General features: G+C 70.8%; 59 protein-coding genes, 1 tRNA gene and 2 pseudogenes (2 of these 62 cut by a window edge). 23 read left to right on the top strand and 39 right to left on the bottom strand.

Features of this window, described 5'->3' with window-relative positions:
* The 5 genes from ACWED2_RS17475 to ACWED2_RS17455 form a co-directional block, all read left to right on the top strand.
* On the top strand, positions 1–352 hold the final stretch of the coding sequence (locus ACWED2_RS17475) for a branched-chain amino acid ABC transporter substrate-binding protein (protein WP_449691507.1). 806 nt of this gene lie to the left of the window's left edge; the window shows 352 of its 1,158 coding nt (coding positions 807–1,158); its start codon lies beyond the left edge, outside the window; it ends in the stop codon at positions 350–352.
* A 111-nt stretch (positions 353–463) separates the two neighbouring features.
* The gene (locus tag ACWED2_RS17470; RefSeq protein WP_176171421.1) at positions 464–1,426 is read left to right on the top strand and encodes a branched-chain amino acid ABC transporter permease; all 963 of its coding nucleotides are present in this window, start codon (positions 464–466) and stop codon (positions 1,424–1,426) included.
* Entirely contained in the window at positions 1,423–2,550 is a 1,128-nt protein-coding gene (locus tag ACWED2_RS17465; RefSeq protein ID WP_449691506.1) for a branched-chain amino acid ABC transporter permease, read from the top strand. The genes ACWED2_RS17470 and ACWED2_RS17465 overlap by 4 nt, the downstream gene beginning before the upstream one ends.
* On the top strand, positions 2,547–3,320 hold the full coding sequence (locus ACWED2_RS17460) for an ABC transporter ATP-binding protein (RefSeq protein WP_449691505.1): 774 nt from the start codon (positions 2,547–2,549) through the stop codon (positions 3,318–3,320). Before ACWED2_RS17465 ends, ACWED2_RS17460 begins: the two co-directional genes overlap by 4 nt.
* On the top strand, positions 3,310–4,023 hold the full coding sequence (locus ACWED2_RS17455) for an ABC transporter ATP-binding protein (protein ID WP_449691504.1): 714 nt from the start codon (positions 3,310–3,312) through the stop codon (positions 4,021–4,023). Before ACWED2_RS17460 ends, ACWED2_RS17455 begins: the two co-directional genes overlap by 11 nt.
* Before the next feature lie 45 nt (positions 4,024–4,068).
* Here the strand turns inward: ACWED2_RS17455 and ACWED2_RS17450 are convergent, their stop codons facing one another.
* Entirely contained in the window at positions 4,069–4,590 is a 522-nt protein-coding gene (locus ACWED2_RS17450) for a hypothetical protein (protein WP_449691503.1), read from the bottom strand.
* A gap of 34 nt (positions 4,591–4,624) precedes the next feature.
* Positions 4,625–5,239 (bottom strand): ANTAR domain-containing response regulator, encoded by a 615-nt coding sequence (locus ACWED2_RS17445; RefSeq protein ID WP_013227937.1) that lies wholly within the window; start codon positions 5,237–5,239, stop codon positions 4,625–4,627.
* Positions 5,240–5,417: 178 nt separating this feature from the next.
* Here ACWED2_RS17445 and ACWED2_RS17440 point away from each other — a divergent pair.
* Positions 5,418–5,491, top strand: a tRNA-Leu gene (locus tag ACWED2_RS17440).
* Positions 5,492–5,870: 379 nt separating this feature from the next.
* Here ACWED2_RS17440 and ACWED2_RS17435 read toward each other — a convergent pair.
* From ACWED2_RS17435 to ACWED2_RS17410, 6 genes are all read right to left on the bottom strand, one after another.
* Positions 5,871–6,503 (bottom strand): response regulator transcription factor, encoded by a 633-nt coding sequence (locus tag ACWED2_RS17435; protein ID WP_449691502.1) that lies wholly within the window; start codon positions 6,501–6,503, stop codon positions 5,871–5,873.
* Positions 6,500–7,690 carry a sensor histidine kinase gene (locus tag ACWED2_RS17430; RefSeq protein ID WP_449691501.1) on the bottom strand — a complete coding sequence of 397 codons (1,191 nt, stop codon included), beginning with the start codon at positions 7,688–7,690 and terminating at the stop codon, positions 6,500–6,502. The genes ACWED2_RS17435 and ACWED2_RS17430 overlap by 4 nt, the downstream gene beginning before the upstream one ends.
* A gap of 80 nt (positions 7,691–7,770) precedes the next feature.
* Positions 7,771–8,907 (bottom strand): ABC transporter substrate-binding protein, encoded by a 1,137-nt coding sequence (locus ACWED2_RS17425; protein ID WP_449691500.1) that lies wholly within the window; start codon positions 8,905–8,907, stop codon positions 7,771–7,773.
* Between the two features lie 184 nt (positions 8,908–9,091).
* Complete coding sequence (locus tag ACWED2_RS17420; protein WP_449691499.1) at positions 9,092–9,472, bottom strand: nuclear transport factor 2 family protein; 381 nt, start codon at positions 9,470–9,472, stop codon at positions 9,092–9,094.
* A gap of 27 nt (positions 9,473–9,499) precedes the next feature.
* Complete coding sequence (locus ACWED2_RS17415) at positions 9,500–9,922, bottom strand: nuclear transport factor 2 family protein (RefSeq protein ID WP_449691498.1); 423 nt, start codon at positions 9,920–9,922, stop codon at positions 9,500–9,502.
* A 2-nt stretch (positions 9,923–9,924) separates the two neighbouring features.
* Positions 9,925–10,731: an MBL fold metallo-hydrolase gene (locus ACWED2_RS17410; protein ID WP_449691497.1), complete on the bottom strand. Its 807-nt coding sequence runs from the start codon at positions 10,729–10,731 to the stop codon at positions 9,925–9,927.
* A 116-nt stretch (positions 10,732–10,847) separates the two neighbouring features.
* On the opposite strand from ACWED2_RS17410, the gene ACWED2_RS17405 reads away from it, so the two are divergent.
* Positions 10,848–11,312: a MarR family winged helix-turn-helix transcriptional regulator gene (locus tag ACWED2_RS17405; protein ID WP_449691496.1), complete on the top strand. Its 465-nt coding sequence runs from the start codon at positions 10,848–10,850 to the stop codon at positions 11,310–11,312.
* 331 nt (positions 11,313–11,643) lie between these two features.
* Here ACWED2_RS17405 and ACWED2_RS17400 read toward each other — a convergent pair whose 3' ends face one another.
* The 3 genes from ACWED2_RS17400 to ACWED2_RS17390 form a co-directional block, all read right to left on the bottom strand.
* Positions 11,644–12,387, bottom strand: a complete 744-nt coding sequence (locus ACWED2_RS17400) for an SDR family NAD(P)-dependent oxidoreductase (protein WP_449691495.1) — start codon at positions 12,385–12,387, stop codon at positions 11,644–11,646.
* A 98-nt stretch (positions 12,388–12,485) separates the two neighbouring features.
* Positions 12,486–12,890 carry an arsenate reductase ArsC gene (locus tag ACWED2_RS17395; protein ID WP_449691494.1) on the bottom strand — a complete coding sequence of 135 codons (405 nt, stop codon included), beginning with the start codon at positions 12,888–12,890 and terminating at the stop codon, positions 12,486–12,488.
* Positions 12,874–13,260, bottom strand: a complete 387-nt coding sequence (locus tag ACWED2_RS17390) for a metalloregulator ArsR/SmtB family transcription factor (RefSeq protein WP_449691493.1) — start codon at positions 13,258–13,260, stop codon at positions 12,874–12,876. Before ACWED2_RS17390 ends, ACWED2_RS17395 begins: the two co-directional genes overlap by 17 nt.
* 83 nt (positions 13,261–13,343) lie before the next feature.
* Between ACWED2_RS17390 and ACWED2_RS17385 the strand changes: the two genes are divergently transcribed.
* The gene (locus tag ACWED2_RS17385; protein ID WP_449691492.1) at positions 13,344–13,805 is read left to right on the top strand and encodes an ArsI/CadI family heavy metal resistance metalloenzyme; all 462 of its coding nucleotides are present in this window, start codon (positions 13,344–13,346) and stop codon (positions 13,803–13,805) included.
* Positions 13,806–13,848: 43 nt separating this feature from the next.
* Here ACWED2_RS17385 and ACWED2_RS17380 read toward each other — a convergent pair whose 3' ends face one another.
* Both ACWED2_RS17380 and ACWED2_RS17375 read right to left on the bottom strand, forming a co-directional pair.
* Positions 13,849–15,060, bottom strand: a complete 1,212-nt coding sequence (locus ACWED2_RS17380) for a GNAT family N-acetyltransferase (protein ID WP_449691491.1) — start codon at positions 15,058–15,060, stop codon at positions 13,849–13,851.
* Entirely contained in the window at positions 15,057–15,389 is a 333-nt protein-coding gene (locus ACWED2_RS17375) for an ArsR/SmtB family transcription factor (RefSeq protein ID WP_449691490.1), read from the bottom strand. The genes ACWED2_RS17380 and ACWED2_RS17375 overlap by 4 nt, the downstream gene beginning before the upstream one ends.
* Before the next feature lie 131 nt (positions 15,390–15,520).
* On the opposite strand from ACWED2_RS17375, the gene ACWED2_RS17370 reads away from it, so the two are divergent.
* Entirely contained in the window at positions 15,521–15,655 is a 135-nt protein-coding gene (locus ACWED2_RS17370; RefSeq protein WP_449691489.1) for a hypothetical protein, read from the top strand.
* 4 nt (positions 15,656–15,659) lie between these two features.
* Here ACWED2_RS17370 and ACWED2_RS17365 read toward each other — a convergent pair whose 3' ends face one another.
* A complete protein-coding gene (locus tag ACWED2_RS17365; RefSeq protein ID WP_449691488.1) occupies positions 15,660–17,216 on the bottom strand; it encodes a Na+/H+ antiporter in 1,557 nt (518 codons plus the stop codon).
* A 121-nt stretch (positions 17,217–17,337) separates the two neighbouring features.
* Here ACWED2_RS17365 and ACWED2_RS17360 point away from each other — a divergent pair, with 121 nt between their 5' ends.
* Positions 17,338–20,463 (top strand): ATP-binding protein, encoded by a 3,126-nt coding sequence (locus ACWED2_RS17360; protein WP_449691487.1) that lies wholly within the window; start codon positions 17,338–17,340, stop codon positions 20,461–20,463.
* On the opposite strand, the gene ACWED2_RS17355 is transcribed toward ACWED2_RS17360, so the two are convergent.
* From ACWED2_RS17355 to ACWED2_RS17335, 5 genes are all read right to left on the bottom strand, one after another.
* The gene (locus ACWED2_RS17355) at positions 20,441–21,208 is read right to left on the bottom strand and encodes an ABC transporter permease (protein WP_449691486.1); all 768 of its coding nucleotides are present in this window, start codon (positions 21,206–21,208) and stop codon (positions 20,441–20,443) included. The genes ACWED2_RS17360 and ACWED2_RS17355 overlap by 23 nt on opposite strands.
* Positions 21,205–22,140, bottom strand: coding sequence for an ATP-binding cassette domain-containing protein (locus ACWED2_RS17350; RefSeq protein ID WP_449691485.1), 936 nt, complete (start codon positions 22,138–22,140; stop codon positions 21,205–21,207). Before ACWED2_RS17350 ends, ACWED2_RS17355 begins: the two co-directional genes overlap by 4 nt.
* Positions 22,141–22,206: 66 nt before the next feature.
* Positions 22,207–22,551 (bottom strand): DUF1048 domain-containing protein, encoded by a 345-nt coding sequence (locus ACWED2_RS17345; protein ID WP_449691484.1) that lies wholly within the window; start codon positions 22,549–22,551, stop codon positions 22,207–22,209.
* A gap of 1 nt (position 22,552) precedes the next feature.
* Positions 22,553–22,909, bottom strand: coding sequence for a DUF1048 domain-containing protein (locus ACWED2_RS17340; RefSeq protein ID WP_449691483.1), 357 nt, complete (start codon positions 22,907–22,909; stop codon positions 22,553–22,555).
* Positions 22,906–23,232 carry a PadR family transcriptional regulator gene (locus ACWED2_RS17335; protein WP_449691482.1) on the bottom strand — a complete coding sequence of 109 codons (327 nt, stop codon included), beginning with the start codon at positions 23,230–23,232 and terminating at the stop codon, positions 22,906–22,908. The genes ACWED2_RS17340 and ACWED2_RS17335 overlap by 4 nt, the downstream gene beginning before the upstream one ends.
* A 90-nt stretch (positions 23,233–23,322) precedes the next feature.
* Between ACWED2_RS17335 and ACWED2_RS17330 the strand changes: the two genes are divergently transcribed.
* Positions 23,323–24,087 carry an ABC transporter ATP-binding protein gene (locus ACWED2_RS17330; RefSeq protein ID WP_449691481.1) on the top strand — a complete coding sequence of 255 codons (765 nt, stop codon included), beginning with the start codon at positions 23,323–23,325 and terminating at the stop codon, positions 24,085–24,087.
* On the top strand, positions 24,084–24,833 hold the full coding sequence (locus tag ACWED2_RS17325; RefSeq protein ID WP_449691480.1) for an ABC transporter permease: 750 nt from the start codon (positions 24,084–24,086) through the stop codon (positions 24,831–24,833). The genes ACWED2_RS17330 and ACWED2_RS17325 overlap by 4 nt, the downstream gene beginning before the upstream one ends.
* Here the strand turns inward: ACWED2_RS17325 and ACWED2_RS17320 are convergent.
* Complete coding sequence (locus ACWED2_RS17320; protein ID WP_449691479.1) at positions 24,830–25,648, bottom strand: alpha/beta fold hydrolase; 819 nt, start codon at positions 25,646–25,648, stop codon at positions 24,830–24,832. The two genes, ACWED2_RS17325 and ACWED2_RS17320, sit on opposite strands and share 4 nt — an antisense overlap.
* Positions 25,649–25,805: 157 nt before the next feature.
* Here ACWED2_RS17320 and ACWED2_RS17315 point away from each other — a divergent pair, with 157 nt between their 5' ends.
* Positions 25,806–26,417, top strand: a complete 612-nt coding sequence (locus tag ACWED2_RS17315) for a hypothetical protein (RefSeq protein WP_449691478.1) — start codon at positions 25,806–25,808, stop codon at positions 26,415–26,417.
* Between the two features lie 199 nt (positions 26,418–26,616).
* Here ACWED2_RS17315 and ACWED2_RS17310 read toward each other — a convergent pair whose 3' ends face one another.
* From ACWED2_RS17310 to kdpF, 7 genes are read right to left on the bottom strand one after another with little or no spacing between them, the layout of a single operon-like run.
* Positions 26,617–26,844, bottom strand: a complete 228-nt coding sequence (locus tag ACWED2_RS17310) for a hypothetical protein (RefSeq protein WP_449691477.1) — start codon at positions 26,842–26,844, stop codon at positions 26,617–26,619.
* Entirely contained in the window at positions 26,841–27,536 is a 696-nt protein-coding gene (locus tag ACWED2_RS17305) for a response regulator (protein ID WP_449691476.1), read from the bottom strand. The genes ACWED2_RS17310 and ACWED2_RS17305 overlap by 4 nt, the downstream gene beginning before the upstream one ends.
* On the bottom strand, positions 27,533–30,043 hold the full coding sequence (locus tag ACWED2_RS17300; RefSeq protein WP_449691475.1) for a DUF4118 domain-containing protein: 2,511 nt from the start codon (positions 30,041–30,043) through the stop codon (positions 27,533–27,535). The genes ACWED2_RS17305 and ACWED2_RS17300 overlap by 4 nt, the downstream gene beginning before the upstream one ends.
* Positions 30,044–30,046: 3 nt before the next feature.
* Entirely contained in the window at positions 30,047–30,658 is a 612-nt protein-coding gene (kdpC, locus tag ACWED2_RS17295; protein ID WP_449691474.1) for a K(+)-transporting ATPase subunit C, read from the bottom strand.
* Between the two features lie 2 nt (positions 30,659–30,660).
* Positions 30,661–32,751, bottom strand: a complete 2,091-nt coding sequence (gene kdpB / locus ACWED2_RS17290; protein ID WP_449691473.1) for a potassium-transporting ATPase subunit KdpB — start codon at positions 32,749–32,751, stop codon at positions 30,661–30,663.
* The gene (gene kdpA / locus ACWED2_RS17285) at positions 32,748–34,406 is read right to left on the bottom strand and encodes a potassium-transporting ATPase subunit KdpA (RefSeq protein ID WP_449691472.1); all 1,659 of its coding nucleotides are present in this window, start codon (positions 34,404–34,406) and stop codon (positions 32,748–32,750) included. The genes kdpB and kdpA overlap by 4 nt, the downstream gene beginning before the upstream one ends.
* Positions 34,406–34,507, bottom strand: a complete 102-nt coding sequence (gene kdpF / locus ACWED2_RS17280; RefSeq protein WP_020639212.1) for a K(+)-transporting ATPase subunit F — start codon at positions 34,505–34,507, stop codon at positions 34,406–34,408. Before kdpF ends, kdpA begins: the two co-directional genes overlap by 1 nt.
* 365 nt (positions 34,508–34,872) lie before the next feature.
* Between kdpF and ACWED2_RS17275 the strand changes: the two genes are divergently transcribed.
* Positions 34,873–35,106 carry a hypothetical protein gene (locus tag ACWED2_RS17275; protein WP_449691471.1) on the top strand — a complete coding sequence of 78 codons (234 nt, stop codon included), beginning with the start codon at positions 34,873–34,875 and terminating at the stop codon, positions 35,104–35,106.
* Here the strand turns inward: ACWED2_RS17275 and ACWED2_RS17270 are convergent.
* Positions 35,096–35,401 carry a winged helix-turn-helix transcriptional regulator gene (locus tag ACWED2_RS17270; protein WP_449691470.1) on the bottom strand — a complete coding sequence of 102 codons (306 nt, stop codon included), beginning with the start codon at positions 35,399–35,401 and terminating at the stop codon, positions 35,096–35,098. The two genes, ACWED2_RS17275 and ACWED2_RS17270, sit on opposite strands and share 11 nt — an antisense overlap.
* 175 nt (positions 35,402–35,576) lie before the next feature.
* On the opposite strand from ACWED2_RS17270, the gene ACWED2_RS17265 reads away from it, so the two are divergent.
* Positions 35,577–37,580, top strand: coding sequence for an APC family permease (locus ACWED2_RS17265; RefSeq protein ID WP_449691469.1), 2,004 nt, complete (start codon positions 35,577–35,579; stop codon positions 37,578–37,580).
* 156 nt (positions 37,581–37,736) lie between these two features.
* Here the strand turns inward: ACWED2_RS17265 and ACWED2_RS17260 are convergent.
* From ACWED2_RS17260 to ACWED2_RS17250, 3 genes and pseudogenes are all read right to left on the bottom strand, one after another.
* Positions 37,737–39,632, bottom strand: a pseudogene (locus tag ACWED2_RS17260) (heavy metal translocating P-type ATPase); the annotation flags it as partial.
* A complete protein-coding gene (locus ACWED2_RS17255; RefSeq protein ID WP_449691468.1) occupies positions 39,629–39,991 on the bottom strand; it encodes an ArsR/SmtB family transcription factor in 363 nt (120 codons plus the stop codon). The pseudogene ACWED2_RS17260 and the gene ACWED2_RS17255, both read right to left, overlap by 4 nt.
* Before the next feature lie 59 nt (positions 39,992–40,050).
* On the bottom strand, positions 40,051–41,097 hold the full coding sequence (locus ACWED2_RS17250; RefSeq protein WP_449691467.1) for a ferritin-like domain-containing protein: 1,047 nt from the start codon (positions 41,095–41,097) through the stop codon (positions 40,051–40,053).
* A 153-nt stretch (positions 41,098–41,250) separates the two neighbouring features.
* Here ACWED2_RS17250 and ACWED2_RS17245 point away from each other — a divergent pair, with 153 nt between their 5' ends.
* The 4 genes from ACWED2_RS17245 to ACWED2_RS17230 all read left to right on the top strand — a co-directional run bounded on the left by ACWED2_RS17245 (position 41,251) and on the right by ACWED2_RS17230 (position 43,523).
* The gene (locus ACWED2_RS17245) at positions 41,251–42,009 is read left to right on the top strand and encodes an SDR family oxidoreductase (protein ID WP_449691466.1); all 759 of its coding nucleotides are present in this window, start codon (positions 41,251–41,253) and stop codon (positions 42,007–42,009) included.
* A 2-nt stretch (positions 42,010–42,011) separates the two neighbouring features.
* Positions 42,012–42,176 (top strand): hypothetical protein, encoded by a 165-nt coding sequence (locus tag ACWED2_RS17240; protein WP_449691465.1) that lies wholly within the window; start codon positions 42,012–42,014, stop codon positions 42,174–42,176.
* 61 nt (positions 42,177–42,237) lie between these two features.
* Complete coding sequence (locus tag ACWED2_RS17235) at positions 42,238–43,137, top strand: RNA polymerase sigma-70 factor (RefSeq protein ID WP_449691464.1); 900 nt, start codon at positions 42,238–42,240, stop codon at positions 43,135–43,137.
* Between the two features lie 20 nt (positions 43,138–43,157).
* Positions 43,158–43,523, top strand: coding sequence for a hypothetical protein (locus ACWED2_RS17230; RefSeq protein WP_449691463.1), 366 nt, complete (start codon positions 43,158–43,160; stop codon positions 43,521–43,523).
* Between the two features lie 33 nt (positions 43,524–43,556).
* Here ACWED2_RS17230 and ACWED2_RS17225 read toward each other — a convergent pair whose 3' ends face one another.
* The 3 genes from ACWED2_RS17225 to ACWED2_RS17215 all read right to left on the bottom strand — a co-directional run bounded on the left by ACWED2_RS17225 (position 43,557) and on the right by ACWED2_RS17215 (position 45,177).
* Positions 43,557–44,291 (bottom strand): SDR family oxidoreductase, encoded by a 735-nt coding sequence (locus tag ACWED2_RS17225; protein WP_449691462.1) that lies wholly within the window; start codon positions 44,289–44,291, stop codon positions 43,557–43,559.
* On the bottom strand, positions 44,288–44,656 hold the full coding sequence (locus tag ACWED2_RS17220; protein ID WP_449691461.1) for a cupin domain-containing protein: 369 nt from the start codon (positions 44,654–44,656) through the stop codon (positions 44,288–44,290). The genes ACWED2_RS17225 and ACWED2_RS17220 overlap by 4 nt, the downstream gene beginning before the upstream one ends.
* 224 nt (positions 44,657–44,880) lie before the next feature.
* Positions 44,881–45,177, bottom strand: coding sequence for a DUF1330 domain-containing protein (locus ACWED2_RS17215; RefSeq protein WP_449691459.1), 297 nt, complete (start codon positions 45,175–45,177; stop codon positions 44,881–44,883).
* 427 nt (positions 45,178–45,604) lie between these two features.
* Between ACWED2_RS17215 and ACWED2_RS17210 the strand changes: the two genes are divergently transcribed.
* The 4 genes from ACWED2_RS17210 to ACWED2_RS17195 all read left to right on the top strand — a co-directional run bounded on the left by ACWED2_RS17210 (position 45,605) and on the right by ACWED2_RS17195 (position 47,938).
* Positions 45,605–45,949, top strand: a complete 345-nt coding sequence (locus ACWED2_RS17210; RefSeq protein WP_449691458.1) for a hypothetical protein — start codon at positions 45,605–45,607, stop codon at positions 45,947–45,949.
* A 112-nt stretch (positions 45,950–46,061) separates the two neighbouring features.
* The gene (locus tag ACWED2_RS17205) at positions 46,062–46,394 is read left to right on the top strand and encodes a hypothetical protein (protein WP_449691457.1); all 333 of its coding nucleotides are present in this window, start codon (positions 46,062–46,064) and stop codon (positions 46,392–46,394) included.
* 172 nt (positions 46,395–46,566) lie between these two features.
* Positions 46,567–47,427: an SDR family NAD(P)-dependent oxidoreductase gene (locus tag ACWED2_RS17200; protein ID WP_449691456.1), complete on the top strand. Its 861-nt coding sequence runs from the start codon at positions 46,567–46,569 to the stop codon at positions 47,425–47,427.
* A 10-nt stretch (positions 47,428–47,437) separates the two neighbouring features.
* Positions 47,438–47,938: a MerR family transcriptional regulator gene (locus tag ACWED2_RS17195; RefSeq protein WP_449691455.1), complete on the top strand. Its 501-nt coding sequence runs from the start codon at positions 47,438–47,440 to the stop codon at positions 47,936–47,938.
* Here the strand turns inward: ACWED2_RS17195 and ACWED2_RS17190 are convergent.
* The 5 genes and pseudogenes from ACWED2_RS17190 to ACWED2_RS17170 all read right to left on the bottom strand — a co-directional run.
* Positions 47,935–48,720, bottom strand: a complete 786-nt coding sequence (locus ACWED2_RS17190; protein ID WP_449691454.1) for an FHA domain-containing protein — start codon at positions 48,718–48,720, stop codon at positions 47,935–47,937. The two genes, ACWED2_RS17195 and ACWED2_RS17190, sit on opposite strands and share 4 nt — an antisense overlap.
* The gene (locus tag ACWED2_RS17185; protein ID WP_449691453.1) at positions 48,717–48,896 is read right to left on the bottom strand and encodes a hypothetical protein; all 180 of its coding nucleotides are present in this window, start codon (positions 48,894–48,896) and stop codon (positions 48,717–48,719) included. Before ACWED2_RS17185 ends, ACWED2_RS17190 begins: the two co-directional genes overlap by 4 nt.
* Positions 48,897–48,976: 80 nt before the next feature.
* Positions 48,977–50,715 (bottom strand): annotated as a pseudogene (locus tag ACWED2_RS17180) (protein kinase domain-containing protein).
* Between the two features lie 262 nt (positions 50,716–50,977).
* Positions 50,978–51,688 (bottom strand): SWIM zinc finger family protein, encoded by a 711-nt coding sequence (locus ACWED2_RS17175; protein WP_449691452.1) that lies wholly within the window; start codon positions 51,686–51,688, stop codon positions 50,978–50,980.
* Positions 51,681–54,188, bottom strand: partial view of a DEAD/DEAH box helicase gene (locus ACWED2_RS17170; RefSeq protein WP_449691451.1) — the 3' portion only. The gene runs 525 nt beyond the window's last position; 2,508 of the gene's 3,033 nt are visible here — the last part of the coding sequence; the start codon falls outside the window, past its right edge; its stop codon occupies positions 51,681–51,683. The genes ACWED2_RS17175 and ACWED2_RS17170 overlap by 8 nt, the downstream gene beginning before the upstream one ends.

The raw sequence follows: 54,188 nt of genomic DNA, 5'->3' as shown, positions 1-54,188 counted from the left end.
CGCCCAGGCCGCCGAGGGCGCGGTCATCGGCTGCCCGTGCAACATCCCGGACGCCGGTGCCAGCAACGAGTTCGCCACCAAGTACAAGGCCAAGTTCAACGTCGACCCGGCGATCTACGCCACCGAGGGCTACGACGCCGCGACCGCCATCATCAACGCGGTCAAGGCCGGCAACACCACCGGTGAGAAGATCAACGACTTCCTGAAGACGGAAGACTTCAAGGGCGCGTCGAAGCAGGTCAAGTTCAAGGAGAACGGCGAGCCGGAGACGAACGCGATCTACGTGTACCAGGTCGTCGGCGGGGTCATCAAGAACCTCGGCGCCTCGACCGAAGCCAAGATCAACGGCTGACGGAGCTAGTTAACACCTAACGGGAGCGGGGGCGCTGTGGACGACCACAGCACCCCCGCTCCCCGCCAATGTGGCGACCATCCTCGCCCCGTCAGGTAAGGCAACTACGTCATGTTCCAAGATCTGCAGAGCCAGTTTCTGGGCAGCACCATCGGCGGCCTGGTAGCCGGCTCCATCTACGCCCTCATCGCCCTGGGCTACACGATGGTCTACGGCGTCCTGCGGCTGATCAACTTCGCCCACTCCGAAATCTTCATGATCGGGACGATGACGTCCCTGTTCATCCTCGTCACGATCGCGCCGACGGCGCCGTTCACGATCTTCTCGATGATCGGCATCCTGCTCCTGCTGATCGTCGCCTCCGCGCTGGTCTCCGGCGGTTCGGCGATCGTGCTCGAACAGCTCGCCTACCGGCCGCTGCGCAAGAAGGGCGCGACCCGGCTCGCCGCCCTGATCTCGGCGATCGGCGCCTCCCTGTTCCTGCAGGAGGCCTTCGGCCTCAAGATCATCCCCTGGCTGTTCGACAAGCCGGGCCGCGTCCAGCAGTCCGCGCCGCGGTTCGTGCCGCACGAGGAGCTGTTCCGGATCGGCAACGGCGTCGTGCGCACCGACCACGTCTTCGTGATCATCGGCGCGGTCATCGTGATGGTGGTGCTGGACCAGCTGGTCAGCCGCACCCGGATCGGCCGCGGTATCCGCGCCACGGCGCAGGACCCCGAAGCCGCCGTGCTGATGGGTGTCAGCATCGACCGGATCGTCCGCATCACGTTCCTGCTCGGCGGGGCCATGGCCGGTGTCGCGGCCGCCCTGTTCGTCATGGAGTACGAGAACACCGACTACCGCATCGGCTTCCTGCTCGGCATCAAGGCGTTCACCGCCGCAGTGCTCGGCGGCATCGGCAACCTGCGCGGCGCCCTGCTCGGCGGGATCGTGCTCGGCCTGGTCGAGAACTGGAGCTCCATCTTCCTCGGCTCGGCCTGGAAGGACGTCACCGCCTTCGTCGTCCTGGTGCTGGTCCTGATGTTCCGGCCCACCGGCATCCTCGGTGAATCGCTGCAGCGGGCACGCGCATGAAGGGCGAAGAAGTGGCTACCAGCAACGGAAAGCCCGCACGCGGCGGGTTCCACCCCGTCGACGCGATGCGGGACTGGTGGGCGGATGCCCCGCAGTGGCAGCGTTACGGTGTCTATATCGCCCTGATCGTGTTCGCGCTGATCCTGCCCGCCCCCTGGATCGGGGCGTTCATGTCGCCGGACTCGGACTGGACGACGGTGCTGATCTTCCCGGTCGGCACGTACATCCTGCTCGCCGTCGGCCTCAACATCGTCGTCGGCCACGCCGGCCTGCTGGACCTCGGGTTCGTCGCGTTCTTCGCGATCGGTGCCTACACCTGGGCGTCCATCGGCACGTCGTACGGGTGGTCGTACTGGCCGACGGTGGTGCTCGGCATCTTCCTGGCGTCGATCTCCGGTGTCATCCTCGGCGCCCCGACGCTGCGGCTACGGGGTGACTACCTCGCGATCGTGACGCTGGGCTTCGGGGAGATCGTCCGGATCACCGCGAACAACACCGACGCCATCGGCGGGGCCCGCGGCATCACGAACGTGCCGCACCCGGAGCCGATCTTCGGGGTCGAGTTCTTCCTCGACCCGGCGCCGTACTACTACCTGATGCTGTTCGCGATCGCGCTCGTCGTCACCTTCTCGGTGCGGCTCAACAAGAGCCGCGTCGGCCGGGCGTGGGCGGCGATCCGCGAAGACGAGGACGCGGCCGAGCTGATGGGCGTGCCGACGTTCAAGTTCAAGCTGCTCGCCTTCGCGATCGGCGCGATGATCGGTGGTTTCGCCGGCACGATCTACGCCAGCAAGGCCGTGTTCATCGAGCCGAACAACTTCCCGTTCATCCTGTCCGCGACCATCCTGGCCGCGGTCGTGCTCGGTGGCTCCGGCAACCTGCCCGGTGTCATCCTCGGCGCGTTCGTGATCGCGTGGCTGCCCGAGCGGTTCCGGTTCCTCTCCGAGTACCGCATCCTCATCTTCGGCTTCGTGCTGGTGCTGATGATGGCCCTGCGGCCGGAGGGTCTGCTGCCGTCCCGGCAGCGCAAGGCCGAACTACGGGAAGGAACCGGCGGCATGGGTGCCATGGGCGCCGAGGTGGCCGGACCGGACTCCGAAGCGTCGGCGGAGGTCGCCAAGTGAACACCCTGCTCGAGTTCGACAACGTGACCATGCGCTTCGGCGGCGTGACCGCCCTGCGCGAGGTCAACATCAGCATCAACGAAGGCGAGATCTTCGCCCTCATCGGCCCGAACGGCGCGGGCAAGACCACGGTGTTCAACGTGATCACCGGCGTCTACCGGCCGACCGAGGGCCAGGTCCGCTTCGACGGCGACCGCATCGACGGGATGAAGCGGTTCCGCGTCACCAAGCGCGGCATCGCCCGGACGTTCCAGAACATCCGGCTGTTCCACAACATGACGGCGCTGGAGAACGTCATGGTGGGCGTCGACGCCCACCACAAGACGGGCGCGATCGGCGCGACCCTCGGCCTGCCGTGGCACCGCAAGGAAGAGAAGCACGGCCGCGAGGTGGCCCGGGAGCTGCTCGACTTCGTCGGCATCGGCCGGGTCGAGCACAACGTCGCGAAGAACCTCTCCTACGGCGACCAGCGCCGGCTGGAGATCGCGCGGGCACTGGCCACCGACCCGAAGCTGCTGCTGCTCGACGAGCCGGCCGCGGGCATGAACCCGGCGGAGAAAAACTCCCTCCAGGAGCTGATCCGCAAGATCCGGGACGACGGCCGCACGGTGCTGCTCATCGAGCACGACATGGGCCTGGTCATGCACATCAGCGACCGGCTGGCGGTGCTCGACTTCGGGCAGAAGATCGCAGAAGGGCTGCCGCACGAGGTGCAGAACAACCAGAAGGTGATCGAGGCGTACCTGGGGGTGTCCGAAGATGCTTCTTGAGGTCCAGGACATCAACGTCCACTACGGCAAGATCGCGGCCCTCAAGGGCATGAGCATCCAGGTCGGCGAGGGTGAGATCGTCTCCCTCATCGGGGCCAACGGCGCCGGCAAGACCACGACGCTCAAGACGATCTCCGGGCTGCGGCCGCTGACCAGCGGGCGGATCCTGTTCAACGGCCAGGACATCTCGAAGACCCCGGGGCACAAGCGCGTGCTGCTCGGGATCGGCCAGTCACCGGAAGGCCGGGGCGTGTTCCCCGGCATGACGGTGCAGGAGAACCTCCTGATGGGTGCCTACACCCGCAAGGACGACCTGAAGGCCGACCTCGACGAGGTCTACGAGCTGTTCCCCCGGTTGAACGAGCGCAAGACGCAGTTCGGCGGCACCATGTCGGGCGGCGAGCAGCAGATGATCGCCATCGGCCGCGCGCTGATGACGAAGCCGAAGGTGCTGCTGCTCGACGAGCCGTCGATGGGCCTGGCGCCGATGCTGATCGCGCAGATCTTCGACATCATCCGCGAGATCAACAAGCGCGGGACGACGGTGCTGCTGGTGGAGCAGAACGCCCAGCAGGCGCTGAAGCTGTCGGACCGGGCGTACGTGCTCGAAACCGGCCGCGTGGTGCAGAGCGCGCCGGGGCACGAGCTGCTCAACGACCCGAAGGTGCGGGCCGCCTACCTCGGTGGCGACCTCGGCGTCTGAGTGCTGTTTCGGAGGGGCCCGGCGTTCTCTCGCCGGGCCCCTTTCTCATAGCTTGATGTCGGTGCCGGTGAGGTTCTTCATGTCGGTGATGGTGGGCCCGCCGAAGGCTTTCACCGCGACCGGCTTGCGGTCCTTGGGGATGTCCCAGTAGAGGTCGAACTCGACGCGCACGCCGTGCCCGAGGTCGAACTGGCCGGGCTGGCGCTTGATCAGCATGGCCTGCTCTTCCGGCGGGTGCGTGGCGCCCTGGTCGTCGACGAGCAGCTGCCGCCCGGTGTCGAACAGGACGCTGGAGGTGCCGGTGTTGGTGACGACGAGCCGCAACCGCACGAACTGGCCCTTGGCGGGGAACTCGGTGTGACTCCCGGTGATGCTGGGCAGCCCGGCGGCGAGGCCGATCAGGGTGAATTCGGTGTCGCCGTTCTTGGCGGGCGGCAGCTTGAGAGCGGTCTCGTCGGGCCGGACCTGCCGCGGCGGCAGCTCGTAGGTGGTCGGCGCGGGCGTGCTCGGGGCCGCTTCGCACCCGGTCAGCAGCATGAGGGCGACAACGGCCGGCAGCAGTTTCACCTGGGTGATTCTGCCTGCCGGCCGTCGGTTGCGGCTAGCTCCCGATGCTCTCGACGACGGCCTCGGCGACGGCCTTCATGGTGGTCCGCCGGTCCATGGCGGTGCGCTGGATCCACCGGAAGGCATCGGGCTCGGTGAGCCCCTGCCGGCTCATGAGCAGGCCCTTGGCGCGGTCGATGACCTTCCGCGTCTCGAGCCGGTCGGTGAGCCCGGCAACCTCGGCCTCAAGGGCCTGCAGCTCGGAGAACCGGCTGACGGCGAGCTCGATGGCGGGCACGAGGTCCCGCTTGGCGAACGGCTTGACGAGGTAGGCCATGGTCCCGGCATCCCGCGCGCGTTCGACCAGGTCTCGCTGGCTGAAGGCGGTGAGGATGACCACGGGAGCGATCCGGTCCCCGGTGATCTTGGCCGCGGCTTCGATGCCGTCGAGCTTGGGCATCTTGACGTCGAGGATCACGAGATCGGGCTTGAGGTCGGTGGCAAGCGAGATGGCCTGTTCGCCATCCCCGGCCTCCCCGACGACCTCATAGCCCTCTTCACGCAGCATTTCGACAAGATCAAGCCGGATGAGAGCCTCGTCTTCCGCGACGAGCACCCGACGCTGCGGCACGGTGGCGGCACCGTTGGCCTCGGTAGCCTGATCGGTCACCGGGGTCCTCCTGAAGACTCGGCGGGACAGTCGGTTTCGCGGGTTCCGCGAACCTGAAGCCTACCGGGAACGATCCAGAAGCAGAGATGGCGTTCACCACGTAGTGGCGGGCATGACACTCCGATCCCGGCCCCGGGAGCGGACGAGGCCCGGTGATCCCGTAGAGTCACGACGTCACGCCCCCGTAGCCCAACTGGCAGAGGCAACGGATTCAAAACCCGTCCAGTGTGAGTTCGAATCTCACCGGGGGCACCCGAAGCAATCACATCAACGTCAGCCTGCGGCTTCGCCTTTCTGACGACTTCCTTGTCCGCTGCGGCCGTGGCGACCTCCTCGATCCTGTCGCGGTGAGTAACTCCGGTGGTGCCTGCCGACGAGACCCCAACGCGTCGGCAGGCGGTCAACCCGGGTGCGCCGCCCACGTCTCGCGCAGCGCGCTGGCCGGGATGATCCGTAGAGGCCGGCTCGCCCGATCGTCCACGCTGACCGATCATCGGGCGCCTCGTCGCCGACGCGGCCGCTCGACCACCGCCCCAGGGATCGGGTGCGTCCTCCGCGGTCGGGCGGATGTGGCCAGCCGGCGCGGTGTCATCCTTCGTTGTGGGAAGCCCTTTCCGAGGCAAGCGCGTGCTCAGTCGAGCTCGAGCAGGCCCCGGCGGACGGCTTCCGTCACGGCCGCCGCGCGGTTGGCTGCGCCGAGCTTGCGGTAGAGGCGCACCAGGTGCGTCTTGACGGTTGCCTCGCTGAGGAACAGGGCTTCGGCGATCGCCCGGTTGCTGTGGCCGCTTGCCAGCAGCCGGACGACGTCGAGCTCGCGGGCGGTCAGCTCGGGGTCGGGGCGGACCACCTGCTCGACCAGGCCGCCGACGACCTCCGCGGCGAGGCCGAGGCCGCCGGCGGCCGCAGTGCGGACCGCGCGGAACAGTTCCTCGGGCGGGCCCGCCTTCAGCACGTACCCCCGGGCGCCGGCCTCGAGGGCGCGGACGGCGTCGGCGCGGCCGGCGTAGCTGGTCAGCATCACCACGGGCACCCCGGTGGCCAGCCGGCGGACGGCCTCGACCCCGTCGATCCCGTGGGGCACCCCGGAGAACCGCAGGTCCATCAGGACGACGTCCGGCGCCAGCTGCCCGGCAAGCCGCACGGCCTCCTCCCCGCTGCCCGCCTCGCCGGCCACCTCGAAGCCGTCCTCGCCCTCCAGCAGGGCCCGTAGCCCGGCGCGGACGACGGCGTGGTCGTCGGCGATCAGCAGGCGCAGCGCCGTCATCGGACGCCGGCCGGGACCGGCGGCGCGACCCGCGCGAGCACGGTGGCCGTCACCCGGGTGCCGTGGCCGGGGGCGCTGTCGACGTCCAGCGTGCCGCCGTGGGCCGCGAGCCGCGTGCGGGCGGCGGCCAGGCCGAGACCGCGGCCGGCCCGCGGTGCCGGGGCGGCCGGGTCGAACCCGGCGCCGTCGTCGTCGATCTGCAGTGCGACGGTTTCTCCGTGCCGCCGGAGGGTGACCTGCACGTGCACCGCCCGCGCGTGCTCGCGCACGTTCGCCAGCACGCTCTGGGCCACGCGGAACAGCGTCGCGGCGGTCTGTTCGTCCACTTTGGAGCAATCGTCCGCCTCGAACCGCACGGCGGCGGCCGTCCCGTCCTCCTGGGCGCGAGCGCACAGCAGGCGCAGCGCACCGGCCAAACCGGACTCCTCCAGCGCGGACGGGGTGAGGTCGCGGATGATCCGGCGGGTTTCGGCGAGCTCGTCCTGCAGCCGGTCGGCGACCTCGCGGACCCGGGAGCGTGCGGTGCCGGGATCCGGCCAGTTCCGTTCGGTCGCCTGCAAGGCCAGCACGCTGCCGGCGAGTTCCTGGGCGAGCGAATCGTGCAGGTCACGCGCGATGCGCGCGCGTTCCGCCAGCATCCCGGCGCGGCGCTGCTCGGCCGCCAGCACGTCGCGGGTGCTCCGCAGTTCGTCCACCAGGAGCTGCCGCGCGCGGGCGTCCCGCTGCTGGGCGCGGTAGAGGGCGAGGGTGGCCCACACCGCCACCACCGGGATCACGACCGTCTCCAGCCCGGCCGGGCCGGCGGCCGCGACCTGCCGCCCGACCAGCACGACGGTGATCGCGGCCACCGCGACGGCGCCCGCGCGCCGGTCGAGCACCTGCAGGCACGCACACGCCAGCGGAACGGCGCACCAGACGTAGGCGGCGGTCACCGGCTCCGACGCGATCCCGACGATCAAGGCCCAGACGGCGATCACCGTCGCGGCCCACGCCAGCCGCCACCGGGTGCCCAACCGGCTCGGCTTCAGCGCGTAGACCACCGCGAGCAGCCCGCTGAGCGTGACGATCTCGCCGCACAACGGGCTGTCCAGGGTCGCGAGCCGCACGAGGGCGACGCCGACGACGACGAAGAACACCAGGTGGGTGCCGAGCCGGACACCGCCTGCGGGAGCACTGATCCGGAGCACGGCTGGTCCTCCACGGCGGGTGATCGGTCGGATGATCACCCGCCATCGTAAGGGCCGCCTCCGTGCGGAGCGAGTGAAGCTCAGGCCCCCGGGTGCAGGCCGAGCCAGCCGGGCGAAGGGGCGCCCTGGACCTCGCCGAAGTAGAGCGTGAACGTCTGGCGCCAGCGTTCCACTTCGGCCCGGTCGGCCATGAACCGCGGGAACTCGGCGACGTGCGCGTTCGGGTACTGCCAGACCGGCTTCAGCCCCGCCGGCGGGGTGACGTCGGTGCGCACCGACCAGCCGTTGAACGCCGCCTGCTGCCGCTCGAGCGACAGCGACCAGTTCAAGTACAGCTTGGCGGCGGCGGGGTGCTTCGCCTGCTTCAGGATCGCGGCCCGCTGGCCCCAGGCCATGAACGGGTCGCTGTCGGGCAGCACCCACTTCACCGTCGACGACCCGGAGAGCGTGGAGCCCGAGCCGCCGACACCGACCGGCTTCCGCCCGCTGTTGACCGCCTCGCCGGGCCAGTTGGTGCCGCGGGCGAACTGCATGTTCTGGGCGGCCAGCTTCGCCACCCAGTCCCAGCCGTAGGCCTGCGCGTAGCGGGAGTAGAGGAACAGCACCGCGTCGTCGTCGTTGGGGTAGGAGGACGCGATCCGGCCCGCCCAGGCCGGGTCGACCAGCTCGCGCGGGGTCTTCGGACCGGCCGAGCCGAGCGCCGCGGTGCTGAAGGAGTAGCTGAAGCCGATCACCGCGACGGCGACCCACGCGCCCTGCGGGTCCCGGAAATCACGGTGAAGCTTCGAAAAACCGGCCGGCTTGTAGCGCAGCAAGTGGCCCTGGGCGTTCCAGCGGTCGAAGTCCTGCAGGGTCTGCAGCTGCACGACATCGGGCACGAGCGTGCCGGTGGCCAGCTGATTGTCGACCCGGACGTCGTGGAACTTGCTGTAGTCGACCACGGCGACGAAATCGATGGCCGGGAAGCGTTGCTTGAACGCGGCCCGGATGCCGTCGGCCTGGGACGAGACGTCGCCGCCGGCGTAGACGACGAGCTTGCCGCCTTCGGCGATGGCGTCCTGGTACAGCTCGTCGAGAGACTTGGTCTCCTCGCCCGGGCCCGCGTACCCGGCGGCCGCGGCGGAAGCGGGACCCGAAGTGGCGGCGAGCACACCGAGCCCGAGTGCGGCGCCGGCGCCGGCGGTGAGGACACGTCGTCGGCTGAGGGAGTTGGACACGCTGGGGAACCCTTCTGCTGGTTGGGGTAACGGGGGAAGGTCGCGGGCGCGACCGGTCCACTGTGGCGCGGCCGCGCGTTCCGCCGCGTCGGCCGGACGGCGAGATCGGCCGGCCGGCGGTGGAATCCGGGTTCAACCGAACGGTTGACACCGGTGTTCGGTGAGAAATCGGGCCATCACGGGCCTAGAACATCGTGTTGCTGTTGGCGCTTTCCTCGGGGACTTCCTGGACGACGTCCCAGTGTTCGACGATCTTGCCGTCGGCGATCCGCCAGATGTCGGCCACGGCCATGCCGCGGTCACCGGGCTTGAGGTGCAGGTTGCTGTGGGTGAAGACCAGGTCGTCTTCGGCGAGGGCGCGTTTGATGTCCAGGCGCAGTTCGGGGAACTGACCGCGCAGCCAGTGCACGTAGCCGATGAAGCCCTCGGCGCCGTCGGGAGCGCCGGGGTTGTGCTGGGTGTAGGTGGCGCCGAGATGCGCGGCGGCGGCCTGCTCCGGCTCGCCGTCGTTGAACGCCTGCTCGTAGAACGCGATGACGAGCTTCTTGTTGTCCGCTGTGGACATCTGTCGATCCCTTTCTCGGGTAAGTGGTCAGGCGCCGGGGGTCATGGCGTCGCGCACCAGCGCGGTGTCGACGAACTGCTCGAAGCGCACGATCAGGCCGCCGCGCACGACGAAGTGGTGGGCGACACGCGCGTTGAGGTCCTTGCCGGTGGCGTTGTTGCGGGCGGTGTAGCGGGCCAGGACGACGACGTTCTCGCCATCGACGACGTAGGTGTCGTCGTGTGCGATCCACTCGCTCCAGTCCTTGCCGAGCCGCTCCATCACGTTGCCGGTCACGCCCTCGGGAGTGCGGTAGGTGCCGGCCAGCGGGAAGCCGGCCATCTCGGTCCACTCCACGTCCGGCGCGAGGGTGGCGCGCAAGGCGGCCAGATCACCGGCGGCCGAGGCGAGGTACTGGCGGCGCACCACGTCGGCCGGTGCGCCGCTCGTGGCGGAATCGGTTCCGGTCATGGTCAGCCCCACGTCATCTCGCCCTTGACGACCTTCGGGCCGAGCTGCGCGGCGATCTGCATGCCCGCCTGCGGGTAGGCCTTGAGCAGCTCGTCGGTGGCGGTGGCACCGTCGGGCGCGGCGGCCACGATGCGGCGGAACGCGGCGATGTACTCGCGGGTGTAGGCGATCGCGCTCGCGTCCGCGGCGGCGGAGGGCTGGCGGTGGCCGGGCACCACGAGCGTGGGCTCGAGGCCCTGCATCTCGCTCAGGAGCGCGTCCCAGGCGTCGAGCTGTTCGTCGCGCGGGGTGTCGGCGATCCACACGTGCTCGTCCGCGAACACCAGCACCCCACCGAGGACCGCGCGGTCCTCGGCCTGGTGGAGGTAGGTGCGGTCGGGCAGCGCGGCGGGTGCGCCCTTGAGCTGGAAGGTGTGGCCGGCGAACGTGAGGTCGCCGGTCAGCGGCGCGGTCTCGATCAGCCGGGTGGGCAGGTTCGCGCCCAGCGCGGCCCAGGCCTTGAGCTTGCCCTCGTACTTCTTCGCCATCGCCGCGGCGACCTCGGGCGTGGCCAGGAAGGTCGCGTCGGGGAAGGCGTCGGCGATGACTTCGGCGCCGAAGTAGAAGTCCGGGTCGGCGTGGGAGATGACCACGGTGGTCAGCTGCTGGCCGGCGTCGAGCACGGCGGCGACCAGCCGGTGCCCGTCGGCGCGGGTGAACCCGGCGTCCACCAGCAGCGCTTCGGTCTCACCGGTGACGAGGGTGGCGGTCTTGTTCTTCGATCCGGCCGGGAAATCCCCGTCGATGATCGTGTAGGTGAGGTCCGTCATCACGGTCTCCAAGTACTGCGCAGGGGTGGGCTACGCCGCCACTATACCTTCCTGGTTAGCTAAATCAAGCTAACCAGGAAGGTATCTTCCGGACGATTTGCGCTACTGTGGTCATCGTGGACGACGAACTGCGCGCACTGGTGGAAGACGAGGGAGTGGTGCTGTGGGGCCGGGTGGTGAACCTGCACCGCGCCCTCAACGCCCGGCTGCACACCGACATCCGGGAGGCCAGCGGCCTGGACGGCCCCGAGTTCGAGTTCCTGCTGCGCCTGGCCCGCTTCCCCGGGCCGCGCACGCACGCGAGCAAGGTCGCCGCCCGGATGGGCTACACCTCAGCCGGCACCACCAAGCTCGTCGCCCGGCTCGAGGAGAAGGGCCTGATCACCCGCACCCGCGACCCCGAGGACGGGCGCGCCTTCCAGGTCGCGATGACCGACGAGGGCGAACGGCTGCTGCGCGCGGGCCTCGAAGCCCACATCCCGCGGCTGGACACCGACGTCGTCCAACGCCTGACCACCACCCAGCGCAGGCAGCTGCAAAACCTTCTCGGCCGCATCGACCCAGGCGAAAGAACCCCCTGAATTCCAGCCCCGGCCCACCACGCAGGAACCCGGGAGGTTCCCCGCGAGTGGACCACGTCCACGGGCCGGCCGCGGACGTGGGGCAGCAGCAGGTTCGTCAGAGCACCGACCTGCCACTCCCCCACGTCGTGCAGGCGCCCCGCACTTATCCGGCCGCCGCGTCAGCACCGAGTCCCGGGTGGACTGCGTGAATCGGGGGTGAATCCCCGGCACCAGGCACCCGGGCAGCACTGGCCCGGCAGGACCGGATGGCTCCCACCGGAGCGGTCCACACAGGACAGTGCTGCCGCGTAAACCCTCGTACCGCAGGGTCGCCGGGTGCCCCGAGGGGTTACCAGGCCACGGGGCCGAGGCGGTCGATGAAGATCCCGGTCGGTCCGTCGGCGCCGAGCGTCGCCAGCTCGATGAACGGGTCGGTGCCCTCGGTGACCGTCAACTGGCCCATGTGGTTGTTCATGTCCGTGGCGGCGAACTTGCGATTGGCCACCTCGCCGGGCGTGACGGCGTTGAACTTGATGTCCGGGAACGCCTGGGCGTACCGGACCGTGATCATGTTCAGCGCCGCCTTCGACGAGCTGTAGGCGAGCTCATGCAGCTTCGAGGCCGTCTGATTCGGATCCGTCACGACCGCGAAGGAACCGACACCGCTGGACACCATCACCACCCGCGGGTTGTCCGCCGCCCGCAGCAGCGGCAGGAACGCGTGCGTGACCCGGACCGGCCCATACACATTGGTGTCATAGACGGAATGAATCTCCTCGGCCGTGGCCTCCCCGGGGTGCACGGCCCCACCCGGCGCACCCGCGTTGTTGATCAGCACGTCCAGCCGGTCGGTGTGCTTGCGCACCAGCCGCACGGCGTCGGCCACCGACTCCTCCGAGGTCACGTCCAGTGGAACGAGGACCACGTTCGCGCCACCGGCGGCCAGCTTGTCGGCCGCCACCTGACCCCGGCCTTCATCCCGCGAGCCGAGGAAGACCGTCCAGCCCAGCTCCCCGAGCCGCCGGGCCGCCTCGAAACCGAGTCCCTTGTTGCCTCCGGTGATCAACACCGTGGTCTGCTCTTTGTTCGTCATGCCCACCAGACACCGCCTCCCGCCCGGCTGTGACCACCTGTGAACCACTTCACAGTCCGACAGCTCTCTGGCAGTACGGGCGTGGTGCTCAAGCGCGGCTACCTAACAAGGAGTTCGGTGAGCAGTTCCCGCACCCGGCGATCGATCTCGTCGCGGATCGGCCGGACGTCCTCGACGCTCTTGCCCGCGGGGTCCTCGAGCTGCCAGTCCAGGTACCGCTTGCCGGGGAAGACCGGGCAGGCGTCGCCGCAGCCCATGGTGATCACGACGTCGGCGGCTTCGACCGCGTCGGTCGTCAGCTTCTTCGGGACCTCTTGGGACAGGTCGATCCCGATCTCGGCCATCGCCTCGCGGACGGCGGGGTTGATGCTGCCGGCGGGCGCCGAGCCGGCCGAGCGGACGTCGACCGCGCCGTCGGCGTGGTGGGCGAGCAGCGCGGCGGCCATCTGGGAGCGGCCGGCGTTGTGGACGCAGACGAAGAGGACTTCAGGCTTGCCTGTCACGGGTGTTCTCCCCTTCGACGTGCGGGACAGGGGTGGTGAGCACCGCCGACAGCCGCGCGAGCACCTCGGGGTGCACGCGGTAGTAGATCCAGGTGCCGCGGCGGTCGCCGGTGATCAGCCCGGATTCGCGCAGCACCTTGAGGTGGTGGGAGATGGTCGGGCCGGTCAGGTCGAAGGCGTCGGTCAGGTCGCAGACACACGCCTCGCCGCCGGCGTGGGAGGCGATCAGCGAGAGCAGCCGCAGCCGGACGGGGTCGGCCATCGCCTTGAACAGCTTGGCCAGCTCCACGGCCTGATCGTCGCTCAGGGGCTCACGGGCCAGCGGTGAGCAGCAGACGTCCAGCGCGGCGATCGGCAGCTGTTTCGACATGCGTCTATCTTGACAGGCTCCTAAGCAGAGGGCAATCTGAGGCCCGGCTCTGATTCGATGAATATCTATTCAAGGAGGTACCGATGTCACGGGTACAGCTGGCCCTGCGGGTCGGGGACTTGGCCGGTTCGATCGACTTCTACTCGAAGCTGTTCGGCACGGAGCCGGCGAAGCTCCGGCCCGGCTACGCGAACTTCGCGATCGCGGAGCCCGCGCTGAAGCTGGTGCTGCTGGAGGGCGAGCCGGGCCAGGAGACGGTGATGGACCACCTCGGCGTCGAGGTCGAGTCAACCGACCAGGTCAACGCGGCGACCCAGCGACTCACCGGCGAAGGACTCGAGACGCTCACCGAGGACGACACCACGTGCTGCTACGCGGTGCAGGACAAGGTGTGGGTGCACGGCCCGGGCAAGGAGCCGTGGGAGGTCTACACGGTGAAGGCCGACTCGACGACATTCGGCACCGACAGCGCCGCACTGGCCACCCCGGCGACCTGCTGTACGCCGGACGCCGAAACCGCCACCCCCGAGGGCTGCTGCAACTGAAGGCCCGGAGCCGGTGCGCAATCGAGGGGCGCACCGGCTCCACTCAGCTGCCGACCCGCGAGCTGCGGCGTTCGATCATGACGACGTCCCGCCACACGCCGTGGTGCCGGCCGACGCGTTCGCGGACGCCGATCTCCCGGAATCCGGCTCGGCGGTGCAGTTCCCGGCTGGCGGTGTTCTCGGGGAACACGCCGCTCTGAATCGTCCAAATCCCGGCGTTCTCGGTCGAGGCGATCAGCGCGCCCAGCAGCGCCTGACCAACACCGCGACCCTGCGCCTCCGGGGCGACGTAGACGCTGTGCTCGACGACCCCGGCGTACACGCACCGCGAGGACACCGCGGAGACCGCGGCCCAGCCGATCACCCGCCCGGCCGCGCCGAGGGCGACCAGCCGGTGGTCTGGAAGGTGGGCGGCGTCCCAGGCCTCCCAAGGGGGCGCTGTGGTCTCGAAGCTCGCCTGGCCGGTGTCCAGCCCGGCCTGATAGATCGCCAGCACCCGGCCGGCGTGCTCGGCCGCCATCGCGACGACCTCGACCGGCTTGGTGGCGCGGACGATCGCGGAATGGAGCTTCTCGCCGGTCTCGTGGGTGAACTGGACATCGACGCCGCTGAGCCCGGCGTCATGCAGGAGCACTCGGTAGCGGTCGGCGGTGAGCGCGCCACCGAGGCACTCGACCGCACCGGCGCGGGCCGCGCGCTCGGCGTCGGTGAGGCTGTCGTCGGCCAGGATGTCGGTGACGCCGAGGCGGCCGCCGGGCCGCAGGACACGGGCGATCTCGCCGAACACCGCGGGCTTGTCCGTCGACAGGGCGATGACGCAGTTGGAGATGACGACGTCGACCGAGGCGTCCGGCAGCGGGATCCGCTCGATGGTGCCTTTGAGGAACTCGGCGTTGGTCACGCCGGCCTGCTCGGCGTGCCGGCGGGCGAGTTCCAGCATCTCGTCGGTCATGTCCAGGCCGATGGCCCGCCCGCCCGGCCCGACGCGGCGGGCGGAGAGCAGGACGTCCAACCCGCCACCGGAGCCGAGGTCGAGCACCGTCTCACCCGGCTTCAGCTCGGCCACGACCAGGGGGTTGCCGCAGCCGAGGCTGGTCGCGGTCACCTCGACCGGAAGTTCCGCACCGGCGTAGTGGACGGCGCCGAGCCGCTCGGCGTCCCCTTCGCCGGCCAGCAGGCCGGTTCCTTCCCCGGCCAGAGCCCGCCTGGCGGCGGTGGCGTAGCGGTCATGGACGGCGTCGCGGTCGGGGTTCATCGGGCCTCCTCGTCGACGGTCTCGGCGAACGACCGGACCCCGCGACCCATGACGACGTCCGCGGCGCTCGGAAAGCAGGACACGCACGCTTCGTTCACCCGGTAGAGCCGGGCAGTCCCCCGCGGCTCGACCAGCACGAACCCGGTGTCCGCGAGGACCTTCAGGTGCGCGGAAACGGTGGACTGCCCGACGCTGACCTGCTCGACGATCTCCCCCACGGCCATCGGGCCGCCGGCTTCGGCGAGCAGGTTGAGGATCTGCACCCGCGTCGGATCCGCGAGTGTCCGGAACCACCCGGCGTACGTCTTGGCGGTCTCCCGATCCAGCACGGCCACTCCTTACATCGTTCATCGACGATATACGATGAAGGGAGGTCGTGGCAGCCGTCAGGGGCTCAAGACGGCGTCAAGGTTGCGCCGGCGAGGTCGCTGCCCCAGTGCCGCGGAGGCATCCTGGACCGATGAGCGACTTCGCGTGGACGGTGACGTTGATCGGCGGTTTCGTGCTGGTGACGTTGCTGCTGCGGCTGGCCGGGACCTGGCTCGCCGCCCGCGAGGACGACCCCGCCGCCCGCCGGGTCCTGCCGCCGTGGTGACCGCTCAGTCCTCCTGCCCGGCGTGCTCCAGGTCGAGCAGCCGCTGGATGCGCCGCCGGGTGCCGTCGGTGATCTCGCCCGCCTCGAACAGCCGGGTCAGCTCGGCCGCCTCGACGTCGATCAGCTCCCGGCGCAGCGCGCGGTAGTCGATCCCGCGCACCAGGTCCGTGCTGTTCTCCCCGATGTCGGCCCGGACGCGGTCGAGCCGGGCCTGCCAGGCCGCCCGCAGCTGGTCGACCACGAACGCCGGCGCCGATTCGGTCTCGGCCAGGTGGTCCAGGTGGGACAGCCCGGCTTCGGCGAGCTTGCGGCGGGCGGTGCCGTATTCGGTGCGCAGGTCGGCGGGGTCGAGGGCGATCCCCGCCCGGCGGACCAGCGGGGCGAGCGTGAAGCCCTGGACCACGAGCGTCAGCACGATCACCGCGGTCGTCAGCAGCAGGACGAGATCCCGCGCCGGCAGCGGGGCACCGTCCATTGTGGCCACCGGCAGGGACAGCGCCGCCGCCAGCGGCACCACGCCGCGCGCGCCCGCCCAGGAGACGACCGCGGGGACCTGCCAGGAGAGGCGGCCGTCCTCCCGCCGTTGCCGCAGCGCCGAGAGCACGAACACCAGCAGCAGCCGCGCCACGACCAGGGTGGCCGCGATGGCGAGCGCCTGCAGGAGCCACCACGCGCCGCCGCCGGCCACCCGGCGCACCAGGGCGGGCAGCTGCAGCCCGATCAGGCCGAACACGACGCTCTCCAGCAGGAACACCACGGTCTGGTAGACCGCGCCGACCTGCAGCCGGATCCGCGCGGTCGTCAGCCGCTCGGCCTGCGTCCCGAGGATCACGCTCGCCACCACGACCGCCGTCACGCCCGACCCGCCCACCGACTCCGCGAGGACGTACCCCGCATACGGCGTGACCAAGGAGATCACCGTCTCCAGCACCGGGTCCTCGGTGTGCCGCCGGATGAGGAACGCGCCGAGCGCCGTCAGCACGCCGACCGCCACGCCACCCCCGGCGAGCAGCGCGAACTCGCCCAGCGTCCGGCCCCAGGACGCCGCCCCGCCGGCGACGGCCAGGAACAGCGCCACCCGGAACAGCAGCAGGCTGGTGGCGTCGTTGAACAGGCTCTCGGCCTGGATCAGCGCCTGCACCCGCGGCGGCAGCGCCAGCCGCCGCGCCAGGGCCGTCACCGCGACCGGGTCCGTGCTCGCCAGCACCGCCCCCAGCACGAACGCCATCCCGGCCGGCAACGGCGTCACCGCGACCGCGATCCCGATCACCGCCGCGGCCGAGAGCAGCACCAGCCCGACCGACAGCACCGCGACCGGCCGCCCCACCGCGCGCAAATCACGCCACGGCAGCTCTTCCCCGGCGGCGAACAGCAGCGGGGGCAGCACGACCAGGCTGATCACGTCCGGCGTCACCTGCACCACCGGGACGCCGGGCAGCAGCCCGACCACCACACCGACGACGACCAGCAGCGACGGCGCCGGTACCCGCAGCCGCCGGGCGAAGGTGGCCACCACGGTCGCCACGACCACGAGGAACAGGACGGTTTCGACCCCGCGCATCAGCCGGTCCTTCCGATCCGAATCCGGATGCCGACCAGACTTCCCGGCGCGCCGGGCTCAGCCTACGCGACGCGCCCGCACGACCGTGCCCACGACCGCGCGCCCCCACTAGCCTTGGCCGGTGACGATCGAGCTGGTCCTGCTGCCGCGGGTGGCCTACCGCGGCCGGGAAATCACCAGCCCCCGCCTCGGCGGGCTGCTCGCCCTGCTGGCCGACGACCTCCGCACCGGCGCGAGCACCACCCGCCTGATCGACGGGCTCTGGCCGGACGAACGACCGGAACACCCCACCAAGGCGCTGCAGGTGCTGGTGTCCCGCGCGCGAGCCCGGCTCGGCCCGGACGTCATCGAAGCGACGCCGTCCGGCTACCGGCTCACCCTCGCCGGGGACCAGGTGGATGCCACCGCGGTCGTGCTCAGCGCGACGGCCTGCGCCCGGCTTTCCCGCGAAGGCGACCACGAAGCCGCGCTCGCCCAAGCCGAGGCGGGCCTGGCGCTCTGGACGGCGCCCGGCGACGCCGGCAGCGCCGATCCGCTCGGTGCGCTGCGGACGTCCCGCGCCTCGACGAGCCGGGCACTGGTCCGGGCCCGTGCGCTGTGCCGCTCGCGGCTGGGCCGGGCCGCGGAGGCGGTCGACGAGCTCGCCGAGCTGGCCACCGAACGACCGCACGACGAAGAACTCCTGCTGGAGCTCCTGCGCAGCGAAGCGGTGACGGCCGGGCCGTCCGCGGCCCTGGCCAGGTACGAGCGGTACCGGCGCACCGTGCGCGACGAACTCGGCAGCGACCCCGGCCCGGCACTGCGCGAGCTGCACCAGCAGCTCCTGCAGGGCGAGGCGCCCGCGGTGCGCCACGGCGTCGCCCACGAACCGAACCCGCTGCTGGGCCGGGACACCGACCTGGCCGCCGTCGCCGGGCTGCTGCGGACGTCCCGGGTCACGTCGATCGTCGGCGCGGGCGGGCTGGGCAAGACCCGGCTGGCCCACGCCGTGAGCCGCCGGGCCGGCCAGAGGATCGTGCACTTCGTGCCGCTCGCCGGGATCACCCGTGACGACGAGGTCGCCGCCGGAGTCGCCTCGGCGGTCGGCGGGGCGGAGGCCGGCGGCCCGCCGGGCAGCCGACCGGCGGGCCCGCGTGACGCCGTGACCGGCATCCTGGACGCGCTCGGCTCCGGCCCGGCACTGCTGGTGCTCGACAACTGCGAACACGTCGTGCGCGGCGTGGCCGGCCTCGTCCGGACGCTCGTCGCGCTCAGCGCCGAACTCCGGGTGCTCACGACCAGCCGGACGCCCCTCGGCCTCTCCTCCGAAGCGGTCCACGTCCTGCCGGAACTGGGCCCGGCAGCCGCCGGTGAGCTGTTCCGGCAGCGTGCCAGGGCCGTCCGGCCGGACGCCGAGCTGCCGGACGAGGCCGTCCGGCAGCTGTGCGCGCACCTCGACGGCCTGCCGCTGGCGATCGAGCTGGCCGCCGCCCGCACCAGGGTCATGTCGGTCCCCGAGATCACCGCCCACCTCGACGACCGGTTCGCCCTGTTGCGCGGCGGCGCCAGCGATGCCCCGCCGCGCCACCACACGTTGCACGCCGTCATCGACTGGAGCTGGGCCCTCCTCGACCCGCCGGGGCAGGACGCCCTGCGTGTCCTCTCCGTCTTCCCCGGCGGCTTCACCGCCGATGCCGCCCGGCACCTGCTCGGCGCCGGTGTCCTCGACCTGCTCGACCAGCTCGCCGGCCATTCCCTGCTCAAAGTCACGGATACCCCGGCGGGCACACGGTTCCGGATGCTGGAGACGGTCCGCGAGTTCAGCGCCGCCCGCCGCGAGGAAGCCGGCGAAACCGGGAAGGCCACCACCGGCTTCCTGGCCTGGGCAGTCGACTTCGCCCTGGCCCACCACGATTCCCTGTTCGACGCCGAGCTCGTCCCGGCCATGCGCCGGGTCGGCGCCGAGCAGGACAACCTGACGCACGCCCTGCGGCACGGCCTCGACCACGAGGACGGCGCCATCGTGGCCGCGACCGCCGCCGCTCTGGCCGGGTTGTGGACGTTCGAGTCGAACTTCGGCCGGATGGCCGCGCTCGTCGAGGACACCGCGTGGCTGCTCTCGCACTACCGTCCGGAACCCGCGCTGGTGGCGGCGACCCGCGCGGCGCTGGTGCTGAGCGCGGTGAACAGCTTCCTGTTGCATGGCCCCCGGCCCACCCGCTCCCTGGTCGCCCTCCGCCGTCTCCCGCCCGCAGCCCCCGGCACCCTGGTGCGCGCCACCGAAACGGTGATCCGCGCCGTCGCCGCGACCGACTTCGCCCCGCTGTTCCGGCTGTGCGACGACGACGATCCGCTGACCGCCGGATTGGCCGAGGGCGTCGCCAGCTACGCGTGGTCCGCCCTCGACGATCCGGAGCGCGCGCTGGCCGCGGCCGAGCGCATGGTCGCCGTGTTCGAAGACCGGGACTCGCCGTGGCTGCGCGCCGTCGCCCACGCCCGCGTCGGCGAGCTGTGCCTGGAGGCCGAACGCGGGGAAGAAGCCCGGCGATCGATCGGCACCGTGCTCGCGGTGCTCGACGAGTCCGGCACCTGGCCCGGCGCCGCCCGCATCCGCGGTGCCCTGGTCCTGGCCAACCTCCAGGCCGGCGCGATCGACGAAGCGGAACACTGGCTCGAGCAGGCCATGCTGACCGGCGGCAGCGAGGTCGCCGGGGCGTCCATGGTGGACGTCGGAGCCCGCGCGGAGATCCACCTGGCCCGCGGCGAAACCGAACCGGGCCTGCGATTCTGGCGGCAGGTGGCCGAACGCCTCCGGTCCACCCGGGACACCGGTCCCGGCGCCGAAGGCTGGATGTGGGAGACCCAAGCGGTCACCGTCGTCGCCCACGCCCAGCACGGGCGCCTCGACCTCGTCACCGGGATCACCGGCGAACTCCCCCGCGCGCTGCCCGGCCTGCTCGAAGACCCCGGGACGTCGATCCCGGTCTGCGGCGCGCTTCTGCTGGCGCTGGCCCTGACCGACCTCGACCGCGCGCAGACGGACGGCGAGCGAGCCGCGGCGGTGCGCATGATCGCCCTCGCCGAGCGCTTCCGGTACGTGCGCGGCTTCCAGCCGACGATGTCTTCGGCCCGTATCCGGGCCCTGGCCGAACAGGCCGACGAGCCGGCGTACACCGACGCGCAGTCGGAATACGCCGGCCTCGGCCGCGAAGAGCTACGCGCCACGGCACTCGCGGCACTGACGGTCAGGCCGCGGGATCGCGCCTGAACAACGCCCGCGCCCAGACGTATCCCGCGACGGCGAACCCGGCGCACCAGGCGACGGCGATCCACGCGCTGCCGCCGACCGAGGTGCCCAGCAGCAGACCCCGCAGGGTGTCGATGACCGGGGTGAACGGCTCGTTGCGGGCGAACCAGCGCACCGCACCCGACATCGTGTCCGTGGGCACGAACGCGCTGCTGACGAACGGCAGCACCTGCACCAGGAGGATGAACAGGTTCGCGCCCTCGGCGTTCTTCGCCGCCAGCCCGACCGCGACCGCCGGCCAGGTCAGCGCCAACGCCAGCAGGAGCACCAGCCCCAGCGTCGCAAACCAGCCACCCGCACCCGCGGCGGGCCGGAACCCGAACAGCAGCGCCACCCCGACGACCAGCACCGAGCTGACCACCGTGCGGAGCACCGCACCCAGGACGTGCCCGGTCAGCACCGACACGCGGGCGATCGCCATCGTGCGGAACCGCGAAATGATCCCGTCGGTCATGTCCCGGTTCACCGCCAGCGCCGTCATCGACGCGCCGTACCCCACGGTCATCAGCAGGATGCCCGGCACGAGGTAGTCGACGTACGCCCCGCCGCGGACGCCCGCCTGCATCGCGCCGCCGAACACCCCGACGAACAGCAGCAGGAGCAGCACCGGCATGCCCAGCGCCATAATCATCATCCCCGGGTACCGGCGCAGGTGCTTCAGGTTGCGCCGCAGCATGGTCGCCGAATCACGCACCGCGTAGCTCATCGGACGGCCTCCTTCTCGGTCGTGAGGGCGAAGAAGACGTCGTCGAGGTCCGGGGTGTGCACCGACAGGCTGCCGACGTCCACGCCCGCGCCGTCCAGCCGGTCGAGGAGCCCGCGCAACGAGCGGACACCGCCGGCGCCGGGCACCGACAGCGTGAACGCGACCTCGTCCCGGGTGCCTTCCCCCAGCGTCCGGGCGGCGGCGTCGAGGCTTTCGGCGTCGGCGAACTGCAGCCGGACGTGCCCGACGGCGACCCGCCGCTTCAGCTCGTCCGGGGTGCCTTCGGCGACCACCCGCCCCTGGTCGAGCACCGCGACCCGGCCCGCCAGCTCGTCGGCCTCGTCCAGGTACTGCGTCGTCAGGAAGACGGTGACACCGCCCGCGACGAGGCCGCGGATGATCCCCCACACGGTGTGCCGGCTGCGCGGGTCGAGCCCGGTCGTCGGCTCGTCGAGAAAGAGGACTCGCGGTTCGCCGGTGAGCGTCATCGCCAGGTCGAGCCGCCGCCGCATCCCGCCGGAGTAGGCCGAGACCAGCTTGCCCGCGGACTCGACGAGGTCGAACCGCGCCAGCAGCTCGGCCGCCTTCCGCCGGCCCTCGGCGCGGCCGAGGTGGTGCAGGTCGGCCATCAGCAGCAGGTTCTCCTCGCCGGTCAGCAGGTTGTCGACGGCCGAGAACTGCCCGGTGACGCCGATCGCGGCGCGGACCCCGTCCGGATCGGCGGCCACGTCGTGCCCGGCGACCGAGGCCTGTCCGCCGTCGGCGCGGATCAGCGTGGACAGGATCCGCACGGCGGTCGTCTTGCCCGCGCCGTTGGGCCCGAGCAGGGCGAAGATGGTGCCCTCGGCGACGTGCAGGTCGATGCCGTCGAGCACGACCTGGTCGCCGAAGGTTTTGCGCAGCCCGCTGGCCGCTATCGCCGGGGTGGTCACGGTTCTCCTCTCGTCCCGCCGTGACCTCGGTGGCCACGGCTGTCACGAGAGTGCGCAACCGGAGTTTCAGCTCGGTTTCACGCCGCTTTCCGGCTGCTTCCCACCCTTGTCCTTGAGTGACTCCTGGTAGCGGTCGGCGTAGGTCGGCGAATCCTTGATCAGCTCGTCGCAGAAGGCGGCGACGTCCTCGCCGATCACTTCGAGGACTCCCCGGCCGGTCGCGGCGCTTTCGGCGAAGAAGTCGACGATCCCCGAGAGCAAATTTCCCTCGAGCAGGTCGACCGGGCCGACCTTGAACAGGTACTTCTGCATCTCTTTGTAGACGATCTGGTAGTCCGGCGGCAGGGCTTTGACCCGGGCCATGTGCGCCCGCCACTGCTTCTTGCCTTCGATGACGTCCTGGATACCCATCTCAGCCTCCCAACCGGCCCAGTTTTTTCGCGACATTCCGGTTCAGCTGTTTCCGCCACCGGTCACGGAAGTTCTTGGCGCCTTCACCGCCGGCGAGCGCCGCGCAGAAGCCCTCGACGTCCTCTCCCAGCACGTCCTGGACGCTCTGCCCCTCCGCCGCAGTCTCCTCCAGCAACCCCAGTGCCCCATCGAGAATCGGCATCAGATTGCGGCCCGAGAAATCCCCGTACGGGAAGAGGTGTGCCTTGATCTGCTCCCACGCCGCCCGATAGTCCTCCGGCAACGCCCGGGCCCTGGCTTCGAACGCCTGGTATTCCCGGGTCATGTCGCTGCCGGTGATGGTCTCCCAGAAGTTCATTCCCCACCTTCCTTCAGTTTGTCGATGCGCGAGGAGACGTACTGCCACTTCGCCCAGAACCGCCCCAGCTCTTCGCGACCGGCGTCGTTGAGCGCATAGAACTTGCGCGGCGGCCCCTTCTCGGACGGCCGCTTCGTCACCTGGACGAGCTTGTTCCTCTCCAGCCGCAACAAGATCGTGTACACGGTTCCCTCGACGACGTCGCCGAAGCCGAGGTCGTTCAGCCGGCGCGTGATGGCGTAGCCGTAGGTCTCCTCCTTGCCGATGATCTCGAGCACACAGCCTTCGAGGGTGCCCTTCAACATCTCCGTCAGGTCGTCCATCGCTCCTCCGGGCTCACCCTGGCGCCACTACTCAGTACTACTGTATACCAGTACTCAGCAGTACTGACTAGCTGGATGAGGGGATGACTGATGACAGCGATACGAGTTCGCGGCCTCGAGAAGTCGTACAAACAGCTGCACGTCCTGCGCGGCGTGGACTTCGACGTGGCACGGGGCAGCATCTTCGCCCTGCTCGGCTCGAACGGCGCCGGCAAGACCACCGCGGTGCGGATCCTGGCCACGCTGCTGAAGCCGGACGCGGGGACCGCCACCGTCAACGGCTGCGACGTCGTCACCCAGGCCGACGACGTGCGGGCGGCGATCAGCCTCACCGGGCAGTTTGCCGCCGTCGACGAGATCCTCAGCGGCCGGGAGAACCTCGTGCTCATCGCCAGGCTGCGCCGGTTGAAGCAGCCCGGCAAGGTCGCCGACGACCTGCTGGCGCGCTTTTCCCTGACCGACGCGGCCACGCGGAGGGTGTCGACCTACTCCGGGGGCATGCGCCGGCGTCTGGACATCGCGATGAGCCTCATCGGCGATCCATCGGTGATCTTCCTCGACGAGCCGACCACCGGACTCGACCCCGAAGCCCGCGTCGAGGTGTGGGACGCAGTCAAAGGCCTCGCCGCCCGCGGGACCACAGTGCTGCTCACCACCCAATACCTGGACGAGGCCGAGCAGCTCGCCGACCGGATCGCGATCCTGCACGAGGGCCGGATCATCGTGAACGGCACCCTCGCCGAACTCAAGCAACTGCTCCCGCCCGCCAAGGTCGAGTACGTCGAGAAGCAGCCGACCCTCGAAGACGTCTTCTTCGCCGTCGTCGGCGCCCGCACGGAAAGTGAGGACCGATGACCACGGACACCACTATCCTTTTGGGACGCTCACTGCGCCACATCACCCGCAGCCTGGACACCATCATCACGACGGTGATCACGCCGGTCGCGATGATGCTGATGTTCGTCTACGTCTTCGGCGGCGCGATCGACACCGGATCCGGCTCCTACATCGATTACATGCTGCCGGGCATCCTGTTGATCACGATCGCTTCGGGCATCGCCTACACCGCGTTGCGGCTGTTCACCGACCTGAAGAGCGGGATCTTCGAGCGGTTCCACTCGATGCCGATCACGCGATCGGCCGTGCTGTGGGCGCATGTGCTGACCTCGCTGGTCGCCAACCTGATCTCGCTCGTGATCGTCGTGGGCGTCGCGCTGCTGATGGGCTTCCGCTCGGGAGCCGGACCACTGGCCTGGCTCGCGGTCACCGGCATTCTGCTCCTGTTCACCCTGGCCCTGACCTGGGTCGCGGTGATCGCCGGCCTCACCGCGAAGACCGCGGAAGGCGGCGGCGCGTTCTCCTACCCGCTCATCTTCCTTCCGTTCCTCAGCTCGGCTTTCGTCCCCACCGGCACGATGCCGGGGCCGGTGCGCTGGTTCGCCGAACACCAGCCGGTGACGTCCATCGTCAACACCATCCGCACCCTGTTCACCCAAGCACCGGTCGGCAACGACATCTGGACCGCCCTCGCCTGGTGCGCCGGGATCCTCGTCGTCGCTTACGTCTTCGCCACCGCGGCCTACCGCCGCAAGATTTCCTAAGCCGCGGCGTCGCCCCGGAGGTTCGCGACCTCGCGGACCGCCGCGGCGACGGCCGGGGCGTCCTTCTTCAAGATCGCGCCGTGGTTGCTCGGGACCTTCGCACTCACCTTGATGTTCGGGTTGCGGTCGGTGACCCCGTCGAGGCTGACGCGCAACCGTTCCTGCTCGTCACCCTTGCTGCCGAAAGAAGTCCCCGAAGCCACTACGTACCGGACCGGGACGGTGATGCCGTCCAGCACCGGCCCCAGCTCGCGTTCGCGCGACAGCACCCCGAGCTCGATGTTGCTCTCGGCCTGCTGGGCAGCGCTCATCCGCGGGGTCAGGCCGGTCGGGCGCAGCAACGGCATGACCAGGTTCAGCCGCTTGAACAGCTTCCGGATGCGCTGCTCCATCGCCTCGTCGAGCCAGTCGTAGGGGTACGCACCGTCCACCAGGACCGCGCCCAGCGCTCGCTGCGGGTTCCGCTCGGCCCAGTGCGCCGCGACGACCGCACCGTACGACCAGCCCGCCACCAGCGCCCGCTCCACGCCGCGGGCCGCGAGCACGGCGTCGACGTCCCGGACGGCGGCCTCGAAGGAGTAGTCCGCCGAACGCTTCGACTTGCCGCGGGCCCGCTCGTCGAAGGTGATGTGCCGGAACCCGCCGCCGAGCTCGGCCAGCACCCGCCGCCAGTAGCCCTGGGTGGCGAACTGGCCGTTGCAGTAGAGCACCGGAATGCCGGTGCCGCCGGAGTCGGTGACGGCGAGGGCCGTGTCGTCGACCGGCAGCATGCCGGTCCAGGCCGAGCCGATGGAGGAAGCGTTGCTGTTCGTCATGCGGCCACTGTCGGCGGCTCGCCTGACACGCCCCTGACTCCGCCCTGACACGGAATCCAGCGGGGCAAACCCTGAGTTTTCCCTGATCTCGGAACACTTCCGAGCCACTCACCCTCGCCTTCTCCGACAATCGGGCGACCTGACCAAGGGGGTTGCCATGCTTCGACTGCTCACGAAATCACGCGCCGTCGTCCTCGCCGTCTGGATCCAGCTGCTGACCGCGCTGTCGTTCGTGCTGTCGATCATCGTCGTCTGGACCTCCGGGGCCGATGCAAAGGCCGCAGCAGAAGCCGAACTCGCCCGGCAGGGACTTCCCGCCTCCTTGCTCATCGAGCACGGGGTCAGCTTCGGCTCGAACACCGCCGAGACGCCGTTGCCTGCCGCGATCGTCATCGTCCTCGTCGTGCTGGCGTCGTTGAACCTGACCGGGCGGCGGGCCGGCCAGGTGCTGTCCTGGGTCTTCCACCCACTGCTGGCTGTGGCCGGGGCGCTGATCGTGCCGGCTCAGCTGTTCACGGCCACGTTCCTCGCCGCGAGCTTCCGGGACTCCGGCGATCCGGTGCTCCGGCAGGTCGACGTCCCGAAGCTGGTCGACGCCGCTCGCGAGGCCATGCCGAGCTGGCTTCCGGTCGTCGACGGCGCGAAGCTGGTCCTGACCACGGCTGGTTCCCTGCTGGTGATCGTCCTGCTGGCGCTACCGGCATCGCGTGCGTTCTTCCGGGGGCGAAAGCGGATCAATCCGACGTCAAAATCCGAGAGCACAGCGTGAAGGACATGCTGGTGCGACGTGTGCGGGCGGCCGCGGCACGCCATCGTTCGGTGACGAAGTTCCGGCGATCCGAAGGATTTCGATGAGCGACCTGGCCTACACGCTGATGCTGATCGGCGGTTTCGTCGCACTGGCTGTGGTGCTGCGTGTGGCGGAACGCTGGTGCCAGGAGCACCCGCGCCGGGACGAGCGGCCCTAGCTACGTACGGATTCCTGGCTGTTCGCCTTCGATCTCGGCGAGCACCTCGGCCGCGGTCTGGCTGCCTTCGTCGGCGAGCCGGCGGAGTTCGTCGAGGTCTTCTCGTTCGGTGGCGAGCTCGATGAGCAGGTCGACGGCGTCGGAGTGCCCGGCGACGGCCCAGCGGCGCAGTTCGGCGGTGTCGCCGCGCTCGGCCGCCAGCTCGATGGCTTCGCTGGGATCGATCACGGTGACTCCTCCGGGACGAAGCGGTACCCGATACCGGTCTCGGTGATCAGGTATCGCGGGTGCGACGGGTCGGGTTCGAGCTTACGACGCAACTGTGCCATGTAGACCCTCAAGTAGTGCCCACGGTCCGCGTACTCGGGCCCCCAGACCGTGGTCAGCAGGTGTTTGCCGCTGATCAGCGAGTCGGGGTTGCGGACGAGCTGTTCGAGGATGGCCCATTCGGTGCGGGTCAGGTGCACCGCCACGTCATCCCGGCGGACGGTCTTCGCGGAGACGTCCACGGTGAACGCGGCGGTCTCGACGACGAGTCCCGGTTCGGGCGGCGCGGTGAGGGCCAGCCGGCGTTCCGCGACGCGCAGGCAGGCCAGCAGCTCGTCCATGCCGAACGGCTTGGTGACGTAGGTGTCGGCGCCGGTGTCGAGCGCCCGGATCTTGTCCGCGGATCGGTCCCGGGCCGAGAGCACGATGATCGGCACCGCGCTCCGGGTGCGCAGCTCGCGGATCACCTCGATGCCGTCGATGTCGGGCAGCCCGAGGTCGAGCAGGACCAGGTCCGGGTGCTCGGTCGCCGCGGTCAGCAGGGCGGAGGCGCCGTCGGCGGCGGTGACCACGGAGTAGCCGCGGGCGGTGAGGTTGATCCGCAGGGCCCGCACGAGCGCGGTTTCGTCGTCGACCACGAGCACGGACGTCATCTCGTCACCTCCGGCAGGGACACCACGATCGTCAGGCCGCCGCCCGGGGTGTCCTCGGCCCGGATGTCTCCGTCCATCGCCTCGACGAACCCCTTCGCGACCGACAGCCCCAGCCCGACGCCAGGGGTGGTGTTGCGGTCGCCGAGCCGCTGGAACGGCGCGAACGCGGAGTCTGCTGTGCCTTTCGGCAAGCCGGGGCCGTGGTCGACGATCCGCAGCTCGACGCGGCCCGCGTAGGCGCTCGCACGCACGGCGACCTCGCCGCCGCCGTGGCGCAGCGCGTTGTCGATCACGTTGGCGATCGCCCGTTCCAGCAGACCGGGGTCGGCGGTGACCGCGGGCAACCGGTCGTCGATGTCGAGCGCGACCTCGGCGCTGCCGTCCACCGCGGCCAGCGCCGTCGCGACGACCTCGTCGTAGCCGACCGGGCGCAGCACCGGCTGGACCGCGCCCGTGGCCAGCCGCGAGGAGTCGAGGAGGTTGTCGATCAAGCCCGAAAGCCGGTCGGTGGACTCCTCACCCGCGGCCAGGAGCTCTTCGGCGTCCTCTTCGGACAGGCTGATGTCGTGGGCGCGCAACCCACCGAAGACGGCCTTGATCGACGTCAGCGGAGTGCGCAGGTCGTGGCCGATGGCCGAAAGCAGGGCCGTCCGCAGCTCCGTCGTTTCCGCCCGCCGCTGCGCCTCCTGCGTCTGCGCCGCCATCCGCTGCTGCCGCAACGCCAGCAGGGCCTGGCCCGCCGCGGCCTCGAGGACGCGCTGGTCGTGCGCCGGCAGCGTCCGGCCACGCAGGGCCAGGTGGACGTCGTCGGTGACCGGGACGTCGACGTCGGCTTCGTCCGGGTCGTCGCACGGCCGCTCACCCGTGCAGGCCGCGCGCACCCATTCGTCGTCCTGTCTCTCCAGCAGCGAAACGGATTCGAGCCCGAAGTTCTCCCGCACCTTCTCCAGCAGCCGCTGCAGCGGATCGCCGTCGCCGAGCACGGTCCGCGCGTAGGAGGCCAGCAGCGCGGCCTCGGTCCGCGCTCGCGCGGCGGCGTCGGCCCGGCGGGAAGCCCGGTCGACGACGAGCGCGAACGCCACCGCGACAACGACCATCGCCACCAGCGTGATGACGTTCTGCTGGGCGTCCACGGTCAGCGTGTACAGCGGCGGGGTGAAGAAGAAGTTCAGCAGCAACGCGCTCGCGATGGAGGCGAACAGCGCCGGCCCGAGGCCCCCGACGAGGGCCACGATGATCGTCGCGAGGAAGTAGTCGATGACGTTGGTGGACAGGATCAGCGTCTGCCGCAGCACCACGCCGATCATCGTCGCCACCGCCGGCAGCAGGAGTGCGAGCGCCCAGCCGAGGAGCTGCCGCCGCCGGGCCAGGGAACTGCGCGGGAACAGCTTCGCGCGCAGCCGACCGCCGGACTCGTCGTGGGTGACCATGTGGACGTCGATCGGCCCGGACTCCTGGACCACCGTCGCGCCGATGCCTTCGTCGAACAGCCGCGCCACGCGGGAGCGCCGGGAGGTGCCCACCACGACCTGCGTCGCGTTCACGCCGCGGGCGAAGTCGAGCAGCGCGGTCGGGACGTCGTCGCCGACGACGGTGTGGAAGGTGGCGCCGACGTCCTCGGCGAGCTTGCGGTACTCGGCGAGGGCCTGCGGGGAGACGCCGGCCAGGCCGTCGCCGCGCAGGATCTGCAGCACGAGCAGTTCGGCGCCGGCCCGTTTGGCGATGCGCCGTGCCCGCCGGACCAGCGTCTCGCTCTCCCGGCCGCCGCTGATCGCGACGACCACGCGCTCCCGGGCTTCCCAGGTGTCGGTGATGTCGCGTTCGCTGCGATAGCGCTGCAGGGCGACGTCGACCTGGTCGGCCACCCACAGCAAGGCCAGCTCCCGCAGCGCGGTGAGGTTGCCGGGCCGGAAGTAGTTGCCCAGCGCCGCGTCGATCCGGTTGGCCGGGTAGACGTTGCCGTGCGCGAGCCGCCGCCGTAGCGCTTCCGGCGTGATGTCGACCAGCTCCAGCTGCTCGGCCCGCCGCACGACCTCGTCCGGCACGGTCTCCTGCTGGGCGATCCCGGTGATCCGCTCGACGACGTCGTTGAGGCTCTCCAGGTGCTGCACGTTCACCGTCGAGAGCACGTCGATCCCGGCGTCCAGCAGCTCCTCGATGTCCTGCCAGCGCTTGGTGTTGCGCGAACCGGCCACGTTCGTGTGCGCCAGCTCGTCCACGACCGCGACCTCCGGGGCGCGGGCGAGGATCGCGTCGACGTCCATTTCTTCGAAAATGTGCCCGCGGTACTCCAGCGTGTGCCGCGGGACGGCTTCGAGCCCCTCCAGGAGCTCGGCGGTCTTGCGGCGGCCGTGCGTCTCCACCAGGCCGACGACGACGTCGGTGCCGCGGTCGAGCCGGCGGCGGGCCTCCCCGAGCATGGCGAAGGTCTTCCCCACGCCCGGGGCGGCCCCGAGGTAGATCCGCAGCTCACCGCGGCGGCGCTTACCTGCGTCCGCTGTCGTCACCGGTCAGTGCCTGGCCGCCGCGACGGCGAGGTTGAGCTGCAGCACGTTGACCGCCGGGTCGCCGAGGACGCCGAGGCCGCGGCCGGTGGTGTTGTCGTCGACGAGCTTGCGGACTTCGTCCTCGCTCAGGCCGTTCTCCCGCGCGACCCGCGGCACCTGCAGTGCGGCGTAGGCCGGGCTGATCTGCGGGTCGAGCCCCGAAGCCGACGCGGTCACGGCGTCGGCCGGGATCTTCGAGACGTCGACGCCTTCCCGCTTGGCGATCAGCTCCTGCCGCTGCTTGACCAGGGCGAGCAGGTCGTCGTTGCCGGTGCCCTTGTTCGAGGCACCCGAGGTCGACGGGTCGCCGGGGCCGAGCGGGTTCTTCGACCCGGCCGAGGGCCGGTTGTGGAAGTACGGGTCATGCGCCGGGTCCTTCGCCACCGGGTCGACGCCGATCAGCGAGGATCCGACGGCCTGGCCGTTCTGCGTGATGATCGACCCCTCGGCCCGGTCCGACAGGCCGGGGATCCGCGCCACCGCCCACACGGCGAGCGGATACACGACGCCCAGCAGTACGGTCAGCACCAGCAGCATCTTCAGGCCGGCAATGGTCTGCTTGTACAGCACCTTCATGGTCACATTCCCGGGATGAGTCGGACGAGCAGGTCGATCAGCCAGATCCCGGCGAACGGCGTCACGATGCCGCCGAGGCCGTAGACCAGCAGGTTGCGCCGCAGCAGCGCCTTGGCGGTGGAAGGCTTGTACCGGACGCCGCGCAGGGCGAGCGGGATCAGGCCCACGATGATCAGCGCGTTGAAGATGACCGCGGACAGGATCGCCGAGTCCGGCGAGTGCAGCCGCATGATGTTCAGCGCGTCGAGCTGCGGGTAGATCGCCGCGAACATGGCGGGCAGGATCGCGAAGTACTTCGCCAGGTCGTTGGCGATGGAGAACGTCGTCAGCGCGCCGCGGGTGATGAGCAGCTGCTTGCCGATCTCCACGATCTCGATCAGCTTCGTGGGGTTGGAGTCGAGGTCGACCATGTTGCCGGCCTCCTTGGCCGCCATGGTCCCGGTGTTCATCGCCACCCCGACGTCCGCCTGCGCCAGCGCGGGAGCGTCGTTCGTGCCGTCGCCGGTCATCGCGACCAGCCGCCCGCCTTCCTGCTCCTTCTTGATCAGCGCCATCTTGTCTTCGGGCTTGGCCTCGGCGAGGAAGTCGTCCACCCCGGCCTCTTCGGCGATCGCCCGCGCGGTGAGCGGGTTGTCCCCGGTGATCATCACGGTCTTGATGCCCATCGTGCGCAGCTCGGCGAAGCGCTCGCGCATGCCGGGCTTGACGACGTCGGAGAGCCGGATCACCCCGCGCACCGACGCGACGCCGCCGGTCTGCTCGGCGACGACGAGCGGGGTGCCGCCCTCGGCGCTGATCGTGTCGACGACGGTGTGCACCTCGTCCGGCACCGTGCCGCCGTGCTCGGCGACCCACGCGCGCACCGCGCTGGCCGCGCCCTTGCGCACGACCCGGCCGTTCAGGTCGATACCGGACATCCGGGTCTGCGCGGTGAAGGGGACGAACTCGCCGGACTTCTCGGCCTCGCTCGGCTCCGCCGGCAGCTCGTGCTCGCGTGTGCAGAGGTCGACGATGCTGCGGCCCTCGGGGGTGCCGTCGGCCAGGCTGGAAAGCCGGGCCGCGATCGCCAGGTCGTCGATCGTCGACGAGCCGACCGGGATCAGCTCGGTGGCTTGCCGATTGCCGAAGGTGATCGTGCCGGTCTTGTCCAGCAGCAGCGTCGAGACGTCGCCCGCGGCCTCGACCGCGCGGCCGCTGGTCGCCAGGACGTTGCGCTGCACCAGGCGGTCCATGCCCGCGATGCCGATCGCGGACAGCAGCGCCCCGATCGTCGTCGGGATCAGGCACACCAGCAGCGCGGTCAGCACGATCACCGACACCAGGCCGCCGGAGTAGCCGGCCATCGGCTGCAGCGCCACGACCGCGAGGACGAAAATGATCGTCAGCACGGCCAGCAGGATCGTCAGCGCGATCTCGTTCGGCGTCTTCTGCCGCGACGCGCCTTCCACCAACGCGATCATGCGGTCCACGAAGGACTCGCCCGGCTTCGTGGTGATCTTCACGACGATCCGGTCGGACAGCACGGTCGTGCCGCCGGTGACGGCGCTGCGGTCGCCGCCGGACTCCCGGATCACCGGCGCGGACTCACCCGTGATGGCCGACTCGTCGACGGTCGCGATGCCTTCGACGACGTCCCCGTCACCCGGGATGACTTCGCCGGCTTCGACGACGACCAGATCGCCGATCTTCAGCTCGGTGCCCGGCACCCGGGCTTCCGAGCCGTCCTCGGCCAGCCGCCGGGCGACGGTCTCCTTCTTGGTGCGGCGCAGGGACTCGGCCTGGGCCTTGCCGCGGCCTTCGGCGACCGCTTCGGCGAGGTTGGCGAACAGGACGGTGAACCACAGCCACAGCGCGACACCGATGTTGAACACGCCCGGGTCGGTGATCGCGAAGACGGTGACCAGCACCGACCCGACCCAGACCACGAACATCACGGGGTTGCGCAGCTGGTGACGGGGGCTGAGCTTGCGGAAGGCGTCCGGCAGGGACGTCCAGAGCTGGCGGGGGTTGAACACGCCCGCGCCGACCCGGCCCGCGTTCTCGACGTGGTGCCGGGTGGCTTCCTCGGGGGTGCGGTCGGTGGTCATGGTCATGCGAGAGCCTCGGCAATCGGCCCGAGGGCCAGTGCGGGGATGAAGGTCAGGGCCGCGACCAGCACGACCGTGCCGGCGAGCATGGTGGCGAACAACGGGCTGGTGGTCGGCAACGTCCCGGCGGTCTCGGGCACCCTGCGCTGCGCGGCCAGCGACCCGGCCAGGCACAACACGGCGAGGATCGGGATGAACCGGCCCAGCGCCATGCAGACACCGAGGGTGGACTGGTACCAGTCGTTGGTCACGGTGATGCCGGCGAACGCGCTGCCGTTGTTGTTGCCGGCCGACGTGTAGGCGTAGAGCAGCTCGGAGAAGCCGTGCGCGCCGGGGTTGTTGAACGCGGCGGTGTTGCCCGGGATCAGCAGGGCCGCTCCGGCGCCGATCAGCACGACGGCGGGCATGGCGAGCATGGCGATCGAGGCGCAGGTGACCTCCCGCTTGCCGAGCTTCTTGCCCAGGTACTCCGGCGTCCGCCCCACCATCAGCCCGGCCAGGAACATCGCGATGATCGCCATCACCAGGATGCTGTAGAGGCCGGTGCCGACGCCGCCGGGCGAGAGCTCGCCGAACATCATGTTCAGCAGCGTCCCGAACCCGCCGAGCCCGGTGAAGCTGTCGTGCATCGCGTTCACCGCGCCGGTCGAGGTGCCGGTGGTCGAGTCGGCGAACAGCGCCGACCCCGCGATCCCGAACCGGGCCTCCTTGCCTTCCACGGCCGCGCCGGCCAGCCGGGCCGCGGCGCCGCCGCCGTGGGCTTCGGCCCACCAGATCACCGCGAGCATGCCGCCCCACAGCACGCCCATCACGCTGAGCAGAACGTAACCCTGCTTCGTGTTGCCCACCAGCTTGCCGAAGGTCCGCGTCAGGGCGACCGGGATCACCAGCAACAGGAAGATCTCGATCAGGTTCGACCACGAATCCGGGTTCTCGAACGGGTGCGCGGAGTTGGCGTTGAAGATGCCGCCGCCGTTCGTGCCCAGCTCCTTGATGGCCTCCTGGCTCGCCGCCGGAGCCAGCGCGATCGTGCTGGAGCTGCCGTCCGGGTTGGTCACCGCGACACCGGACTTGAGGCTCTGCACCACACCGAGCGCGACCAGCACGATCGCGAAGACGAACGACAGCGGCAGCAGGACCCGGATCGTGCCGCGGGTCAGGTCGACCCAGAAGTTGCCGAGCCGGTCGCTCTGCGAGCGGACGAACGCGCGGGTCAGCGCGATCGCCACGGCCAGGCCGACCCCGGCGGAGACGAAGTTCTGCACGGTCAGCCCGGCCATCTGGACCACGTGCCCCATGACGCCCTCGGGGACGTAGGACTGCCAGTTCGTGTTGGTGACGAAGCTGATCGCGGTGTTGAAGGCGACCCCGGGGTCCACCGTCCGGCCGAAGTTCAGCGGCAGCAGCGGCTGGATGCGCTGCAGGAGGTAGAGGAACAGCACGGAGACGAAGGAGAAGCCCAGCACGCCGGAGGCGTAGGTCTTCCAGTGCTGTTCGGATTCCGGGTCCGCGCGCACGATCTTGTAGACGGCTTTCTCCAGCCGCCAGTGCTTCGTGCTCGTGAACACCCGGTACAGGTAGTCGCCCAGCGGCCGGTACACCAGCGCCAAGGCGAGCAGCAAGAGGCCGACCTGTCCCAGGCCGGCCCACGTCGAGGACATCAGAACTTCTCCGGTTTGATCAACGCGATGAACAGGTAGACGATCAGGGCCAACGCCAGGACACCGCCGACGACGTTGGCGACCACGCCGGTGCCGCTCACAACCGCTCCAATCCACGCAGGGTCAAGGCCAGCACGGCGAACACCACGATCGCCAGCAGCACATAGGCCAGATCGGCCATCGCACTGCTCCCTTCTCACGCACGACAAACCCGAGGTCGACCGAATGGTGACCGGACAAGCGGAAGCGTGCCTCCCGGAGCTCCCGTTCGGATGTCACCTGACAGAGTCTTGATGCCTCCACACGGCGCGTTGACGCGTTCTTGACGAAGGCTCCGAGCGTCCATTCGGGACTTGGTCACAACTCGGCGTCGACGGGGTGAACGGCTCGCATCGCAGGGAATTCGGGGCCACTCTTGAACGATCACGTCTTCAGCCCGATCCGGATCTCATCCCGGGAGTTCTCCTTGGCAGCCGACCCCGAGCTCCGCACGTCCCTTCCCCGGCAGACCAGCGTCCAGGTGAGCCACAGCAGTCACGACGGCGCGATCTCGGTCATCGTGACCCTCAACGGCCAGGTCCGCGACCTGCAGCTGGCCGACACCGTCACCACCCGTCCCGTGGCTCAGCTGGCGCGCGACATCCTCGAGTGCATCCACTCCGCCCAAGCCCTGTTCGACCCGGGCCCGGCTACCCGTTGAGGTAGCGCTCGTAGACCTCGACCCAGACGTCCAAATCGGACAATCCGGCAACAACCCGGTGGCCGGCGGCGGTGAGGGAGAACATCACCTCATCGCCCGGCCGGCTGTCCCAGGTGCCCACCGACGAGCGCCGGATCGCGCCTTCCGCCGCCAGCGCCCGCAGCGCGGGTTCGAGCAAACGCCGCGGGACAAGCCGCCGCAGCGTGGCGACGGTGCGAGCGCCGGACGCGAGTTCGTCGAGCAGCTCCACCGCACCGGGGCAGCGGATCAGGCGCGTGAGACCGGCTTCGGCCATGGCAGCTCCCGGGGACGGTGTGCCGGAACCGTAGGCAGGTGATTGCGGAAGACCAGAGCCGTTGACGCGAACCTGACGATCACCCCGGCGACACTTACGATTTCCCAACGCCGACGCTCACATCTTGACGTTTTCTCTACGCCGGTTCCCCACGGCAGCAGGCACGCTGCGGTATGTGCCAGCACCCACGTCATGGCTCAAACGGCTGGTACTCGGACGGCCGTTCCGGAGCGACACCCTCGGCGAGACTCTGCTGCCCAAGTGGCTCGCCCTGCCCATCTTCGCCAGCGACCCCCTGTCGTCGGTCGCTTACGCGACCCAGGAGATCCTGCTGATCCTTTCGATCGGCGGGCTGGCCTACCTCACGCTCGCACCGTGGATCGGCCTGGCGGTGGCGGTCCTGCTCACCGTCGTCGTCTTCTCCTACCGCCAGGTCGTGAAGGCCTACCCCAGCGGCGGCGGCTCCTACGAAGTCGCCTCCCGCAACCTCGGCAGCTCCGCGGGACTCGTCGTTGCCGGGGCGCTGATGGTCGACTACATCATGACCGTCGCGGTATCGGTGGCGTCCGGCGTGGACAACATCATCTCCGCCGTGCCCGAGCTCAACGACTACCGCATCGCCCTGAACCTGGGCTTCGTCCTGGTTCTGATGGCGATGAACCTGCGCGGCATCCGCGAATCCGGCCGCGCGTTCGCCATCCCGACCTACCTGTTCATCGGCGGGGTCGTGCTGATGATCGCGCTCGGCCTCGGCCAGGCCGTCGCCGGCCACGCGCCGGTCGCCGAAAGCGCCGGCTACGACGTCCGCCCCGAGCAGGCCGGCCTGACCGGCCTGGCGCTGGTGTTCCTGCTGCTGCGGTCGTTCTCCTCCGGCTGCACCGCGCTCACCGGCGTCGAAGCGATCTCCAACGGCGTGCCCGCGTTCCGCAAGCCCAAGAGCGCCAACGCCGCTCGCACCATGACTGCGATGGGCGTGATCGCCGTGGTGATGTTCGGCGGCATCACCGCCCTCGCCATGATCAGCCACGTCCGGATCGCCGAGAACACCTGCGACCTCACCGGGTTCCGCGGCGACTGCACCACCGACCCGCAGCGCACCGTGATCAGCCAGATCGCCGCCGCCGTGTTCGGCGGCGACCACTCGGTGCCGTTCTACTTCCTCCAGGCGGCCACCGCGCTGATCCTGATCCTCGCGGCCAACACCGCGTTCAACGGGTTCCCGCTGCTGGCCTCGATCCTCGCCCAGGACCGCTACCTGCCGCGCCAGCTGCACACCCGCGGCGACCGGCTCGCCTTCTCCAACGGCATTGTCGCGCTCGCGGTCGTCGCGGGGATCCTGATCTTCGCCTTCGACGGCTCGACCACCCGCCTGATCCAGCTCTACATCCTCGGCGTCTTCACCTCTTTCACGCTCTGCCAGGCCGGCATGGTCCGGCACTGGAACCGCGCCCTCGCCGACAGCACCGACGTCCGCGAACGCCGGTCGATCCACCAGTCCCGGCTGATCAACGCCCTCGGTGCGGCGCTCACCGCCGTCGTCCTCGTGGTCGTCATGATCACCAAGTTCACCCACGGCGCCTACCTCGTCGTCATCGCCATCCCGGTGCTCTACGTCCTGATGCGGGGCATCCACCGCCACTACACCCACGTCCGCGAAGAACTCCAGCCCGACGACGAGTTCGAAATGCTCCCCAGCCGCGTCCACGCGATCGTGCTCGTGTCCACATTGCACAAGCCCAGCCAGCGCGCGATCGCGTTCGCCCGCGCCACCCGCCCCGACACGCTCAGCGCCATCACGGTCAACGTCGACGATGCCGACACCCGCGAACTGCAACGACAGTGGGAACAGCGCTCGATGAAGATCCCGCTCAAAGTGATCGAATCCCCCTACCGCGAGATCACCCGTCCTGTCGTCCAGTACATCAAGAACCTCCGGCGCGACAGTCCCCGCGATGTGGTTTGCGTCTACATCCCCGAATACGTCGTCGGCCGCTGGTGGGAGAACATCCTCCACAACCAGAGCTCACTGCGGCTCAAGGGACGCCTGCTGTTCGAACCCGGCGTGATGGTCACCAGCGTCCCCTGGCAACTGCACTCCACCGGACGCCGGGACCTCCAGCGCGTCCGCCCCCTGCCCGGCGACACCCGCCGCGGCGTCACGACACAGCGCCGCCCCTGAACCCACCCGGAGCAGCACACTTTCGCGTCCGCGTGCAGCTCGCGGCGGAGCCGGCGCTTCCTTGCCGGGAGCGCAACAGGCGCAACCGTCCTCTTCGGACTCCGCACTGACGGGGATCCGCTGAACCACCAAGGGTTCCGGCGCGGTCTCACCCCGCAGCGGGCGCAGCCGGCCGGCGCGGACGCCATTGCCGATGACGAACACCTCGGCCAGTTCGTGCACGAACACCACCGTGGCCAGGCTCAGCACGCCGAAGGCGGCCAGCGGCACCAGAGTGAGCACGATCGCCGCGGACAGGCCGATGTTCTGCAGCATGATCCCCCGTGCCCGGCGGGCGTGGCGCAGCGCTTGGGGCAGGTGCCGCAGGTCGGTGCCCATCAGCGCGACGTCCGCGGTCTCGATCGCGACGTCGCTGCCCATCGCCCCCATCGCGATGCCGACGTCGGCCGTGGCCAGGCCGGGGGCGTCGTTGACGCCGTCGCCGACCATCGCGACCCCGCCCCGGCCGCGTTGCAGGTTCCGCACGAGGTCGGCCTTGCCGGTGGGCTCGAGCTCGGCGTGGACCTGCTCGATGCCGGCCTGAGCCGCGAGCGCGGCGGCGGTGCGGGCGTTGTCCCCGGTCAGCATGGCGACCTTCACGCCCGCGTCGCGCAGTTCGGCGATCACCTCGGCGGCTTCGGGGCGGAGTTCGTCGCGGATGCCGATCAGGCCCAGCAGGGCGCCGTCGTGCTCGACGACGGCGACTGTCGTGCCGCTCTCCTCCAGCCGGGTGACCGCGTCGCCCAGCGGGCCCGCGCCGATCCAGGCCGGCTTGCCCAGCCGCGCCGGGGATCCGCCGACGACGCCGTGCAGTCCGGCGCCCGGGACCGTGATCACCGACTCGGCCGCGACCGGAGTCGCGTCGGCGGCGGCGAGGACGGCCGCGGCCAGCGGGTGTTCGCTCTGCGCTTCCAGCGCCGCGGCCACCTCGAGGACCTCGTCCTCGGTGGCGCCGTCGGCGGGGATGATCTCGGTGACCGCCGGCCGATTGCGGGTCAGCGTGCCGGTCTTGTCCAACGCCACGGTCCGGACCGTGCCCAAGGTTTCCAGCGCGGCGCCGCCCTTGACCAGGACACCGAAGCGGCTCGCGGCACCCACCGCGGCGATCACGGTGACCGGCACGGAGATCGCCATCGCGCACGGCGCGGCCGCGACCAGCACGACCAGTGCGCGTTCGAGCCAGGTGACCGGGTCGCCGAACAGCGCGCCGAGCCCGGCGATCAGCACGGCCAGCACCATCACCGACGGCACCAGCGGGCGGGCGATCCGGTCGGCCAGCCGCTGCCGGTCGCCCTTGCGGCGCTGGGCGTCCTCGACCACGCGCACGACCTTGGCCAGGGAATTGCCGGCCACCGTCGCGGTCGCCTCGACGGTGAGGACGCCGGTGCCGTTGATCGCGCCCGCGTACACGCCGTCGCCCGGACCGGTCTCGACGGGGACCGACTCGCCGGTGATCGCGGACGTGTCCACCGCGGATCGTCCACTGAGGACGGTCCCGTCGCTGGCGATGCGTTCGCCGGCGCGGACCAGCATGCGGTCGCCGATCCGCAGCTCGGCCGGGGCGATCCCGGACTCCCGGCCGCCGCGCACGACGCGGACGGTGTCCGGCACCAGTGCGAGCAGGGCCCGCAGGCCACGGCGGGTGCGCGAGAGGGAGTAGTCCTCCAGGGCTTCGCTGATCGAGAACAGGAAGGCCAGCATCGCCGCTTCGGCGAACTGGCCCAGCACGAGCGCGCCGGCCAGGGCGATCGTCATCAGGGTCCCGACGCCGATGCGCCGCTTCCGCAGCGCGCGCAGGGTGCCGGGCACGAACGTCCAGCCACCGGCCGCCGCGGCCGCCAGGTGCAGCCCGATCCCCCCAGGACGCCAGCCCAGCCACCCCGCGACGAAGCCGCCGAGCAGCAGGACGCCCGCGATGCCGGCCGAACGGATTTCCGGGATCCGCCAGAACCGCTGCCCGGCTTCGGTTTCCTCGTGGCGGTCCTCGTCCGGGCCGCAGCACGCGTCGCTCATACCGGATCCACCTCCACGGCCGGCGCGGCGACCGTCGCCAGCACCCGCTGTCCTGTCTCCCCGAGCCGGTACATCACCAGCTTCCCGTCCCGCCGCGAGGTGACGAGCCCGGCCGAGCGCAGCTGCCGCAGGTGGTGCGACACCAAGCCCTGCGACGACCCGACGATCCAGGCCAGGTCGCACACGCAGAGTTCGTCGCCCACTGACAGGGCGTGCGCGATCCGCAGCCGCGTCGGATCGCCCAACGCACGCAGCACCTCCGCGCGGGCCAGCAGCGCCTCGGCCGAGGGCAGCGCGATCCGCAGCGCCTCCGCGTGGTCGAGGTCCAGGCACAGCAGCTCACACCGGTCGTCACTCACCCCCTCAATCTAACGTCCGTTGATATGTTGAGGCAAAGTGCCGGCCCGGGCCTCCTGCTTCAGTTCCGCCGCTCGGGCGGCACGTACTCGAACGTCGGGCCCGCGGTCGTCTTCCCGTCGCCGGTGGGCAGCTTCATCAGCGCCAGTGCCTGCTTGCGCAGCCCGAACATCGTGCCGACGGCATCCGTCATCCCGCCCGGGTTGCCGGTGAAGGCCTCTTCCAGCTGGTAGAGCAGCAGGCTGTAGGTCTGGTTGAACTCCTCCTGGGCGACGCGGATCGCGCTGCCCTCCGGGTGGTCGGCGGTCCGCGGGTTGTGCCGCATCGGCAGCACGCCGCCGAGGTCGACCGCGATCTCCTCGCCGGTCGGGCCGGACTGCGGGGTGTCGCCGGTCCGGTAGCGGCGGCCCACTTTCAGCTCCTGGAACCGGAAGTAGTGCGCAACCTCCTCCCGGTCGGGGTGGAAGACGTCGCGGTCGCCGTCCCACACGTCCGTGCGCGCGGCCCCTTCGCCCTGCTCGACGATTTCCGCCAGCGCGGCCGACGCGGACTTCAGGTCGTGGACCGGCAGCACCTCGCCACCGCCGCCGCGGAGGTGGAACTCGCCGATCTGCCGAGCCGGGTCGCCGGTGAACACCCGCTCCTCGCCCAGCTTGTCGCACAGCATGCGCAACCCCTGCTCGATCGCGGCGTAGAACTGGCCGATCGTCCGGTACTCGTCGCTCTGCGGCGGCGCGTCCGCCGACGCGGGCTGCTCGATGCGCAGGAACAGCTCCAGGGCCTCGGGGCCGAACGGGGCCAGGTGGACGTGCACGGACCGGTCGCCGTGGGGCAGCGGATGCGGGTACGGCGGCAACAGGTCCGGCGTGTCGAGTTTGGGTGAGCCGCCGACGGCGTTGAGCAGGTTCGCGGCCAGGGCCAGGTGGATCATCTCCTCGGCGAGGACCGTGCCCACGACCTGGGTGGCTTCGGGGTTGCGCGCCGGGTCCAGCGAGTACAGGGCGCACAGGTACGGCGGAATCGTCGCGTGCTCGAGTTCGATCGCCCACTGCAGGTGGCGGCGGAGATCGTCGATCGTGTCGATGGCGTGGGCGCCACGGGTGTCCATGCGGTACTCCGGTTCGTCGGGTCGGTGTCGCCAGCGAAGACAGGACGCCGTCCCGGTTTGTGACAGCCGGGCTGTCACAAACCGGGAGCCTGTCCGGTCCTTGCCGGAGAACGAAGTCCCGGAGCGGCCGGGACGCGGGAGGAGAGGCACACCATGAAGATCGTCGTGATCGGCGGCAGCGGGCTGATCGGCTCGAAGCTCGTCCGGAAGCTGACCGCACACGGCCACGAAGCCGTGCCCGCGTCACCCGACTCGGGCGTGAACACGCTGACCGGCGAAGGGCTGGCCGAAGCGCTGGAGGGCGCCCAGGTCGTGGTCGACGTCTCGAACTCGCCCTCGTTCGCCGACGACGCCGTGCTGGACTTCTTCCGCACCTCCACCGGAAACCTCCTCGCCGCCGGGGAGAAGGCCGGGGTGGGGCACCACGTGGCGTTGTCGGTCGTCGGCACCGAGCGGCTCGCCGAAAGCGGTTACTTCCGCGCGAAGATCGCGCAGGAGAAGCTCATCGAGGAGTCCGGGCGGCCGTACTCGATCGTGCACGCCACGCAGTTCTTCGAGTTCGTGGGGAGCATTGCCCAGTCGGCGACCGAGGGGAACACCGTGCGCCTGTCGGACGCGCGGATCCAGCCCATGGCCGCCGAAGACGTGGCCACCGCGGTCGGCCGGGTCGCCGCCGGCGCACCGCTGAACGGCACCGTGGAGGTGGCCGGTCCCGAGCAGTTCGGGCTCGACGAGCTGATCCGCACCGGGCTGGCCTTCCGCGGTGACCCCCGCGAGGTCGTCACCGACCCGGACGCCCGCTACTTCGGTGCCCTGCTGGACAAGGACATGCTCCTGCCCGGCCCCGGCGCGCAGCTGGCCGCCACCCGGTTCGCCGACTGGCTCCCGCTCAACCCGCCGCCGGCGAAGTGACCGTGACCGAGCACCAGATCGCCGCGCCGGTCCTCGTCTGCCGGGGTGTGGCTCGACGTCGCGCGCCAGCCGCGGGAGACGATCATGCGGGGAAACCCGGCGCAAAGCCGACGAGGGAAAACCGCTTCACGCGCGAGGTGTCCACCGCGGGCAAGCTCGCCGAATGAGCTTCCGGGTGCCCTGGCCGCGCGGCCGGGGCACCGGGAGCCGGCATCGTAGAGTCGGGGGGTGACGGATTCCGGGATGAGTGCCGACCTCGCCGATCTCGAGGCGGCCACGGCCGCCTTCACCCGGGTGCGGCCGCGCCTGTTCGGGATCGCCTACCGCATGCTCAGCAGCGTCACCGAGGCCGAGGACCTGGTGCAGGAGGTCTGGCTGCGCTGGCAGACCTACGACCGGGCCACGGTGACCAACCCGGAGGCGTTCCTGGCGACGACCACCACCCGGCTGGCCATCAACGTCCTCCAGTCGGCCCGGAAGCGCCGGGAGACCTACATCGGGCCGTGGCTGCCCGAACCGGTCGACACCGCCGCGGACCCGTACCTGGGCGCCGAGCGCGGGGAGGCGCTGGAGTTCGCGGCCCTGCTGCTGATGGAGAAGCTCACCCCCGGCGAACGCGCGGCCTACGTGCTGCGGGAAGCCTTCGACTACTCCTACGCGCAGATCGCCGACATCCTGTCGTCGACCGAAGCCGCGGTGCGCCAGCTGACCAGCCGGGCCCGCAAGCACCTCACGAGCGAGCGGCAGGCGTCGGTGCCCGCGGCCGAGCAGCGAGAGCTGCTGACCACGTTCCTCGCCGCCGCCCGGTCCGGCGACCTGGCCGAACTGGAGCGGCTCTTCACCCCGGACGTGACCAACCTGTCCGACGGCAACGGCCGCAAGGGCGTCGCCCGCCGTCCGCTCGTGGGCAGCGGCCGGGTGGCGAAGTTCCTGCAGGCGATCTCCAGCTGGTTCTGGGACGACATCGACATCGGGTGGACCCAGGCCAACGGGCAGACCGCCGCCGTGCTCCGCCAGGGCGGCAGCGTGTACGGCCTGCTCACGGTCAGCGCCACCGCCGAGGGCATCGATCAGCTGCTGTGGCTGGTCAACCCCGAGAAGAACAAGGCGGTGTCGGCCCCGGCCTGACCCGCCGGCGGGAGGAATCCGTGTTCGACCCGCACGACGAGACCGTGCGCCGGTTCGCCGCGGCTTGGCGGCAGCGGGACAGCGCCGCGCTCGAAGCGGTCCTCGGCCACGACGCGGTCGCGACGTGCGACGGCGGCGGCCTGGTGCCCGCGCCGGCGGGGACCGTGCGCGGCGCGGCGGCGGTCGCCCGGCTGGTCATCGAGGTCATGGGCGGGCTCGCGGACACCGAGCTGACCGTCGAGTCCGTCAACGGCCGCGCCGGGCTCGCCCTGCGCCACGCCTCGCGCGCCGTCGCGGTCGTCGGCGCCGAAACCGCCGGGTGCCGGATCACCACGCTCTGGATCGTGCTCAACCCGGCCAAGCTGGCCGGCTGGCACCGCGGTTGACCGGGCCCGCGCGCTGGGCGGGCCCGGTCTCCCTCACCGCGCCAGCCACTCCCGGTAGGTGGTCTTCGCGATGACGGCGCCGTCCTTGGCGACGAGGACGTCGCCGGACGCCGCCGCGAACAGGCCGGCCTGGTCGTCGGTCACCACGGGACGCTGGTCACCTCGGGCGGCGAGGGTGATCCGGCCCAGCTCGTCGAGGGCGAACACCTCCGGCCCGGCGACGTTCCGGGTCCCCCGCAGCGGGGCACCCGTGCTGACGTCGGCGACCGCCTGGGCGACGTCGTCCGCGGCGATGGGCTGGATCCGCGTCGCGGGCAGGCGGACGGAGTTCTCGTCGGAGGTCCAGGACAGCGTCGCGGCCATGAACTCGAAGAACTGCGTGGCCCGCACGATCGAGTACGGCACGGGCCCGGCCTTGAGGATGTCCTCCTGCAGCACCTTGGCGCGGTAGTAGACCAGGTCCGGCACCAGCTCGGCGCCCACGATCGAGAGGATGACCGCGTGGCCGACGCCGGCCGCGTGCGCCGCCTCCAGCAGGTTGTCCATGGTCGTCCGGAAGAACGCGGGTGAGGCGTCGTCGAACGTCGGCGAGTTCGTCAGGTTGACGACGACGTCGGCCCCGGCCAGCGCTTCGGCGAGGCCCGTTCCGCTGAGCAGGTCCAGCCCGGTGGACGGCGAGTGCGGGACGGCTTCGTGCCCGTTCGCGGTCAGGATCTCGACCACGCGGGAGCCGATGAGCCCGGTCCCGCCGATGACGGCGATCTTCACTTCCGCGACCATCCTTTCGCGCTGAGTTCGTCCTCGGTCACGAGGTCGACCATCGGTTTGCCCGGTTCGCAGAGCATGGTGACGGTGAACCGCACCGGGACGTCGTCACGGTTGTTGCCGTCCTGGTAGTGGATGACGTCGCCGCCCGGCTCCCAGAACGCCTCGCCGGCGCGGACGACCCGCGGCGGCTCGCCTTCGAGCTCGAACACCATCTCGCCCTCCAGCACGTAGCCGAAGGCGGGCCCGGGGTGGCGGTGCGGCGGGGTGCCGGGGTCGCCCGGCGGGTACTCGACGACGATGGTCATCGCCTGCGCCCCCTCCGGCACGAACGGCGGTTTCGCCTCCTGCAACACGGTCAAAGACATGAGAAGACCTCCTCGACGAACGGATACACCCGCTACGACCGGACAGGCCCCCGATCTGTGACCGGCGGACCGTCACCTGCCGCGGTTCGGCAGGTTCGGCCAGGTCGAGCAGGGTCCGCTCGGACCCGGTCGCGCGGGTGAGCAGGTCGGCGAGCGCGCCGCTGACGCGGTCCACGACGATGCCCGCAGCCGCATCGTGTTCCTCTTCGACGCGGCTCCGGTCGTCAGTCGAGGCCTTCGATGATGCGGAAGTCGCGCTCGAAGCCGTCTGGAAGTTCGGCCAGCGCCTTCTGATAAGCCGCACTCGCGCGGGCGGCGACCGCCTGCTCGAAACTGTCGAACTCGATCAGGACAACGCGCTCGGCGATGCCGGCTTCGTGCGCGACGACCCGGCTGCCGCCGCGGGCGAGCACCCGCCCGCCCGCGGCCTTGACGGCCGAACGGGCCAGTTCGTTGTAGGCATCAAGCATCCCGGGGTCCGCGATCGTGGGGTAGACGCTGACCCAGTAGCCCTTGGCCACGGTTCCTCCTGTGTTCGGGATCGATGATCGGAAACATACTCAGGTCCCCTGGCCGGCGAACGGCGGCAACAACGTCGAAGGGCTCCGACACGGCCATGCTCCCGACGTGAACAGCGCACAACCGGTCGATTCGGACAAACGAGTGATCAAGACACAGTCCGGTTGACCTATCCGAACTCCCGCTGCCATGATCGCCGAGTCGCGTTGATATGGGGGGTCTCGTGCACAGTCGCGCTCGAACGGAATCAGCCGCAATCGATCACTGATCGTCACCGACAGATCGGTAGCGGCATGTCCGCCGGCAGGGGTGTCCGGTTCGGACACTGATCTTTTCTGCCCGAACATCGGTTCCACATCGGAGACGTCCTGCCGGCATGTCTTGCCGGCCATTTCCGACGCGATTTTTCCGACAACAAGGGGAGCAATCATGATTTCTCGCACCAAGGGATTCGCGGCAGCCGCGGCAGCAGTGGCAGCGACGGCACTCATGCCGGCAGCCCCGGCCCAGGCCACCACTTCGGCCACCTATGCGGAGTTCTTCGACAACGCCGGTTTCTGTTGCTCGTCGATTTACCTCAATGGCCCGACCCAGTGCTACAACCTCCCGACCTACTTCGTCAACGTGGTTTCTTCGGTCAAGTCCAACACCACGTGGCGGCTGTACTCGCGCCCCGGATGCTGGCCCGACGCCCTCCTGCTCGAAGGCACCGGCAACGTTTCCAACGTCGGCCCCATCGCGAACGACCGCACGATCTCGGTCGGGGTGAGCTGAACCACCTGCCGGAGCAGGTCCGGCACACCGCACACTTCGGACACGAACAACCTCGGGGGTTCCAGTGAAGAAGGCAAAAGCACTCGCGGGCGCGGCCATCGCGGCAGGCGTCATGACACTGATTCCGGCAAGCGCCGACGCGGCCCAGACCACGGCGGCGGCGACGTGCTACGTGACCCAAGGCGACTGGGGCATGTGGTGTGAGAACATCGCGAATATCCCGGCGTATTCGCGAGCCACGTTCGACTCGCAGATCGTCGGCCGGGTCACCTCGTCGTTCAGCTTCTTCAACTGCTGGAGCGACGGCGCCTACAACGGCCGGAACAACATCTGGTACTGGGCGCAGACCGATGACACCGGCGCCTACGGCTGGATTTCGAGCGTCTACGTCCGCACACCGGTCGATCCCATGCGGGACAGCGTCTACCAGATGCGCCACTGCTGATCCAGGGTCGGAACTCGTGACCGGATAACCGGTTGGACGCTGTATTCGATGCCGGTTGCAGGAATGCGCCGGGCCTCCGCTGGGGATCTTGACATCACGTCTCGATCATTCCCGGCGGAGGCCCGGCTTCGTGCTTGCGTTTGAGCGCGCTCGAAGCCTTAGCGTCGGCGCCATGACGACACAGACCTGGATCATCACCGGCGCTTCCCGCGGTTTCGGGCGCGCCCTGGCGGAATCGGCGCTCGCGGCGGGCGACCGGGTGGTGGCGGCGGTGCGCCGGCCCGAAAGCGTTTTCGACCTGGCGACCCAGTACCCGGACCGCTGCCTCATCGTGCAGTTCGACGCCCGCGACCGCGCTGCGGCCGCGGACCTGGTGCGGGACACCCTCGGCCACTTCGGACAGCTCGACGTGCTGGTCAACAACGCGGGCCGGGCCGTGGTCGGCGCGGTCGAGGAGGTCGGTGACGCGCAGCTGCGGGAACTGATGGACCTGCACCTGTTCGGCCCCGCCGCGCTCGTCCGCGCGGCGCTGCCCGCCATGCGGGCACGCGGGACCGGGACGATCGTGCAGATGAGCAGCCAGGGCGGGCGGCTGTCGTTCCCCGGTGTGTCCGCGTACTCGGCGTCGAAGTTCGCCCTCGAAGGCTGGTCGGAGTCCCTCGCCGGGGAGGTCGCGCCGTTCGGGATCCGGGTGCTGATCGTGGAGCCGAGCCGGTTCCGGACCGGGTTCAACGGCGCCGAAGTGCTGGAGTTCGCCGAGCCCTCGGAGACCTACCGCGAGGCTCTCGCGGCCGTCCGCGCCGACCTGGCCGGGGCCGACGGCGCCCAGGAAGGCGACCCGGCGCGGGCCGCGGACATCATCGTGTCCCTCGCGCACGGCGACGACGTGCCGCTGCGGCTGCCGCTGGGCAGCGAAGCCGTCGAGCGGCTCACCCGTGCGTACCGACGTGATCTCGACGGCGTCGAGAGGTGGGCCGAGACCGCCCGCAGCGCCGACTTCAGCGATGTCCCGGCGTCGGCCCGGCCGATCTAGGCTGGGTGGCATGGCTACGGACGAGCTGATGAGCAGGGCGCTGGCGATGCTCGGCGAGGACGACGAGTCGGCGATCGAAGCCATCTACCGGCTCACCGACAGCACGGCGATGGCCGCACCGATGACGATCGCCGAGGTCGCCGACCTGCTCGACATCTCCCAGCACACCCTTCGCTACTACGAGCGCGCCGGACTCGTCGAGGTCGGCCGCGACCGCAACGGCTACCGCGTCTACGACACGGAAGCGGTGCGGCGCATGGTTTTCCTCACCAGGATGCGGCTGTCCGGGATGCCGATGCGCGACCTCCAGCACTACATCGCGCTCGTCGACGCCGGCGGCGACACCGTGCCGGAGCGGCTGGACATGCTCGTCGAACACCGCGACACGATCCGCCGCCGGATCCGGGAACTGACCTTTTCCCTGGCGGCCACCGAGTACAAGATCGCCACGTACGGCGGGTCGACCGGACCGGAGGTGACGGCCGCACCGCCTGCTTCGGAGCGGTCCTAGCTTCGCGGTGGATCGGCGAGCTCGATCCATTCCAGGTCCATCGGCACCAGGGTCGTCGAAAGCACCAGCTCCCGCAGCAGGTTCACGGTCAGGGTCAGCCCCACCGGCTCGCCCACCTCCTCCCGCCGCAGCCCGTGCACCCCGGCGTCGGAAAGCCGCTGCCGGACCCGGGAAACGAGGTGCTCGACGCGCTTGGCCGTCCAGTTCTCGCGCGGCCGCCGGTCGGCGAGCTCGGCGGCCACCTGCTGACGGGACAGCGGCAGCGGGTGGGGGTCGTAGCCGAGGTAACGCTGCCCGAGCACCGCCAGCACGAGGTGCTCCTCCGGGGACAGCCGCCAACGTTTCGGCGGCGCCGTCGGGTGCGTCGGTCGGCGCGTGGCGACGCCGGCCTCGCCGTCGGAGACGAGCAGCTCCAGCACGTGCTCGCGGGTGCCGCGCAGGAACACCGCGGTGTAGCCGTCGGCCAGCGGCAGCGGTTCGGCGTCGCGGTGCAGCAGGACGTTGTCGGACAGCCGGATCGGCGAGCGGCCGGTGTTGCTGAGCCACCAGCGGTCCCGCTCGCGCACGAGCAACCCGTGGACCCGGCTGATCCGCACGTCCTCCTCGCCGACGCAGACGTCGACCTCCAGCCGGTTGCGCCCGAAGCTCACCCGGCGCCCGGGCGACGGCGGCACCGCGACGCCGCCGGTGACGGTGAGGGCGCTCAACGTGCCCGGCACGGTGCCGGCGACGCCGTGCCGCAGGCTGCGCTGGTGGTGTGGGTCGAGCCGTCCGGTGGTCACGGCCACCTCCGTTCGTGCGCACCGATGTCGAAGCCGGCGGCGAGGTGGTGGTCACCGTGGGCCGGGTGCCGACCGACGTGCCGGGTGCGCGGGACCGGGCCGGCAGCCCCCTCGGCTGCCGGCCCGGCCATGGCCACCACCAGGAGCGCCCCGCCGGCCAGTACCCGTCTCGCCACTTCTCGTCCCGTCTGCTCCGGCCCGCGAACCCGGCCTCGGCTCCCTTTCCAGCCGGGCCCACCGGGGACCGGTCCCCGGTTCACGGCAGCCGGCGGACGAGGACCTCCGCCAGCGAGCGCGCGGTCGCGCACAGCGCGTCCCCACCGGCCGCCGCGGTGTCCTCGACCGTGACCGCGGCGACTTCCTCCCGGTCCGCCGGAGTGCCCTGCAGCACCGGCAGGGCCGGGGTGTAGGAGCGGTGCACGACCTTGACCGCGCACTCCGGGTGCCCGCCGGGCACCGGCGCCACGACGGCGTTGCGGGTTCCGATGCGGATCCGGTCGCCCGGCACCTCCTCGTCCCCCTCGATCGGCCATTCCCGGCTGTACTCGACGGTGATCGTGCGCGGGGCGTGCTCCCAGGTGCAGCCCCAGCCACCGAACCCGCGATCCGGTTTCTTGACCCGGCCCAGCACACCGGACGTCGTCGCGTCGTCGAGCAGGCCGCAGGCGTCGACGTGCGCCAGTGACCCCTCCGGGAGCGGGGCACGCCGCGGCAAGGGCCCGTTGGCGAGCTTGGTCAGCACGCCGGAGAGCACCGAGTCCGAGTAGGAGCACACCGGCGCGTCCTGCGCGCGTTCGATGGCGCGTGAGGTGACGACGATCCGGTTGGCGTCGGCGAACGAGATGGCCCGCTCGCACGAGCCGTCGTGGATCTCGGGGTACTCGATTTCGCCCATCCTGCCGGGCACCGGCGGCCGGGGCGGGTACCGCAGCGGGCCGGTCAGGTCGAGCCGGGTCTGCACCTGTCCGGTCTTGCCGGTCACCGTGGTCGTGACCACGCAGCTGCCGAAGTTCAGCACCTCCGGGTCCACGAACGGCTCCCCGAACCCGGTGAGCGAGTTGAGCGAGATCGCCGCGCACGGGTCCGTCCCGGCCGGGTCGGCGCCGAGGGTGTTCGCCCCGGCCGGGACGCTTTGCCCGGTCGGCCCGGCCGGGGTGCTGCCGGTGGTGGTCCGCAAGGGCCGGGCGAGGACGAAACCGGCCACCAACGCGGCCACCGCCGCCACCGCGGCCCCGGCGAGCAGCCGGCGGCGCACGTGGTGACGCGCCCGTGGCACGGGCGCGTCCGCCGTGAGCAGCGTGACCGCTTCGGCGGCACTGGGCCGGTCCGCCGGGCGCCGGGCCATGAGCGCGGCGAGCACCGGCGCGAACCGCCCGGCGCGCTCGGCGGGCGCGAGCCGACCGGCGGCCGCGCGGCGCACCTGCGCGAACGGGCCGTCCTCGCCCGAGCCCCACGGCGACCGGCCTTCGATCGCGGCGTAGAGGGTGGCGCCCAGGGAGAAGACGTCCGAGGCGGGCCCGGCTTCGGCGCCGTCGGCCACCTCCGGCGCGACGTACCCGAGCGTGCCGGTGAGCTGCGCGCCGCCGGTGCGGGTGACCTCGGTCCAGCGGGCGATGCCCAGGTCGGTGAGCTTGGCGAGGTCGTCCGCGGTCACCAGCACGTTGCCCGGCTTGACGTCGCGGTGGACGATACCGCGGGCGTGCATGTCCGCGAGCGCCGCGGCGAGCTGCGCGCCGATCCGCCGGACGCGGGCCACGGGCAGCGGCCCCCGTCGTCGACGAGCTCCTCGAGGCTCCGCGCGGCCAGGTACTCGGTGACCAGCCACTGGGCGTCCCCGTCGGTGACCGTGTCGAACACGGTGACGACGTTCGAGTGCAGCAGCCCGGCGCCGATCCGCGCCTCCCGGCGAATCTGCCCCGCGTCCTCGCCCAGCGCCCGCTTGAGCGTCACCTGCCGGCCGAGCTCGAGATCGACCGCCCGCCAGACGACGCCCATGCCACCCCGGCCGAGTTCCTCCTCCAACCGGTAGCGGTTGGCCACCACCCTCCCCTTGCCCACGCAGGCGGTGTACGAAATTCCGTGTCGGCCCGTTGACGCCGCGTCACCGTGCCCGGTGCTCCGGCCGCGGGACTCCCGCCCGGCACGGCGGACGCGTCGCGGAGCACGGGAAGTCGTTGGGGGAGCAGTGGCGGGCACAGGCGAGTACCCGCAGGTGCGGCTGGCCTGCGTCCACAGCGAGCGGCTGGTGGTGACGGCGTCAGTCGCCGTCGAGAGCTCGGTACACCGGCCGGAGCAGCTGGGCGACGTCTTCGCCGCCCGCCGTGATCGCGAACGCCGGCGCTTGGTCCAGGAGCGCGTCGATCGGCGTCCGGGGCGTGTGCAATGGTGCCGCGCCGCCCAGGCCCGGGGCCGGGCCGCCGGCGTAGAAGGTGTCCATGACGTCGGTCAGAGTGGCGGAATCCTGTGGCTCGGCGGAGATGAGCCGGTTCTTCAGTTCCTCGAGCAACGCTTCCCGGGTCCGGCCGCGCAGCGCGAGGATGGTGAACGGATCGTCGGCGACCCGCGCCGCGAGCGCGGAGAACACGGCGTTCAGGTGACCGCACGGCACCTCGGCGTCCGCGCAGGTGCAGTCCAGCGACACGTCCCGCGCCGACGACGGGAACAACGGCAAGCGGACCGCTTTGCAGGTCTGCTCCACCTCGCGGGGCAACTCGCCGCCGAGCAGCTGGACCGTAAGGGACGCCTTCGCGGCGAGAGCGTGGGTGATCGCCGCCCACTCCGCCTTCCCGAACGCCGTCAGCCCGATCCTCACCTCGTGACGCCGGCCCTCCCGCACCTCGGCGTCGACCCGTCCGGCGCCGACCGTCAGGGACTCCACGCGCCCTTGGCCCGCCAACGGCCGCAGGACGCCGATCGCCGTCAACGCGCGGACGAACCGGGTCGCCCACCACGGAAGCGGCTCAGTCATCGATCGCCTCCTCCCCCAGCGCGAACACCCCGCGCAGCGCGTCGGTGGACAGTTCGGTGAGCCAGCCGTCGCCTTCGCCCACGACCATCCCCGCAAGCGCACGTTTCTCGGTGATCAGGGCGTCGATGCGGTCTTCGATCGTGCCCGGGCAGACGAACTTCCGCACCTGGACAGTGCGGCCCTGCCCGATCCGGAACGCCCGGTCGGTGGCCTGGTTCTCCACCGCCGGGTTCCACCAGCGGTCCAGGTGCAGCACGTGCCCGGCCGCGGTCAGCGTGAGCCCGGAACCGCCCGCCTTGAGGGAGAGCAGGAGGATCCGCGGCCCGCCGCCGGACTGGAAGCGCTCCACGAGCGCGTCCCGCGCTCCCTTCGCCAAGCCACCGTGCAGGAACCCGACTTCCGCGCCGAGCCGGCCGGCCAGGTGGGGCACGAGCAGGTGACCGAACTCGGTGTACTGCGTGAAGCACAGCACCCGGTCGTCCGCGGCCAGGATTTCCGCCAGCACCTCTTCGAGGCGGATGACCTTGCCGGAGCGGCGCCCGATCGGCGAACCGTCGTGCAGCAGGTGCGCGGGGTGGTTGCAGACCTGCTTGAGCTTCGTGATCGCGGCGAGGACGTTGCCGCGGCGCTTGATGCCGTGACTGTTCTCGATCTTCGTCATCATCTCGTCGACGATCGCGCGGTACAGCGTGCCCTGTTCCCGGGTGAGCCGGTATTCCTGCCGGATCTCGATCTTCTCCGGCAGCTCGGGCACGATCGCCGGGTCGGTCTTCACCCGGCGCAGCAGGTACGGCTGGGTGAGCCGGCGCAGCGCCGCGGCCGTGGCGGTGTCACCCCGGCGCTCGATCGGGACCGCGAACCGCCGCCGGAACTCGAACCTGCTGCCGAGCAGCCCGGAGTTGAGCAGGTCCAGCACCGACCACAGGTCCGCCAGCCGGTTCTCCACCGGGGTACCGGTCAGCGCGAGCCGGTGCTCGGCCCGGAACCGCCGCACCGCCTTGGCCGTCGCGGTGTCGGCGTTCTTGATGGCGTGCGCTTCGTCGAGCACCAGGCGTCGCCAGGTGAAGGCCTCGAGCTCTTCGGCGTCGCGGGCGGCGGTCGCGTAAGTCGTGACGACGAGGTCGGCCGCGGCGACCTGTTCGGCGAGCGCGTCCCCGTGCCGGCGGGCGCCGCCGTGGTGGGCGAGCACCCGGAGTCCGGGGGCGAACGCCGCCGCTTCCCGCTGCCACATGCCGACCAGCGACATCGGGCACAACACCAACGTGGGACGGCGCTCGCCGGCGGCCCGCTCGAGGGCTTCGAGCGCCAGCGTCTGGACGGTCTTGCCGAGGCCCATGTCGTCGGCGAGGCACGCGCCGAGCCGGAGCGCCGACATGAAGGCGAGCCAGGCGACCCCCCGCTGCTGGTAGGGGCGCAGGGTGGCGCGGAACGACGGCGGCAGCTCGACCGGCCGCAGGGTCTGCTGGACCCGCCCGGCCAGGACGTCGCCGACCCAGCCCTCGGCACGGACGTCGGTGACCGGCAGCGGCGTCTCCTGCCCCGGACGGGTGAGTTCCAGCAGCACCCCGGCCGCGGTGGGGCGCGGGGTGCGCCGGTGCGGGTCGCGGCGCAGGTACTCGAGCCCCGCGCGGAGCCGGTCGGGGTCGACGCTGATCCACCTCCCGCGCAGCCGCACCAGCGGCGTCTTCGCCGCGACGAGCTTCGCCAGTGTTTCCTGGCCGATCTCGTCGTCGCCCACCGCGACCGACCAGCCGAACACGGCCAGCTCGTCGCGGCCCACCCGGCTGCGCGCGACGACCTGCTCGGTGGGTGCGCCGCGGACGGAAAGCCGCAGCCCGAGCCGGCGACGGCCGTCCCAGGTGGCCGGGAGCTGCACCTCGAACCCGGCCTCGATCAGCCGGGTCGCGCCCGAAGTGAGGAACTGTTCGGCTTCCTCGACGGTCAGGTCGTACTCGGACGGCCGGCTCCGGCGCAGGGCGGGCGCCAGCACCGGGGCCACCAGCGCGGCCCGGCCCAGCTCGGCGAGGAACAGCCCCCGCGGGTCCCGGACCAGGCCGTTCGCCTCGCCCGACCAGATCTGCCCCGCCGACAGCAGCAGGCTCGGATCGGCCGTCGAGCGCAGGAGGAACTGCAGCTGCCACTTGGTGCCGTCGCCGGTCTGGTCGTCGGGATCGTCGGCCTCCGGCAGCCGCAGGGTGCCGACTTCGGCCAGCCGGAAACACGCCCGGCCGTCGACGACATCGGTGTCGGCGACCGCGTCCCACTTCGCGACGGCCTCGGCCAGGACATCGAGCTCTCCCAGCGGCAGCTCGACGCGGGGATCGCCGCCCTGCAGAGCGGCCAGCCACACCCCGGCCGCGCCCCGATGCCCGCGCAGGCCGACGGGCGGATCCGCCCGCGCCAGCCGATCCCGGACCGCCGTGTCGACGAGTGCGTGGAGGGCATCGGTGACCAGAGCGCGCGGCGACGCCCCGGCGAGCGGCGCGAGCTGCTCGGCCCG

This window comes from Amycolatopsis sp. NPDC005003 (assembly GCF_053600695.1).
This window is presented reverse-complemented; position numbering and strand designations above follow the sequence as displayed.

What these genes read in the sequence shown, in the direction of transcription:
- ACWED2_RS17410 (WP_449691497.1), bottom strand. Translation starts at nt 10,731, where the DNA reads ATGACGGACCTCACCTACACGATCATCGACGGGGATTTCCCGGCCGGA.
- ACWED2_RS17210 (WP_449691458.1), top strand. Translation starts at nt 45,605, where the DNA reads ATGATTTCTCGCACCAAGGGATTCGCGGCAGCCGCGGCAGCAGTGGCA.
- ACWED2_RS17365 (WP_449691488.1), bottom strand. Translation starts at nt 17,216, where the DNA reads ATGCGCGGGGTCGAAACCGTCCTGTTCCTCGTGGTCGTGGCGACCGTG.
- ACWED2_RS17455 (WP_449691504.1), top strand. Translation starts at nt 3,310, where the DNA reads ATGCTTCTTGAGGTCCAGGACATCAACGTCCACTACGGCAAGATCGCG.
- ACWED2_RS17175 (WP_449691452.1), bottom strand. Translation starts at nt 51,688, where the DNA reads ATGACTGAGCCGCTTCCGTGGTGGGCGACCCGGTTCGTCCGCGCGTTG.
- ACWED2_RS17400 (WP_449691495.1), bottom strand. Translation starts at nt 12,387, where the DNA reads ATGACGAACAAAGAGCAGACCACGGTGTTGATCACCGGAGGCAACAAG.
- ACWED2_RS17220 (WP_449691461.1), bottom strand. Translation starts at nt 44,656, where the DNA reads ATGTCTTTGACCGTGTTGCAGGAGGCGAAACCGCCGTTCGTGCCGGAG.
- kdpA (WP_449691472.1), bottom strand. Translation starts at nt 34,406, where the DNA reads ATGTCCTCGACGTGGGCCGGCCTGGGACAGGTCGGCCTCTTGCTGCTC.
- ACWED2_RS17465 (WP_449691506.1), top strand. Translation starts at nt 1,423, where the DNA reads ATGAAGGGCGAAGAAGTGGCTACCAGCAACGGAAAGCCCGCACGCGGC.
- ACWED2_RS17245 (WP_449691466.1), top strand. Translation starts at nt 41,251, where the DNA reads ATGAAGATCGTCGTGATCGGCGGCAGCGGGCTGATCGGCTCGAAGCTC.
- ACWED2_RS17325 (WP_449691480.1), top strand. Translation starts at nt 24,084, where the DNA reads ATGACCACGGACACCACTATCCTTTTGGGACGCTCACTGCGCCACATC.
- ACWED2_RS17380 (WP_449691491.1), bottom strand. Translation starts at nt 15,060, where the DNA reads ATGAACCCCGACCGCGACGCCGTCCATGACCGCTACGCCACCGCCGCC.
- ACWED2_RS17250 (WP_449691467.1), bottom strand. Translation starts at nt 41,097, where the DNA reads ATGGACACCCGTGGCGCCCACGCCATCGACACGATCGACGATCTCCGC.
- ACWED2_RS17420 (WP_449691499.1), bottom strand. Translation starts at nt 9,472, where the DNA reads ATGTCCACAGCGGACAACAAGAAGCTCGTCATCGCGTTCTACGAGCAG.
- ACWED2_RS17355 (WP_449691486.1), bottom strand. Translation starts at nt 21,208, where the DNA reads ATGAGCTACGCGGTGCGTGATTCGGCGACCATGCTGCGGCGCAACCTG.
- ACWED2_RS17470 (WP_176171421.1), top strand. Translation starts at nt 464, where the DNA reads ATGTTCCAAGATCTGCAGAGCCAGTTTCTGGGCAGCACCATCGGCGGC.
- ACWED2_RS17385 (WP_449691492.1), top strand. Translation starts at nt 13,344, where the DNA reads ATGTCACGGGTACAGCTGGCCCTGCGGGTCGGGGACTTGGCCGGTTCG.
- ACWED2_RS17200 (WP_449691456.1), top strand. Translation starts at nt 46,567, where the DNA reads ATGACGACACAGACCTGGATCATCACCGGCGCTTCCCGCGGTTTCGGG.
- ACWED2_RS17370 (WP_449691489.1), top strand. Translation starts at nt 15,521, where the DNA reads ATGAGCGACTTCGCGTGGACGGTGACGTTGATCGGCGGTTTCGTGCTG.
- ACWED2_RS17390 (WP_449691493.1), bottom strand. Translation starts at nt 13,260, where the DNA reads ATGTCGAAACAGCTGCCGATCGCCGCGCTGGACGTCTGCTGCTCACCG.
- ACWED2_RS17335 (WP_449691482.1), bottom strand. Translation starts at nt 23,232, where the DNA reads ATGGACGACCTGACGGAGATGTTGAAGGGCACCCTCGAAGGCTGTGTG.
- ACWED2_RS17205 (WP_449691457.1), top strand. Translation starts at nt 46,062, where the DNA reads ATGACACTGATTCCGGCAAGCGCCGACGCGGCCCAGACCACGGCGGCG.
- ACWED2_RS17195 (WP_449691455.1), top strand. Translation starts at nt 47,438, where the DNA reads ATGGCTACGGACGAGCTGATGAGCAGGGCGCTGGCGATGCTCGGCGAG.
- ACWED2_RS17415 (WP_449691498.1), bottom strand. Translation starts at nt 9,922, where the DNA reads ATGACCGGAACCGATTCCGCCACGAGCGGCGCACCGGCCGACGTGGTG.
- ACWED2_RS17320 (WP_449691479.1), bottom strand. Translation starts at nt 25,648, where the DNA reads ATGACGAACAGCAACGCTTCCTCCATCGGCTCGGCCTGGACCGGCATG.
- ACWED2_RS17345 (WP_449691484.1), bottom strand. Translation starts at nt 22,551, where the DNA reads ATGGGTATCCAGGACGTCATCGAAGGCAAGAAGCAGTGGCGGGCGCAC.
- ACWED2_RS17330 (WP_449691481.1), top strand. Translation starts at nt 23,323, where the DNA reads ATGACAGCGATACGAGTTCGCGGCCTCGAGAAGTCGTACAAACAGCTG.
- kdpC (WP_449691474.1), bottom strand. Translation starts at nt 30,658, where the DNA reads ATGAAGGTGCTGTACAAGCAGACCATTGCCGGCCTGAAGATGCTGCTG.
- ACWED2_RS17305 (WP_449691476.1), bottom strand. Translation starts at nt 27,536, where the DNA reads ATGACGTCCGTGCTCGTGGTCGACGACGAAACCGCGCTCGTGCGGGCC.
- ACWED2_RS17340 (WP_449691483.1), bottom strand. Translation starts at nt 22,909, where the DNA reads ATGAACTTCTGGGAGACCATCACCGGCAGCGACATGACCCGGGAATAC.
- kdpB (WP_449691473.1), bottom strand. Translation starts at nt 32,751, where the DNA reads ATGACCATGACCACCGACCGCACCCCCGAGGAAGCCACCCGGCACCAC.
- ACWED2_RS17435 (WP_449691502.1), bottom strand. Translation starts at nt 6,503, where the DNA reads ATGACGGCGCTGCGCCTGCTGATCGCCGACGACCACGCCGTCGTCCGC.
- ACWED2_RS17315 (WP_449691478.1), top strand. Translation starts at nt 25,806, where the DNA reads ATGCTTCGACTGCTCACGAAATCACGCGCCGTCGTCCTCGCCGTCTGG.
- ACWED2_RS17270 (WP_449691470.1), bottom strand. Translation starts at nt 35,401, where the DNA reads ATGGCCGAAGCCGGTCTCACGCGCCTGATCCGCTGCCCCGGTGCGGTG.